This window comes from Eggerthella hominis (assembly GCF_014287365.1).
Lineage (GTDB): Bacteria > Actinomycetota > Coriobacteriia > Coriobacteriales > Eggerthellaceae > Eggerthella > Eggerthella guodeyinii.
Window position 1 is genome coordinate 1 of the sequence record NZ_JACOOA010000011.1, and the last position, 52941, is coordinate 52941.

Consider the following 52941-nt stretch of genomic DNA (forward strand, 5'->3'; position numbering starts at 1 on the left):
CCGAGAGCCGCGTGTCCACCAAGTGCGTCAGCTGCGGCCGCTGCGCCGAGCAGTGCCCGAACGGCGCCATCAAGTTCATCGACTGGGAGGACATCGCGCAGAAGGTCATCGAGCAGGGCATCGTGAGGACGACGACCCTCGTGCAGGCGTAAGACCGGACGTGCAGGCGAGATGCGGAGGGGAGGCTTGGGCGGAGATGGAATGCGACGAAGTGTTCACGGTGCTGTCGATATGCTTCGCGCCCGTCGAACGGGACGAGTGGGAGCAGCTGGTCGGTAGCGCGCTGTGGTCCGACTTCCTGGACGCCGTCGCCCGCTGCGGCTCGCAGGACGAAGCGGCGCTCGCCGACCGCGATCCTATGGTGCGTGCGCTGCTCGCGCCGCCGTCGTACGACGAGAAGCGCGCGTTCGCCGCGCGCCACTTCACGGGAGGGCTGCCGGAATCGGCGGTTCCGGTGGAGTCGCTGTACACGGCGTGGTCGAACGGCTCGCTGCCGTCGCCGTTCTCGAAGGCCGGGGGCATGTACCAGGGCGATGCGGCGCGCTACTTGCGCGACCTGGTCGAACGCCTGGGCTTGGAGGTGCCGCCGCAGTTCGCGGCCTGCCCCGACCACCTGGCGCTCGAACTCGACCTCGTCGCCGTGCTGCTGCGATCGGGACGGGGCGATGCCGCGCTCCAGTTCGCGCAGGAACGGTTCTCGTGGCTCGCCGTGTACCGCAGGCGGTTGCTGGAGCTTGCCGACGACGCCCGGTTCTACATCGCGCTCATCGACGTGATCCTGGATGCGCGGGAACGTCTCGCGCCGACGACGGGCGCATGACCGATGAACATACGCGTGTCGAGCGCAATCGTTCGCGCGCATGCATATAAGAGAGGAAGAAGCTATGTCAGAACACGCTATAACCAGGCGGAGCTTCCTGGCTGGCAGTGCCGGGGCGCTTGCGCTCACGGCGGCGGCCGGCTACGTGAGCTTCGACGCTTGGGAGCAAGCGCACGCTGATGACGGGTCGTACGGCAAGGAAACCAAGACCGTCCATTCGCTGTGCAACGCCTGCTCGAGCAAATGCGGTTTCACGGCGTACGTCGTCGACGGGCGTTTGACGAAGCTCATCGGCGATGCCGATCATCCGTACGCCCAGGGCAAGCTCTGCGCCCGCGGGTACGGTTACTCGCAGATCGCCTATTCGAAGGACCGCCTGACCGACCCGCTGAAGAAGAACGACAAGGGCGCGTTCGAGGCCGTGTCGTGGGAGCAGGCCTACGCGGAGATCGCCGAGAAGGTGAAGGCTATCGTGGCCGAGAAGGGCCCGCAGGCCTTGGCCATGGTACAGGACCCGCGTCCGTCCGGCAAGTACTACTCTAAGCGCTTCATGAACGCGCTGGGCTCGGCGAACGTGTACACGCACGGCGCCGCGTGCAACCTGTCGAAGGAGAGCGGGTTCACCCAGGCCATCGGCACGGCGAGCTACGCGTCGGACATGGAGAACTCGAAGATGACGATGTTCATCGGCCGCAGCTACGCCGACGCCATCCGCCCGAGCTCGGTGGCCGAGCTGCAGCGCGCTCACGAGAACGGCGCGCGCATCGTGCTGGTGGACCCGCGCTGCAACAATTCCATCGCGTTCGCCGACGAGTGGGTGCCCATCAACCCCGGCACCGACCTGGCGCTCGTGCTGGCCATGTCCAACGTGCTGGTCAGCCGCGGCCTGTACGACCAGGAGTTCGTGGCCGCCAACGCGACGGGCTTCGAGGAGTGGGCTGCGGTCCTGCCGCAGTACACGCCCGAGTGGGCCGAAAGCGTCACCGGCGTCCCCGCCGTCACCATCGAGCGCCTGGCCGTGGAATTCGCCGAAGCCGCCCCCGCGGCGTCCATCGAGCCCAGCTGGCGCGGCGCGTTCGGCTGCTCGTACGAGAACTCCGGCGAGACGGCGCGCGCGGTGTGCCTGTTCAACACGCTGCTCGGCTGCTGGAACCAGGAGGGCGGCGCCATCTTCACGCCCAGCGTGTCGGCGGGCGAGTTGGACGACGAGCGCTTCGCGGCCCCGCCGAAGCCCGAGGCCAAGATCGCCGGCTCCGAGGAGTACCCGTTGGCGCTGTCCAGCATGGGAACGAACCTCTTCGCGGCCGAACAGGCCAAGAACGGCGAGGTCAAGGGCATGTTCTTCTACAACTCGAACATGGCCGCCGGCTATTCGAACACGGCGTACCTGGCCGATGCGCTGTCTCGGCTCGACCTCATGGTGGTCGTGGACGTGCAGATGTCCGAGACGGCCATGCTGGCCGACTACGTGCTGCCCGATACGAGCTACCTCGAGCGACTCGAGCTGCCGGAGTTCATCGGCGGCAAGGTGCCGGCCGTGGCCCTGCGCGACCAGGTGCTGGAGAAGATCCATCCGAACACGCGCCCGGTCGACCAGATTTTCGGCGAGCTGGCCGAGGCGTGCGGCGTGGGCGAGTACTTCCGGTTCGGCGTCGACGAGCTGGCGGATGCGCAGCTGCGCACCGTGGGTCTGTCGCTCGACACGCTGAGGCGGACGGGAACCGCGTACTTCCCCGAGAAGGAGTTCTCGTACGGCACCGCTCCGAAATGGAAGACGCCCACCGAGAAAGTGCAGTTCGCAAGCGAAGCGTGCGAGAAGGCGGGGCTGTCGCCCTGCCCGGTGTGGGTGGAGCCGGCCGTCATGCCGATGGGCGACGAGCTGCGCCTCATCGGCGGCAAGCAGGCCATCCACAGCCATACCCAGACGGCCAATATCGAGGACCTCATGCAGATCACGAAGGACTACGATCTCACGCGCGTGTGGCTCAACGCCGACGAGGCGGCCCGTCGCGGCATCGCCGACGGCGACGAGGTGGAGGTGACGAACGGCGAGCACACGGGGCGCGTGCGCTGCAAGGTGACCCAGCGCATCAACCCGACGGCGCTGTACATGCCCAGCCACTACGGCTGCTCCTCGCCCGACCAGCACACCGCCTACGAGGTGGGCCTGCGCCAGATGGACTTCGTGCCGTTTCGCATGGAGCCGGCGTACGGGGCGGCCTGCACGCAGGAGACGGTCGTCACGGTCAAGAAGGTAGGTGCATGATGGCGCGGTACGGAATGCTGATCAATACGAAGAAGTGCATCGGCTGCTACGCGTGCCGCGTGGCCTGCCAGCGCCAGAACGACTTGCTGCCCACGGAGGACTTCATCCGCTACGAGGAGAAGGAAACCGGGACGTACCCCAACGTGCGCGTGGAGACGGTGCCGCTGCAGTGCATGCACTGCGCGGACGCTCCCTGCGTCTCGGTGTGCCCCACGGGCGCGGCCTACCAGGGCGCGGACGGCATCGTCGGCGTGGATCACGGGCGCTGCATCGGCTGCCTGTACTGCATGGCCGCATGCCCCTACCAGGTGCGCGTGCGCAACAGCGAGACGGGCGCGGTGGACAAGTGCCGCTTCTGCACGGTGTCGGCCGAAACGAGCGGCACGAAGATGTGCTCGTGCGTGGAAGCGTGCCTGACGGGAGCGCGCCTGTTCGGCGACCTGGACGATCCGGCCAGCGACATCTCGAAGGAGATCGTCGCGACGAACGCGCAGCCCATCGCGGGCGATCTGACCAAAGCAAACGTATTCTACGTGAGGTGATGAACGATGACGTTTGAACCTATTTGGGGCGCCATCATCGCATGGTACCTGTTCCTCGCCGGTCTCGGCGGCGGCGCGTTCGTGACCTCGGCCTTCCTGGGGTGGCGCCATCCCGAGGCCGTGTCGATGCGCAAGATCGGGCACCTCGTGGCCCCGATCGTCGTGATCGTCGGCCTGTGCCTGCTGATGTTCGACGCGAAGGCGGGGCTGATGAACCCGCTGCGCTTCGCGCTGCTGCTGACGAACTTCGGGTCGGTGATGACCTGGGGCGTCGTGTTCCTCGGAGGCTTCACGGTGGTCTCGCTCGTCGTGGTGGCGCTCGACTTCATGAAGAAGCGGGTTCCGGTGTGGCTCGACATCGCCGGCGTGGCGTTCGGCATTGCCGTGGCCATGTACACGGGCGCCCTCTTGGGCGTGTGCAAGACGTTCCCGCTGTGGAACAACGCGCTGCTGCCCATCCTGTTCCTCGTGTCGGCGGTGTCGACCGGCGCGGCGTCGGTGCTGCTCATCAGCATCTTCAAGCATGCCGACGAGTTCAACCGCGCGGGCGTGCTCAAGAAGTTCCACTTCTGCCTGCCCGTCATCGAGCTCGTGCTGGTGGCGGCGCTGCTGTTCATCACGTGCACGAACTCCACGGCCGGTTGGAGCGCGGTCATGTCGCTGCTCGTCGGCCAGCATGCGCCGCTGTTCTGGATCGGCCTCGTGCTGGTCGGCCTCGTGCTGCCCACCGTGCTCGAGACGTGGCTGCTGTTCTTCAGCCCGAAGGAGTTTGAGGAGAGCCGCAAGGCTCACTGGATCAGCGCCGCATCGGACGCCGGCGTGCTGGTGGGCGGCTTCCTGCTGCGCTACCTCGTGGTGGTCGCGGCCCTGCCGCTGACCGTGGTGGTGCCCATGCTGTAGCCGTCCTCCTCTGTCCTTTGCGTGAAATGCCTGAAAACGGCCGCGAGCTTGACGCGGTCGTTTTCATTTTCAGGTAAGATGGGCGGTTAGAACAACCTATATGAACGACCACCGAGAGGATAAGGCTTATGTCTGAAGGATACCGATACGACCGCGTGCTGCTCAAGTTGTCTGGCGAGGCGCTGGCGGGCGACGTCGGCTACGGCATCGATCCGAAGGTGGTGGACGACCTCGCCGACCAGATCGCCGAAATCGTGCGCTCCGGCGTGCAGATGGCCGTCGTCGTGGGCGGCGGCAACATCTTCCGCGGGCTGGCCGGCTCGGCCGAGGGTATGGACCGCGCGCAGGCCGACTACATCGGCATGCTGGCCACGGTGATGAACGCCCTCGCCCTCCAGGACGCCTTCGAGCGCCACGGTATCTTCTCCCGCGTGCAGAGCGCCATCAACATGCAGGAAGTGTCCGAGCCCTACATCCGCCGTCGCGCCATCCGTCATATGGAGAAGGGCCGCGTGGTCATTCTGGCCGCCGGCACGGGCAACCCGTACTTCACCACCGACACCACGGCGGCGCTGCGTGCGTGCGAGCTGGACGTGGACGTGCTGATGAAGGCCACGAAGGTGGACGGCGTGTACGACAGCGATCCCAAGAAGAACCCCGACGCCCAGCGCTTCGACCGCATCAGCTACATGGACGTGCTGTCGCGAGGCCTCAACGTCATGGACTCCACGGCCACGTCGCTGTGCATGGACAACGACGTGCCCATGATCGTGTTCGACCTGACGGTCAAAGGCAACATTTCGCGCGCCTTGAAGGGCGAAGACGTCGGAACCACGGTAGAATCGCGGTAGAATAGCAAGAGCGCATGCGCGTGCGCGCCGTTTTGCGGTTGGCGCGTTGCGAGGAGCAGGGTGAAAGGAATCGGGATGAGTATAGACGATAGCATGTTGCAGGCCGAGGAGCGCATGGACAAGGCGCTGGCTTCGCTGGGCGAGGCGTTTGCGTCCGTCCGCACCGGGCGCGCGAACGCCATGGTGCTCGATCGCATCAGGGTGGACTACTACGGCGTGCCGACGCCGGTGAACCAGATGGCGGGCGTCAAGACGCCCGACGCGCACATGCTGGTCATCGAGCCGTGGGACAAGGGCGTGCTCGGCGCCATCGAGCACGCGATCATGCAGAGCGATCTGGGCGTGACGCCGTCGAACGACGGTTCCGTCATCCGCCTGCCGTTCCCCGCGCTCACCGAGGAACGCCGTCGCGAGCTGGTGAAGCAGTGCAAGACGTACGCCGAGGAGGCGCGCGTGGCCGTGCGCAACGCCCGTCGAGACGCGAACGCCGCCATCGAGCGCGCCGTCAAGGAGGAGAGCCTCCCCGAGGACGACGAGCGCCGCGGCCAGGCCGAGGTGCAGAAGCTCACCGACAAGTACATCGCCGACATCGACGAGGCGTTCAAGAAGAAGGAAGCCGAAGTGATGGAGATTTAACGTTCCGGCGGTCTGCCGACCGCCGGAACCGCTCGACGCTGCGGGCTTCCGGGGCGCCCGATCTCGCGGCGATGCCGATGACTTGCGTACCGAAGTACGCTTCGCCATCGCCATCCCCACGATCTCGGGCACCGCGAAAGCCCTCGCTGACTTACTACGCCAACCTGGGTGTTTTGCGAGGTACTCTTGAACAAGCCGCTCGACTACATATTCCCGAACTCTCCTGCGGATCTCGACCCGACCCGTCTCGACCCTGCGGCGGTGCCGCAGCACGTGGCCGTCATCATGGACGGCAACGGGCGCTGGGCGAAGGAGCGCGGGAAGAACCGCCTGTTCGGCCATAAGGCCGGCATCGAAGCGGTGCGCGAGACCATCCGCTGCGCGTCCGACGTGGGCGTGCGCTACCTCACCATCTACTCGTTCTCGTCCGAGAACTGGAAGCGCCCGCAGGACGAGGTCATCGGCCTCATGAACCTGTTCGCCACCACGATGCTCGCCGAGGTCGACGGCCTGCACGAGGAGGGCGTGCGCGTCATGACCATCGGCCGCACCGACGAGCTGCCGAAGAAAACGCGCGACGCGTTCGCGAAGGCGTGGGAGAAGACGAAGGACAACGACGGCATGACGCTGGTCGTGGCCGTGAACTATGGCGGCCGCGTCGAGCTGCTCGACGCCATGCAGTCCTACATGGACGGCGCGCACGCCGCGCTGCGCGAGGGCCGCGCCCCCGAGCCTTTGAGCGAGGAGACGCTGGCGCGCCACCTGTACACGGCGGACATTCCCGATCCCGACCTGCTCATCCGCACGAGCGGCGAGATGCGCGTGTCGAACTTCCTGCTGTGGCAGATCGCCTATTCCGAGTTCGTGTGCACCGAGACGCTGTGGCCGGACTTCGACCGCTACGAGCTTCTGCGCGCGCTGCTGGAATTCCAGTCGCGCGATCGGCGATTCGGGGCGGTGAAGTAGGTGGCATCGCGGCCCGACGAACAGGTTGAGGCGGGCGACGACCGCAAGCGCACGGGGCGCATCAAGGATTTCGCCTACGAGAAAACCCCCAAGAAGCTGAAGAACGCCACCGACCTGCAGGTGCGTTTCCGCACGGGCTTCGTGTACGTGGCGCTGTCGGTGCTGTGCATCCTCATCAGCGATTGGACCACGGTGGCGTTCCTCGTGGTCACGGCCGGCATCACGGCGGGCGAGTTCTACTACATGCTGCGGTCGGACGCGAAGCTGCCCAACGAGATGCTCGGCATCATCGCGGCCATGCTGTACCCGCTCAGCGTGTTCCTGCTGGGATTGAACGGCGCGCTGTTCGTGAGCCTCGCGTTGCTGCTGGCCCTGATCGTGTGGTACGTGTTCTGGATGCGAGCGCGCGTGCCCGACGTGGGCGTGAGCTTCTTCGGCGCCGCGTACTGCGGCATGCTGCTGTCGGGCCTCGTGGTCATCCGCACGGCGCTGCCTCAGCCGTGGGGCGGCGTGCTGGCGCTCGGCATCTTCTTCAGCGTGTGGGCGAACGACTCGTTCGCCTACCTCGTGGGCAGCAAGATCGGCAAGCACAAGCTGGCGCCGCGCACGAGCCCGAAGAAGAGCTGGGAGGGCTTCATCGCCGGGCTCGTCGGGTCCGCGGCGTTCTGGTGCCTCATGACGCTCATCCCGGGCGTGACGATGTCCATCCCGCAGGCGCTGATGTTCGGCCTGATCAGCGGCTTGATGGGCGTGCTCGGCGATCTGGCCGAGAGCCGCATCAAGCGCAACTCGGGCTTCAAGGACTCCGGCACCATCATGCCGGGCCACGGCGGCCTGCTCGACCGCTGCGACTCGCTGTTCCTGGTGGCCGTCACCTCGGCCATCCTGCTGCTGGGCTTCGGCTGCATCCCGTTCCCCGTTCCGCTGCTCTAGGAGGCGCGCATGAGACGCATCGTTGTGTTGGGTTCCACGGGTTCCATCGGCACGCAGACGCTCGACGTGGTGCGCCGCCATCCCGACAAGCTGGACGTGGTGGGCCTCGCGGTGAACACGCGGGCCGACGAGCTGTTGGCGCAGGCGCGCGCGTTTGGCGTGCGCCACCTCGCGGTGGGCGACGAGCGCCTGGCGGGCGAGCCGATAGCCGACGAGCTGGCCGCGCAGGCGCGCAGCGGCGCGCAGTCGGCCGCAGGCGCGCCGTCGTCGCTGGCCGAGGCCGTGGCGCGCCGCAACGCGGGCGGCGAGGGGTCGCTCGGGTTCGGCGCCGACGCCGTGGTGGACCTCGTGCGCCTTCCCGAAGCCGACATCGTGGTGAACGCGCTCGTGGGCGCCGCCGGCCTGCGCGCTAGCTACGAGACGCTCGCGGCGGGCAAGGTACTCGCGCTGGCGAACAAGGAATCCCTCGTGGTGGGCGGCGACCTCATCATGCCCCTGGCGGCCGAGCCGGGGCGCCTCATGCCCATCGACTCGGAGCACGGGGCCATCTACCAGTGCCTGCTGGGCGAGGACCCGCGCGAAGTGTCGCGCTTGTGGGTGACGGCGTCGGGCGGCCCCTTCCGCGGGCGCACGCGCGCCGACCTCGCCGACATCACGCCCGCTCAGGCGCTTGCGCATCCCACGTGGAACATGGGCGCGAAGATATCCATCGACTCGTCCACGCTCATGAACAAGGGGCTCGAGGTCATCGAGGCGCACCATCTGTTCGCCATGCCCTACGACCGCATCAGCGTGGTCGTGCAGCCGCAGAGCGCCATCCACTCCATGGTGGAGTATTCCGACGGCAGCGTGAAGGCCCACCTCGGCACCACCGACATGCGCATCCCCATCCAGTTCGCGCTGTCGTACCCGGAGCGCTGGGACGCGCCCGTCGAGCCGCTCGATTTCACGAAGCTCGGCAGCCTCGAGTTCGCCGCGCCCGACACCGACACGTTCCGCTGCCTCGCGCTGGCCCGCGCGGCCGGCGAGCGCGGCGGCACGCTGCCCTGCGTCATGAACGCCGCGAACGAGGTGGCCGTGGCCGCGTTCCTCGCCGAAGAGGGCAGCTATTTGGGGATCGCGCAGTGCGTCGAAGCCGTCATGGACGCCCACGAGCGCGACGGCGTCCAGCGCGTGGAGAGCCTCGGACAGCTCGAGGAGCTCGACGCCTGGGCCCGCGCGGAAGCCCGCCGCCGGATCGTGCAGTAGGAGCGAACGCCCCGCCTGCCGCTCGACCCCCGCTCGGGGGTAGCGGCGGCAGGCGCGCCGCGTCTCCGCGAATGCGTCACCGCCCCCGCTCCGCGCCCATTCCGTTCCGCTGCGGCGCTCCTCCGTCAGAATATCGGGTGGTCCAGGCGGTCGATCAGCCCGGGGACGTTGCCGTAGTGGTTCTCGGCGGGCAGGTAGTAGGTGTAGCGCCCGCCGCCGCGTTTCAGGATGCCGCCCTCCTTCACCAGCGTGGCGAGCGCGCGCTCGATCGTCGTCTCGCTCATGAGCGGGCACGAGCGGACGATGTCCTGCTTGGTCGTCCCGTAGGATCGCTGGGTCACGATCATGTTCACGCGATCGACGTTCGTGGGCGGCTTCCCGTCGGCGATCAGGTACACCTGGTAGAACCGCAGATAGGATTCCACCAGTATCTCGAGAAGGTACTCGGTGAAGGGCCGGTAGTCGTTCCTCCCCGTCTCCCAGCCGTGCGAGCTCGCTCGCATCGCCTTGACCATCTGGGGATACGTGTGCTCCACGAGCGAGGGCACGCTGATGTAGCGGGCGATGCGGTGGTTGGCCCGGTTGAGCAGGTGCACGCCGACGAGCAGGCACGTCAGCTCCCTGTTCCGGTCGAACACGCCGAGGTTGTACAGATCGACGACGAAGGGGCCGAGGATGAGCAGCGGGTCGAGCCTTCCGTCCCCCACCGCGTGCTCCCATACCTCGCACAGCCCGCGCAGCTGGGTCGTGCGCGCGCCCAGCCGCGCGGGCTTCGGGAGCCGCTCGACCGTCTCCGGCGGGAAGAACGCGTCGTCGGGGGAGGGGCCGTCCAGGGGCTCCTCCGCGCACAGCGCTTGGTGCAGCGTCATCACGGCGCCGGCCGTGGGCGCGATGTCGAAGCGGTGGGCGTCCGAGGCTTCGAGGAGGTGGCGGGCGGTGCGCTCGAAGCAGGCGGGAAGCGGGTCGGGCGGCAGGCCGAGCGCCTGTTCGTGCTTCGCGTGGAGCGGCCGAAGGCAGCGGACCGTCTGCTCCAGCGCCGACGGGGCCAGCACCTCGAGGTTCTCGGGGTGCTGCCGAAGGAACAGGAGCAGCCGGGCCTTCAGGTCGTGGATCATCGTCGTGGCCCAGTACATCCGGTGCGACGCCAGGGTTTCGGGGCATTTCGAGTAGTCGAACGCGCGCGAGACGGTATGGAAGGTCGAGGTGCCCATCTGCTCCAATTTTCTTGGCGAATGATGCAATTATCCTTGTGAAAGGATAGCACGAAACGGATCGCGAGAAAATGATCAGCCGCTTCATCAGGTATTTTTCCTCAAAGGCAGCATTTATTCGCAAAAAAGATAATAGATTACGGACGCGCAACCTATACTACAAGGCGCAAAGGGAAGCGTTCGCAAGGAGGAATGAATGGAAGCCATGAATCGTCGGCAGTTCGTCAAGATCGGGGCCGTGGCGGGGTTGAGCATCTTCGCGTTCGGCGCGTTGCCCGGGTGCGGGCAGGAGGCCGTGGGGACCGACGCGGGGCAGCAGGGCGGCAAGACCATGCGCACGGTCACCGACATGCTCGGGCGCGACGTCGAGATCTGCGTTCCCGAGGAGATCACCGCGTACGGATGCAACGCGTGGGCGGAGGTGCCGTTCATGTCGATGCTCGGCGTGACGGACGCCCTGCTCGCGGGATACGACCTGGACATCACCGAGAACATGAAGATCCTGTACCCGGGGTGCGACCACTACACCGAGCGACCCTTCACGAGCGAAGGCGCCGCCAACATCGAGGAAGCGCTCACGCTCGACCTGGACTTCGTGTTCCTGCGGACGAACGACGCCGCCGACGAGCGCTTGAAGCAGATGGAGGACGCGGGGATCAAGGTGCTGTGCTGCCTGCCGGGCGGCATGGACGAGATCGACGAGTATCTCCTGTTCATGGGGACGGTCTTCGGCGATGCCGCCACGAAGCGCGCCCAGGAGCTCATCTCGTACCAGGAAGCGTGCCTGAAGGATCTCAACGACGCGGCGCGCACCGTCACCGAGCGCCCGCGCGTGGTCATCTTGTGGGGCATGGGCGACGGCACGTACCGCCTCCAGGGCAACGATGCGGAAGTGATCATGGTGGCGAAGCTGGCGGGCGCCGACCTGTGCTACGACGAGCCGCAGTACACCGAGGTGTCGATGGAGCAGGTGCTCGCCTACGACCCCGACATCTTCATCAACTTCCGCGACAACGTCGAGCGCGCCGACCTCGAGGCGAACGAGGCGTTCACCTCGTCGCGCGCCTACCAGGCCGGGCGGTTCTACTCGGTGCCCTACACGCTCGCGGGGCAGGCTCCCTCGTCGTTCCCCTTCACCGACGTCTGCGCCTACTACCTCATGTCCGTGATCCGCGGCGACGCGTACGAGGGCCCCACCGTCAAAGAGGCGCTCAAGAACAACGCGCTGAACTTCTTCGACTACGAGCCGAGCGAGGATGAGCTGACCGCGATGGAGAACGGCGAGGTCATCGAGCTGACGGCAAGCCATAAGAAGAGCGCGTAGGCTGCTGGGCGCCACGATGGGCTACTCGGTTTCCGACAACGACATCCTCGGCGAGTCGCTCGAGCGCGGGCAGAAGAAGCGCACGCGGCTCCTCGGCGTGCTCGCCGGGGTCGCGCTCGTCGTCTCGTTTTTGTTCTGCCTGGTGGTGGGCCGTTACACCACGGGGGTCGTCGAGACGTTCGCCGCCTTCGCCTACGGCACGGTGGACGCGGTCATCGACCTCCTCGAGCTTCCCACGCTCGTGCCGGGCATCTCCTACGACATCCCCAACCCCGTTCCGATCATCTGGGACACGACGAGCTACCTCGTGCTGTGGACCATCCGGCTGCCGCGCATGATCGGCGTGGTGTTCGTCGGCGGCGGCTTGGCGATGGCGGGCGCGAGCTACCAGGGCGTTTTCCGCAACCCGATCGTGTCGGAATCCATCCTCGGCGTCACGGCGGGCGCGGCGTTCGGCGCCGGCCTCGGGTTCTACCTCTACGGCGGCCAGTACCTGGTCATGGCGCTCGCGTTCGTCGGGGCGCTCGTGGCGGTGGCGCTCTCGTACGTGTCGAGCCGGGCCATCAACGGCAACCCGACGCTGCTGCTCGTGCTGGCGGGCACGGTGGTGGGGTCGCTGTTCTCCGCGGGGCTCACGGTGCTGCAGTACCTCATCGGGCCGGAAGATTCGCGGCTCGGCGATATCGTGTTCTGGCTCATGGGCTCGTTCTCGAAGATCAGCGGAGGCGACGTCGCGTACCTCGTCGTGGGCATCTCGCTGTGCGCGCTCGTGCTTGCCAATCAGCGATGGAAGCTCAACGTGCTGTCGCTTGGCGACGAGGAGGCGCGCGCCCTCGGCATCGACACGCGCAGGACGCGCCTCGTGATCATCGTGGCGGCCACCCTCCTGACGGCGGTCGCCGTGTCGGTGTGCGGAACCATCGGCTGGGTGGGGCTCGTCGTTCCCCAGATGGTCCGCATGCTCGTGGGGCCGGACAACCGCCGGCTCATCCCGCTGTGCTTCTTCTTCGGCGGAACGTTCATGCTCCTGATCGACTGCCTGTGCCGCAGCCTCGTAGCGGGCGAGATCCCTGTCGGCGTTGCCACCGCGGTCATCGGCGCACCGTTGTTCCTGGTCATCCTCAAGCGCCTGAATCGCGGGTGGGTGTGATGACGAGGATAACCATCGAGCACGCGACGTTCTCCTACGACGGGAAGACGGACATCTTCTCCGACCTGAGCTACGAGATCGAGGGCGAGCAGGTGTTCTGCATCCTCGGCCCCAACGGCATCGGCAAGTCGACCCTGTTGAAGGCCGTCCTGAACCTGCATCCGCTCAAAGAGGGGCGCATCTTGCTCGACGGCAAGGACATCCGGGCGATCTCGCCCGCCGCGCTGGCCCGCATCATCGCGTACATCCCCCAGAACTACCAGTTCGCCTTCCCCTATTCGGTGATCGACCTCGTGCTCATGGGCCGGACGCCCCACCTGAACCGGTTGGCGAAGCCCTCGAAGAAGGATTACCGGGCGTGCGCCGACGCCCTCGTCTCTCTGGGGCTGGAGGGGCTGGTCGATCGCCCGTGCACGCAGCTCTCGGGGGGTCAGCTGCAGCTGGTCATGCTGGCCCGCGCCATCGCGCAGGAAGCCGAGTACATCGTGCTGGACGAGCCGACCTCGCATCTCGATTTCGGCAAGCAGATGCAGACGCTCGAGGTGATCGAGGCCATGCGCGACCGGGGCATGGGCATCATCATGACGACGCACTACCCCGATCACGCGTTTCTGGTGTGCGACACCGTGGCCATCATGCAGCGCGGGTCCTTCGTCGCCATCGGCAAGCCGGAGGACGTGGTGAACGAGCAGAGCCTGCAGGACATTTACGGCGTCGAGGTGAAGATCGCCGACTTCACGTTCGGCGATCAGCATCGCAAGGTGTGCGTGCCCATGGGGCATGCGGATGCGCGCTTCGCGCCTCGGGAAAGGTGAGGGTATGTGGCAGCAAGGGCCGGAAGCCGGCACGTTCTATCGGAACCTCGTCAAGCTGGGGATCGGGTTCATGGGCAAGCCGTGCGAGTCGGCGTGCATGCACTGCAAGGGACGGGGCGGGGGAGGCGCGGGCGAGAAGCGCCCCGTCGGCAACCCCCGCAAGCCCGTCTCCTGCCACGAGGCCATGCGGGTGGCGCAGCGGATCGACGAGTGGCGCAAGGAGCGGGGCATCGACCTGCTCATCACGTTCGGCGGCGCGGACACGCCCGACTACCCCGGGGTGTTCGACGAGATGCGCTTCGTGCGGCGCCTGTACAACCGCCGCGGGTTCGCATGCAACGGCATGGCTATGCGCACGCGCGCCGAGCTGGACGAATGGTTTCGCGAAGCCAAGGAGGCGGGGACGAAGATCGTCTTCACGACGTTCTACGGCACCCGCGAGTTCCACGACTGGTTCGCGGGGCGCGACGGCGACTTCGACCTCATGATCGACACGGCCAAGGCGATCGCGCACAACGGGCTGTACAACTGCCACACGCTGTTCGTGTCCAAGAGCACCACGCCCTACCTCGCCGAGCTGAGCGACATCCTCGATGCGCTTCCGGGGAAGAAGCACCTCGGCTACCGTCCGATCCTCAACAAGATGGAGGTGCTCACCGACGAATCCGAGCGCTACACGCGCGACGAGTACCTCGCGCTGCCCGAGCGCTACCGGAGGGCCCATCACTACCCGATGGGCACGCGTCGGGAATGGCGCGACCACGTTCTGGGCGACCGGTTCCGCGAAGATACCCGCGACGAACGCCTGCACACGATAATCGACGTGGGCGACGTGGATCTCGAGGCGTTCTACGCACGGCCCGTCGAGGCGTTCCTCGACGACGTGATCGACGCCGAGCTGGCCAAAAGGGAGCGCACGCCCACGGTGCGCGAGCTCGCCGAGCGCTACGGCGACCGCCGGATCGACAGCGAGCTGCTGTTCACGCTGTTCGACCTGCACATGGAATGGATGTACCTCTGGCGCCAGGAGCACCCCGGGTTCGTCCCCTACTACGCCACGATCGAATAGAAGCCGAGCGTCCCCCAGCGCTACGCTTCCGCACCCTCCGAACGCTAGTACCCCATTCGCTCCAGCTTGCGATACAGCGTGCTTCTCGAGATGCCCATGTCGCGGGCGACAAGCGACTTGTTACCTCGATGCTTGATCATGAGCGATCGGATCTCCTCCGCTTCGTAGTCTTCGTAGCTGATCTCAGAAGCCGATTGCCAAGTTGCCGACGAGGCGTGCCCGGTGTCGGGGATCGTCGGGTGCGACGGGCCTTTGCCGCCGCGCAAAGCGCGCACCACGTCGGGCGGCATCGATGCGAGGGTGAGCGTCGAGGTCGTGCTCACGTTGACGCAGCGCTCCAGGATGTTGCGCAGCTCGCGCAAGTTGCCCGGCCAGGGGTAGCGCGAGAACAGCTCGATGACCTCGGGGTTCGCCGCGCGCACGTCCTTCCCGAGCCGGCCGGAGATGCTGGTGAGGAAATGGTCGACCAGCAAGCTCATGTCGTCGACGCGGTCGCGCAGCGAGGGTAGCTCGAGATGCAGCACGTTCAAGCGGAAATACAGATCCAAGCGGAACATGTTCTGGTTCACGCACTCCCATAAGTCCTTGTTCGTGGCGGCGATGATGCGCACGTCCAGTTTGAGGAACTTCTTGCTGCCGATGCGCGAGATCACGCCGTCTTCCAAGAACCTCAACAGGAAACTTTGCATGTCGAGGGGCATCTCGGCGATCTCGTCGAGGAAGACGGTGCCTCCGTTGGCCTGCTCGAACTTGCCCGGCGCACCCTCTTTGCGAGCGCCGGTGAATGCGCCGCCCTCGTAACCGAACAGCTCGCTGCCGATGAGCTCTTTCGGGATAGCCCCGCAGTTGATGGGGATGAACGGTGCCTTCCGTCGAGAGCTCGCATTGTGGATGGCCTGGGCGAACATTTCTTTGCCCGTGCCGCTCTCGCCGGTGATCAGCACGTTGCTCGGGCTTGCAGCCGCGCAGGCTGCCGTTTCCTTGGCCGAGCGAAATGCGGGGGCCGAACCTTTGAGGTCGTCGAACGTGAATAGCGCCGATTTAGAGGGTTCGTTGCGCACCGAGTGCTGGGAAGTGATGGTGATCTTCAGTCCCGCGATGGAGCCGTCGTCTTCGCGTATGTGCTGGCAGTTCACGGGGTAGAAATGGCTCTCGCCGCGCTTGTTCTCGATGAAGCTTTCGCGAGGCACCTGCGCTTTGCCTTTCAGGCATATGAGGTACGGCTTGAGCTCGGGCATGAACGAGGCGAGCGGCACGCCGTTCGAAGAGGTGACGGCACGTCCGAATTCTTGCTGGAACAGACGGTCGACGAACACCACCTCCCCGCGCTTGTTCACGAGGATGAACGCGTCGGGGCTGGTGTGAGCGGATTTTTCCAGCAAGCCGATACGCTGTTCGATAGCGGGGTAGAGCAGGCGGTTTTTAAAAGCGAAGTCCTCTACGTTGAGCGCGTAGCAAATGGATTCGTGCACCTGATGGGTCAGACGCTCGAGCGGCAGCAGAACGAGGTTCACGGAAGCGAAGCTCGAGGCTTCCTGCACGCCAAAGCGAGCGTAGCACGCGTAGTCGCAGAACAAATCGAGGTAGTTCTCCTGGCCGATGCGGATGAAGGTGACGAACGGGGTCTGCCGTGCCTGGTTAGCAACGAATACGCCCACATTCTCCTCCGAGAACACGGTGCCCATGCGAACGCCTTGCGCCTTGAGCTCGGTGAGAAGCTTCCGGTCGCCTCCTTTGGAAAATACCGAGAGGGTTTCGTCGAGGTAGAACAGGGCGGCGCCTTGGCTGCTGAAGAAGTTCTTCTTCGCGTTGTAGTACTCCTTCAGGTAGGCGAGATGGGTGAAGTGCTGGCGATCGAGATCCTCGAACACCTTGAGGTTGCGCTTCGAATCGTCAAGAGAGCGGAGGCGTCGATCGATCCCCGCGGCCTGCGATTGCTTCCATTCCGCGCCCAAATGGGCAAAAGGCTCGTCTTGAGCGATGCGCCCCCCGGCGAGCACGCGTTTTTTAAGCGCGAGAATCGGTTCCGCTTCGTATTGGTCGATGCCCATGCTCGAATCCCCTTCCCCTGGGTGGCAGAGCGATGCTTGTTCCTATCATAAAACGAAACAGTACAAAATGATACAAAACGATACATTTTATGAAACAGCATGCAACAAGCTTTTCGCTTCGCGTTGCGTTTTCGATTCGTCAGAACTGGGTGGAAACCCTGTTTCAGCAGGTTGGAATCTGGCCATTGTTTTGCATGGAATAAGGGCAAGGGGATACTTCGAATTGCATGAAGGGCGGTGTGCGTTCATGTCGCAAGCGATAATCGCGCTCATCATCTTGGCGGTCGTCATGGTCCTGTTCGTCTCGGAGGCGTTGCCTCTGCCGGTTACGGCGCTTTTCGGAGCCATCGCCATGGCGGTCTTCGGCATCATCGGCTTCGACCAGGTCTTTGCGGGCTTCGGGAGCGACACGCTCATGATGGTGGCGGGTATGCTCGTCATCGGCCAGGCGGTGTACGAATCCGGTGTCGTCGATCGCATGGGAGGATTGCTCCGCAAGCTCGTCTCGATGGGCGAGCGATCTTCCATAGCGCTGGTTTCCCTCGTTGCAGGGTTGCTGTCGGCGTTCATGAGCAATACGGCTATCGTCGCATCGATTCTTCCTATGGTGGACTCTCTGGCGGAATCCAGCGGAAAGCGATCGCTGCGCACGGGTTTGGCCATGTCGGTGGGGGCTGCCGCCATCTTGGGCGGCAGCCTCACCTTGGTGGGGTCGACGCCGCAGCTCGTAGCCCAGGGCATCCTCGAAAGCTCGGGCGGAGAGACGCTTGGTTTCTTCACGCTGTTGAAAGGCGCGCTTCCGCTGTTCGTGCTGGGCATCGCCTACTACGCCACGGTTGGGCGTCGGCTGCTGGCTCTTCGAGCTGATATCCCTGCTCAGGGCGAAGCCGTCTCTCTTCCCATCGAGGAGGAACCGAAGGTTCGGCCTTCGACGAGAAAGGCTGTGATCACCGCAGCGACGTTCGCGGCGTGCGTGGCCGGTTTCGTGGCTGGCGTGTGGACGGTAGGGACCGTGGCGTTGGCGGGCGCATTGTTCTTGATCGCCATGGGTTGCATCGATATGAAAAGCGTGGTGCGCAACGTGGACTGGTCGGCCGTGGTGATCCTTGGCGGGTCGCTGGGCTTTTCGGCGGGGCTCGAGGAATCGGGTGCGGGCGCGCTCGTCGCGAACACCATCATCGACCTGTGCGGAGGCGCTGCGGCGAATCCGCTTGCTATCTTTGCGGCGATGGTGGTTATCACCGCCGTCCTGTCCAACTTCATGAGCAATACCGCTGTCGTGGCCATGTTGGCGCCGATGGGCTTGTTCCTCGCGGAGACTATGGGTTTCAACCCCATCACCATGGTGGTCGGCATCGTGCTTGCTGCCAGCATCTGCCTCGCTACGCCCATCGGCTCGCCTCCTATGACGCTCACGCTGTCGGCTGGCTATCGTTTCGGCGACTACCTCAAGGTGGGCGCTCCGTTATGCGTTTTGCTCGTGCTCGCCACCATCGTGGTGGTGCCGCTGTTGTACGGGGTTTCCTGAGCCTTTAGGCGTCCGAGCGCGAGAGTTGGCCACCGATTTGCATGGAATGGTAGATGAAGGATCCTGCGGCATTCGATGCCGCGGGAACGTGCAAGGAGAAAGGAAAGGGCTATGAGAGACGTACTTGTCGGCTTCAAATGGGTGCTTGACGAAGCCGATGTGCGCATAGGGGACGATCTGGCGGTCGATCTGGGCGCGGCTACGCGCAAGATCAGCGACTACGACAAGAACGCTATCGAAGCGGGATGCCGCGCCGCCGAGCAACTGCAGGGCTGTGCCATCGGCGTGTCGTGCGGTGCGCAGGAAACGAAAAAGGCGTTCGTCGACGCTTTGGCGCGCGGGCTCGATGCCGGTGTGTGGGTGAAAACGACCGAGGCTGCTTCCGCCGCCGTGGCGGCGCGCGCCATCGCAGCAGTTGCGCGTGACCGCGACGTGGCGCTCGTCGTGTGCTCCGAAGGGTCAAGCGACGACTACGCGCGGCAAACGGGTTCTCGCGTCGGGGCGTTGCTCGATTGGCCGGTTGCCACCTCGGTCCTTTCGCTGCAAGTGGAAGGGGATGCCGCGTTCGTGAGGCGGCGCATGGATACTTGCGAACAGGTGGTGCGTTTGCAGCTTCCCGCCGTGGTGTCGGTGTTGCCCGAGATCAACCCAGCGCCCATCCCGGGGCTCAAAGCCGTTTTGGCGGCCAAGAAGAAAGCTGTCGATGAGCTGGATGCGGCCGATCTCGACATCGACGAAGCGACGGGCATCGTGCTCGACGGTATGAGCGGGTATGCGAACGATCGCAAGAACGTGCTGATCGAAGGAGACTCCGTCGCAGAGGTGGCAGAGAGGCTGCTCGAAGCTCTCAGGAAGGAAGGGGTGCTGTGATGGCGGGGGTGTTTGTGTTCGGATCGACGCCCGAGCTTGCTGCTGAAGCGCTTGCCTGCGCAAGCGAGGCAGGTCGGCGTGCGACGGTGGTGACGACGGGCGGCCAGGACGCTCAAGAGTATCGCAGCCTCGATTGCGAGGGGATCGTGCACGTGCAGGGCGGAAACCCTCTTCCCGAGGCATACGCGGCCGACGTGGCCGCGCTGCTCGAAGATCGCGGCGCTCAGGCGTTCGTCGTGTGCGGTGACCCGACGGGGCGCGATCTGGCGGCGCGCGTCGCCGGATTGTTGGACGCTCCCATGGTAAGCGAGGCGTCCGTGCTGCGCATCGAAGACGGAGGCATCGTAGCGCATCGGCTCGCGTTCGGCGGCGCTGTGGTACGCCGAGAACGTATCGCGGGATTCGGCGTGGTGAGCGTTGCCCCCGGCGCTTGGACGCCGAGCGCTCCTCCGGACGCTGATGCGCCGGTTGAGATGGCGGACGGAAACCCCGATGCGCGTATGCAGCTGATGGAAGTGCGGCCACTCGAGAAGGGAACCGTCGATTTGACGAAGGCCGAGCGTATCGTGTGCGCCGGCATGGCGTTCTCGACGAAGGAAGAGCTCGAAGCCGCGTATCGGGTCGCGCGTGCCCTCGATGCCGAAGTGGGTTGCTCGCGCGGGCTTGCCGAGGACCATCACTGGTTCTCCGAGTACATCGGACTCTCCGGGGTGCAGGTTGCTCCGAAGCTGTACCTGGGCCTGGGCATTTCGGGGCAAGTGCAGCACACCGTGGGAATTCGCGGCGCGCAGGTGGTCGTCGCGGTGAACAAAGACGCTGCAGCGCCGATCATGAACGCGTGCGACTACGGGGTGGTCGGCGATTTGTTCGCGGTGTCGGATGCGCTTGTGGAGGCACTCGGCCGATAAGGCCGTGCGTACGAAAGGGTGCCGAGCGCGCCTGCGTCTGCGAGCGCGCCGGGAAACGATGTGGAGAAGGAGGCAGTATCGATGAAGGACAATCTGATCGGCCAAGAGTACGGACCGCTGCAAGGGGTGCGCGTGATGCTGACGGGCGTCGCGTTTGCGGGCCCCTTCGCCGCTCGTTGGCTGGGTGACATGGGCGCTGAGATCATCAAGATCGAGATACCGGGGGCGGGGGATACCTCGCGCATCGGGCGTCGGGTGGGAGAAGCCGGCGTCGTGCCGAAATGGATCAGCCTCGGGCGCAACATGAACAGCTTCGAATTCAACATGAACTTCGACAAGGCCCCGGATTCCAAGCAGGTATTCGAAGACCTGGTGAAGCAGTGCGATATCTGGATCAACAGCGTGCCGAACATCGGCAAGCACGGTGCCACCGACGAGCTTGCGTTCGCGGCCAACCCGAAGCTGGTCATCGTGCATGTGACGGGATACGGGCTTCCCGAGAACGGGGGAGACGAGCGGTTGCTGGGCCGTCCGAGCGTCGATCCGGTGGCGCAGGCGTTCAGCGGGCTCGCGGCCATGCAGGGCATGCCCGACGGCCCCTTCCTCACGGCGAACCCCATTCTTGCCGACATCGTCACCGCCCATCAAGCGGCGTGCGGGGCGCTGGCTGCGTACATCAGCGCGCAGCATACGGGCAAGGGCCAGGTGGTCGACTCGTCGTTGTACGAAAGCGCCGCGTACCTCATGAGCTATCACTGGTGCTCTCAGCTGAACGGCGAGGGCCTGTACCATCGCTCCGGTCCGCTCAATCAGCTGTGGCGTCCCTTCGGGTACTACGAATGCAGGGATGGCGAATGGGTGGCCGTGGGTGTATGGGGCCTTGGCATCTGGCAAAAGTTCTGCGACCTCATGGGCGTGAGCGTCGAGGATTTCCCCTACATGGCGACGTGCGGTCAGGAAGATCCCGACAAGGTGGCGCAGATGGACGCTATCTGGCAGAAGTATCTCGATAGCCATACGGCGGTGGAGGTTGAAGCGGCGTTCATGGCGGCCGGCATGCCCACCTCGAAGCTCAACAACGCCGAGGACGCTTACCGGCATCCCCATTGGCAGGCGCGCGGCGATTTCATCAAGATCAAGGATGTCACCTCGGGCGACGAGTTCGTGGACATCGCCACGTCGCCCAAGTTCAACGGAACGCCGTGCACGGTGTACAAAGGGGCACCGCTTCTGGGCCAGGAAAGCGAGCGCGTTATGAAGGACATTCTCGGTTACGACGACGATCGCATCGAGGCGCTCAAGGAGAGCGGCTCGGTGGCCGCCTCGCTCATCACGAAGTAAACCAGTCATTGCGAGAAGGGAAACGACTATGGAGTTGACGGAAAACCAGGAGATGTACCTCAAAATACTCGATGAGTTCATCGAGCAGGAGATCGAGCCGCGCATCAAAGAACTCGACACGGTCGACGAGTATCCCGTATGGATGCAGCAGCGCGTGGCCGAACTCGGATTCACGCGATTGGTGGCCCCTGAAGAGCACGGCGGCCTTGGCGAGAACATGACCACGCTGCTGCTGCTCATCATGCGCGCCTGCCGCTACAACAATACGCTCGGGTCGCTCATCAACTGCTCGAACAACGCGAACAAGCTGTTGAGCTTTGCGAACGAGCAGCAGATCGAGACGTTCTTGCCACGCATTCTGGACGAGGGCCGCTTCATGGGCATGGCCTACACCGAGCCTTCGGGCGGTTCGGATTCGCGCGCCGTGCAGACCACCGCCGTGCTCGATGGAGACGAATGGGTCATCAACGGCACGAAGAGCTTCATCTCGTACCGCAGCGCCGTGGGCAGCTGGCAGGTGAGCGCCAAAACCGTGAACGAGGAGGGCGTCGAGGGCATCAGCGTGTTCCTCGTCGACGCCCAGGCGCCCGGCGTAAGCTACGGCGCGCACTACGACAAATTCGGTTGGTGCGGTTCCGACACGGGCGATGTGTACTTCAAGGATTGTCGCGTGCCCGCTTGGAGCGTATGCGGCGAGGTCAACAAAGGCCTGCATGTGTCGTTGTCCACGCTCGACGGAGCACGCCTCGTCATCGGTGCCCGCGCGGTGGGCTATGCCGAGGGCGCGTTCGAGAAGGCATGGGAGTACGCTTCGACGCGGGAGGCGTTCGGCCGCATGCTCACCGACTTCCAGGCGCTGCAGCATTACTTCGCCGACATGTACAGCGATATCGAGGTGAGCCGCGGTTACCTCATGCACCTCGCATCCGAGCTTGATGCCGGCCGTTCCGTTGGCAAAGGCGGCTCCATCGCGAAGCTCAAGTGCACCACGATGGCGCAGCAGGTGTGTCAACGCGCTATGGAGATATGCGGCGGTATGGGCTTGCTCAAGGATTTCGGGTTGTCGCGTTACTACGAGGACGCATGCGTGCTCATCACGGGCGAGGGAACCAGCGAGATACAGAAGAACATCATCTTCAAATCCATCAAGAAGGATCGTCGATAAGCCATCGAGGATAAGGGGTATGCAATGGAATTCTCAGTGAAGAAGATCGCGTTTCTCGTCGTTGCGATCGTGGCGGGGGTGGGGCTCGCGCTCGTTCCTCCGCCGGGAGGGCTTGAAGCGTCGAGCATGCAGGTGCTCGGTATCCTGCTGGGTGCCGTCATCCTTTGGGCGGGCGGGGTGCTGCCCGAGGCGGCCACGGCCATCCTCATGAGCATGCTGTTCATCGTGGTGGCGAAAGTGCCTATCGACACCTCGCTGTCGGCTTTTTCGGGTTCGACGTTCTGGCTGCTCGTTGCCGCGTTCGGCCTGGGGGCGGCCATCAAGGAGTGCGGTCTGCTCGAGCGCATCTCCATCCTGCTGTTGAGGCTGTTCCCGAAAAGCTACAAGGGGCAAGTGTTGGGGCTTTCCGCAGTGACCACCATCACGGCCCCCATCATTCCCAGCAAGGCCGCCAAATGCTCCATCCTCTCGCCGCTTACACGCGGCATCAGCGAGGCCATGGGCTACAAGAACGAAGGCAAGGAGGCAACCGGCCTGTTCCTGTCGTACTACGCGGCGACCTGCTTTTCCCCTGCCATGTTCATCACCGCGTCGGTGACCACGGCGGCGCTCGTGGGCATGTACTCGCCCGAGATCCAAGAGCAGTACACGATGGTCACCTGGGCGCTGTGCGCCGCACCGTGGCTCATCCTCATGTTCGTCGGCAACTATCTCTTCATCAGCCGCCGGTATCGTCCGGCTTCGGGAAACAAGCTTGACGTAAGCTTCCTCGACCAGCGCCTGAAGGAGTTGGGCGCGTGGACGAAGAAGGAGAAGATCATGGGCGTCGTCATGATCGTCACCATCCTTCTGTGGGTGTTCAAGAGCCAGCTGGGCGTTCCCGAGTACGCTGCCGCGCTGTTCGCGCTCGTCGCAGCGCTCGCGTTCGATATCTTGCCCATCAAGAAGTGGCGCTCGAACGTGGCTTGGGATTCGCTTATCTTCATCGGTTGCGCCGTCAGCTTGTCCACCGTGCTGCCCGCCGTCGGCGTCACCGATTGGCTTGTCGCGGCGGTCGGCCCGTATACGTCGATGTTCTTCAGCAACCCGTTCCTCATGATCGCGGGTCTTGCGGTGCTCACCATCGTGGTGCGCTTCCTCATCCTGTCGGAAATCGGGTACCTGTCGGTATTCACCGCGTTTTTGTTCCCGCTCGCCATTGCGGCAGGTGTGAACCCCTGGATCGTTGGTTTCATCATGAACGCCTTCGTAATCGTATGGTTCTTGCCCTATCAAAGCTCGGTGTACCTGACCGCCATCCACAGCGCTGGCGAAGGATGGGTTACGGAAGGGGCCACGACGAAGTACTGCTTCGTGTACTGCGCTATCGCGTTGGCGGCATCGTTCATCTCGTACTTCGCATGGCAGGCAATGGGTATCTGGACGATTTGAGAACGCGTGTCGTTTTGGGGAAATCGATGACGTATTAGCAGGGGAAGTGGAATGGATGTTTCAAGTCGACTATTTTCTGACGAGAAATGCGACCTGTTATCCCGATCGGCTTGCCGTCGCTACGGGGAAAGGCGCGCTCACGTGGAAGGAGCTCGATGGGCGCGCCACCTGGCTAGCTCAAGCGCTTGCGACGAAGGGGGTGCGCAAGGGGATGCGGGTAGCTGTGCTGTGGCACAATTCCATCGAATGGGCGCTGATTTGGTACGCCTGCCAACGGTTGGGGGCGGTTCCGATGCCCTTGAACACGCGCCTGCTTCCTGAGGAGATCGTGCGTCATGTAGAGTTGGCGATGTGCGAGGTGATGTTCTGCGCCGCCCGCTTCACGGCGGCGGCGCAGAGCGTGGCGGCGACGAGCGAGCTTGAGTTGCTGATCGTGGAAACGTCGCCTGCGACCGATTCGCTCGAAGCCGTGTCGTGGGACGACCTGCTTGCTTGCGGGTCGTCCGAGCGGCCCGACGTCGATGTGGAAGAGGACGATGAGTCCGTCGTCCTCTTCACGAGCGGCACGACGGGGGAGCCGAAGGGCGTGGTGCGCACGCAGCGTATGGTGCGCGATCACGCGCTCGTGCTGGCGATGGGCGATGGCGCATCGCGCGACGAAGTGATGGTGACGGCGTCTCCGCTGTATCACACGGCGGGATTGCTTTGCGTGCTCAAGATGGCGGCCCTTGCCGGCACGCTCGTGCTCGCAGAGCGGCTCGACCCGTCGGCGGTGCTCGACTTGATCGAGCGGTACCGGGCGACGCAAGTGATGTTGGTTCCTCCGGTGGTGTACGGTCGTCTGGCCGCTTTCGAACGATGGCGCTCTTACGACCTTTCAAGCGTGCGCCAGGTGCTCATATCGGCGGGCCGTTGCGATCTGAGTTATGCGCGCATCGCGTTCATGTTGTTTCCGAATGCGAGCTTGAGATTTTCGTGGGGTTCGACCGAGGCGTGCTCGTTGACGGGTGAGGCGGTGAGTCGTGAAGAGATCGAACGCGACCCCGAGCTGGTGTGCACCGTGGGCTCGGTGAATCCTTTGGTGGAGATTCGCCTGGTCGATGAGCAGGGATTCGACGTGTCGGATGGAAGCGTGGGCGAGGCGCTTGTGCGATCGTCCATGGTGTTCGGGGGGTATCTGGGGACGGGGGAGCTTGACGAACCGTTCGTCGATGGATGGCTTAAGACGGGCGACATGCTGAAACGTGATGCGCGTGGGTTCTACTACCTGGTCGACCGCAAGAAGGACATGATCAAAACCGGAGGGGAGAACGTGTACGCGCTCGAGGTGGAGCGGGTGCTGCTGCAGCACCCTTCCGTCGAAGACTGTGCCGTCGTCGGCGTGCGCGACGAGCGGTACGAGGAGGGCATCGCCGCCGCTTTCAAGCTTGTGCCGGGGGCGACGCTGACAGCCGACGACGTGGTGACGTTGTGCGAAGGTCGGTTGCCGGGATTCAAGAAGCCCCGCTATTGGGCCGTCGTCGACGAGCTTCCCGTCAACAGCGTGGGGAAGGTTCAAAAAGGAAAGCTGCGCGCGCAGGGCAGATCGCTGTTCTCGCCGCTGCATGGATAGAATGGAAAGGACTAGGGCATGGCAGATTTCGACGCGATCGTCGTGGGCTCGGGATGCGCAGGCTCGGTGGCGGCGCACGAGCTTGCGAAAGCGGGCAGAAGCGTGCTGGTGATCGAGCGCGGCGCCTTCGCCGGAGCCAAGAACATGACGGGCGGACGCCTCTACACGCACTCACTCGAACAGGTGTTTCCCGATTTTCGAGAAGAAGCTCCGCTCGAGCGTCGCATCGCGCATGAGCGTATCTCGATGATCACCGAAGACGCGAACTTCACGGTGGACTTCACGAGCCGAGCGATGGGTGCGAAAGGCCAGGAGTCGTATGCGGTGCTGCGCGCGCCGTTCGATCAATGGCTTGCCTCGAAAGCCGAAGAGGCCGGTGCTGAGTGCATCTGCGGCATCGCGGTGGAGTCGCTCATCAAGGACGACGTCGGCCGCGTATGCGGTGTGCAAGCAGGTGAAGACGAGATCACGGCGGATGTCGTGCTGCTTTGCGATGGCGTTAACTCGCTGTTGACCGCACAGGCGGTGGGTGCCGAGCGTCCGCCTGCAAGCGCCGTGGCCGTCGGCGTCAAGCAGGTAGTGGAAGTGCCCGAGCGCGTTATCACCGATCGCGCGCTGGGAGGATCCGACGACGAAGGTGCAGCGTGGCTGTTCAGCGGCTATTCCACGCATGGCTCGTTCGGAGGCGGCTTCGTGTACACGAACCGCGCATCGGTTTCGATCGGCGTGGTCGCAGGAATCGAGGCTACGATGGAGCGCGGTTCGGTGTCGGTGTGCCGGATGCTGGAGGATCTGAAAAGGCATCCTGCCGTGGCCCCCCTGATCAAGGACGGAAAGGTCGTAGAGCATTCGGGTCACATGGTTCCGGAGGGCGGTCTCGCCATCATGCCGAAACTCGTCGGCGACGGCGTGATGCTGGCAGGAGAGAGCGCCATGATGTGCGTGAACCTCGGCTATCAGGTGCGCGGCATGGACTACGCTATCGCGGCGGGCATGCACGCGGGGCGCGAAGCCGCCAAGGCGCTCGATCGCGGCGATACAAGCGCGCTCGCTCTTTCGGGGTACGAGGCGGCGCTTGAAGCCAGCTTCGTGTTGAAGGACTTGCGGCAATTCTCTCGAGTTCCTGCGTTCATGGAGGGATTCGACCGCATGTTCTCGGGGTATCCCGAAATGGTATGCGACCTCATGGATCAGCTGTTCATCGTGGATGGTGCGCCGGTCAAGCCTCTGAAGACGGGCTTGATGCCCATCGTGAAGCGGATCGGCATGATGAACCTGCTCAAGGATGCGAGAGGGGCGATGAAGGCCTTATGAGCGAAATCGAAATCACGGTGAACGTCGACGAGTATCTGGCGCTCAACAAGTACGAAGTCGATGAAGAGAACGCGCACATTGCGCTTGTCGACAATCCCTCCGATGCGGAATTCAGAAAACTCGTTTTGGTCTGCCCCGCAGCCCTCTACAAGGTGGACGAGTCGGGCGCTCAGTCCTTTGACTACGCCGGATGCCTCGAGTGCGGCACCTGCCGCATCGCATGTGGCGACACCATCGTCGAGAGGTGGCAGAATCCTCGGCCTACGATGGGCGTGGAGTACCGGTTCGGCTAGGCGTCATGAAGCAGTCCCAGCACATCACCCAAAAACTCGGTTTGTCGCAGCGCCACGTGCAGACGATGAACATGCTTGCCATGACGGCGACCGAGCTGGGCGCGTACCTCGATGAGGTTGCGCTCGAGAATCCGGTGATCGAGGTTGCGCGCCCCGCTGTCGAAGTGGGCGTGTTCGGCGGGGCGCGCTCGGGGGCGGGCGCGCTTGGCATCGACGAGGAGCTCGTCGATGCGGAGACGCCCGATAAGGAGGATTTCCTGCTCAGCCAAGTGAATACCGAAAGGCTCTCGTGCGAGGAGCTGAGCGCGCTGCGCTACCTGATCGGGATGATCGACGAGAACGGATTCTTGCCGCAATCTGCCGAACAGGCAGCGCGAGGCGTCGGGATCGATCGTCCGACGTTCGTCGATATGCTGAAGCTCCTCCATTCCCTCGAGCCTCACGGTATCGGTGCGCGCACGGTGCAGGAAAGCTTGCTGCTCCAACTGCGCGCGCTCTCGCACGATGCGTGGCTGGCGGAATCCATCGTCCGCGATCATGTGGCGCTTCTTGCGAAAAACAGGGTGTTCGAACTTGAACGGGCTTTTCCCGACGCGACGCGTGAGGAGGTGGTCGAAGCGCTGCGCCTCATTCGCGGGCTCGATCCGCGCCCGGGATCGATGTTCGTCGTTGAACGGACCCAGTACGTTCTCGCCGACGTGATCGTGGAAGAAACCGAAGCGGGGTTCGAGATCGGGTTGGGGCCGGCCGGGGGATACGACGTGCGTCTCGATGGGGCGTATAGGTTGACCGTGCGGGAGGGCGCCGATCGGGGCGCGGAAGCATGGGTGGAGGCAAAATACCGACAAGCGTACGGGCTGCGTGCGAGCTTGAAGCAGCGACGCGAGCTGATGCTGACCATTACCGAGTGCGTCGTGCGCAGGCAGAAAGCGTTCTTCTCGTTAGGAGCCCGTTACCTGGAGGGGCTGACCATGAGTCAGGTTGCCAAGGACTTGGAACTCAGCGTGTCCACCGTAAGCCGAGCGGTCAAAGGGTCGTACGTGCAATGCCGTTGGGGCGTTCTCCCGTTCAGATCGTTGTTCTCTCAATCGGCCATAGAGCGTCCTGCGGCAAGCGGCGATCCGCACATGATGCTGCGCGATATCGTGGCTGGCGAGCAGCGTTCCAAGCCGTTGAGCGATCAGAAGATCGTCGAAGAGTTCGCCCGCCGCGGCGTCGATCTTTCTCGGAGGACCGTCGCGCGCTATCGACAAGAGCTCGGCATCCCCCCTGCCTCCGAACGCCGGTATCGGTAGTTCCTAGTGTTGGCGGCGCTACGCTTCTGCGACGTCCATGATGGCCGAGCGTTCGTAGAGCGTCTTGACGTCGAAGCGTTCGCCGTCGGGCCACACGATGGCGTCCCTGACGCGGGACTCCAACGCATGTGCGAATCTCGGGGCGGAAGCGGTGACTCGGGGCTTTCGGTGACGGACTCCTCACAGCTATCCTTGCGGTAAGCGTGCGCCCCGTTTTGGCGCGGGGCGGCACGTGCCTTGCGAACGAACGTGTTCCGCGCCGAATCGCGATGTACGCGGCGTGCGAAGGGCGCGGCGAGCGATGCGCGTATCAGCAGCGACGCTCTGCGCCCGGAAAGGGCGGACAAGACGTTTGCTCGCCGCCGATGCGAGTTCATCCTGCTGCTTATGCAATTGCGCGGGCCCGCTCTTTCAGTATAGCGAGCTGGTCTTACGTTTCCATGGCGCAGATCCAGCAGGGATTCTTCTCGATCCAACGCGGTTCCCACGCGGAACGCACGCGCTTCCCATGCGCCGCGCTCGCGGTTCCCACGCGGATTGCACGCGCCTCGCCCGCGAATCCAACGCCGATCCAACGCCCCTCCCCTCGGAGCCGGGGGTGCGGAATGCGGAACGTGGGTGCCAGGTGGAGAATGCGAAAGCGAGGGCTCCATGCAGCCCTTGTAGTTTTTTCGCACATCGGTTCGCAGCAGCTATGGCGGCGCGCCCTTCTCCCTATAATGGGGGCACGCAAGAAGCATTCCTCGCAACCGAAAGGGAACCGAGTATATGGATATCGTTCTCATGATCATCTACGCCACGCTCATCCTGGGCTTCCTCGTGTTCATCCACGAGGGCGGGCACTACCTGGCCTCGCGCGCCTTCGGCGTGCGCGTGACCGAGTTCATGCTGGGGCTTCCGGGGCCCAGCATCGGCTTCACGAAGTGGGGCACGAAATTCGGCGTGACGCCCTTTTTGCTGGGCGGCTACGCGAAGGTGTGCGGCATGGAGCCGGGCGAGATGAGCCCGCACCTCGAGCCGGTGCTCGCCGCGCTCTACCGTCGCGGCACCGCGAACATGGAAGACATCGCCGCCGATTGCGGCATCACCGACGACGAGGCGTACGAGGCGCTCGACGAGCTCGTCGAATGGGGCAGCATCGCCGGCCCCACCAAGCAGGACAAGTACAACACGTACCGTGCTCCGGTGGTGAAGCCGACCAGGAAGCAGCTCGATGCGGGCATCCGCCCCTACGAGCTCGGCCAGGCGCGCCCGGTCGCCGACGCGCACGCGCTGTTCGAGAGCGAGTACAAGCAGCAGTACCGCAGCCTGCCGTTCTGGAAGCGCTCCGTCATCCTCGTGGCCGGCGTGGCCGTGAACCTGCTGTTCGCCGTGTTGCTGTTCGTGGTGCTGTTCTCCCTCATCGGCGTGGACGTGCAATTGACGTCGGGCGAGATCCGGCACATCAACCTCAACCCGCTCGAAGCCGTGCAGATGGGCTTCATGTACATCGGCATGGTGGTGCAGCTTATCGCAGGCCTGTTCAACCCGTCGACGGCGGGCGAAGTCGTGCAGAACTCGACGTCGGTCATCGGCATCGCCGCGATGTCGAAGCAGGCGGTGGACATGGGGTTGGCCAGCGCCATCTCGTTCGTGGCCTCCATCTCGGTGTCGCTCGGCATCATGAACCTGCTGCCCATCCCGCCCCTCGACGGCGGTCGCTTCGTCATCGAGGTGTTCCAGAAGGTGTCGCGCAAGGTCGTGTCCATGAAAGCGCTCAACTACCTGAGCGCCGCCGGCATGATCCTGTTCATCGGCTTCTTCCTCGTCATGGCCAACCAGGATATCCAGCGCATCATCTCGGGGGCGGGATTCGGCGGCTAGGTCGCCTCATCCGCGGAAACCCGGTGCAGATGCGCCCGAAAGCTTCCATTACGGGTTAGAATATCCTCCATGCGCGCAAGCGCTGGCAACCACGACCCTGAAACGGAGGCCCTTGTGGCAACGCATGCCAAACCGAATGAGGCTACCCGCCGCGTGATGGTGGGCTCCGTACCGCTCGGCGGCGGCGCGCCCGTCGTCGTGCAGTCCATGCTGAACGCGCCGGCCAACGACGTCGACGCCAACCTCGCGCAGATCGAGGCGCTCGCGAACGCGGGCTGCGAGATCGTGCGCATGGCCATCCCGCACCACGCGAACCTCGACGCGTTCGAGGCCGTGTGCAAGCGATCGCCCCTGCCGGTGGTCGCCGACATCCACTTCGACTCGGGGATAGCCATCGAGGCGGCCCGTCGCGGCGCGGCCAAGCTGCGCATCAACCCCGGCAACATCGGGGGGCTCGCCAAAACCGACGCCGTGCTCGACGCGGCGGGGGAGGCGGGCATTCCCATCCGCATCGGGGTGAACGCGGGCTCGCTCGACAACAAGCTGGCGGCGCGCGACGACCTCACGCTGCCCGAGAAGCTGGCGCGCTCGGCCGCCGATTACGTGCGCTACTGCGAGGGCCGCGGCTTCCACGACCTCGTGGTCAGCGCGAAGGCCCACGACGTCATGACCACGGTGCGCACGTACCGCCTGCTCAGCGAGGAGCTGCCGCAGGTACCGCTGCATATCGGCGTCACCGAGGCCGGCACGACGTTCCAGGGCGTCATCAAAAGCGCCAGCGGCCTGGGCATCTTGCTGGAAGAGGGCATCGGCGACACGCTGCGCATCTCGCTCACGGACGATCCCGTGCAGGAGGTTCGTGCATGCTGGACGCTGCTTGCGGCGCTCGACCTGCGCCGACGCAACGCCGAGCTCATCAGCTGCCCCACGTGCGGGCGCTGCCAGGTGGATCTCATCGGGCTCGCGCGCGAGGTGGAAGGGCGCATCGCGCACCTGGACAAGCCGCTCAAGGTGGCCGTCATGGGCTGCGTGGTGAACGGTCCGGGCGAGGCCGCCGACGCCGATATCGGCGTGGCGTGCGGTTTGGGGTCGGGCGTGGTGTTTTCACACGGGAACGTCGTCCGCAAGGTGGAGGAGAATGCCATCGTGGACGCTTTGATGGAGGAGATAGGAAAGCTATGACGAACGCGAATATCATGCGCATGAGCCAGGTCTACGCGCCCACGCTCAAGGAAGATCCCGCCGATGCGGAAATCGCCAGCCACAAGCTGCTGCTGCGCGCCGGTTTCATCCGCAAGACGGCTTCGGGCGTGTACACGTTCCTGCCCCTGGGCAAGCGCGTGCTGGCCAAGGTGGAGAACATCGTGCGCGAGGAGATGGACGGCATCGGCGCGCAGGAGATCATGATGCCGGCGCTGCAGCCCGGCGAGCTGTGGCACGAGAGCGGCCGCTGGGATGACTACGGCCCCGAGCTCATGCGCCTCGTCGATCGCCACGACCGTGAATTCTGCCTCGGGCCCACCCACGAGGAGCTCATCACCTCGCTCGTGCGCAACGAGCTGCGCTCCTACAAGGAGCTGCCGCTGTCGCTCTACCAGATCCAGGTGAAGTTCCGCGACGAGATCCGCCCGCGCTTCGGCCTGCTGCGCAGCCGCGAGTTCATCATGAAGGACGCCTACAGCTTCCATGCCGACCAGGAGTCGCTGCAGAAGACCTACGACGACATGAGCGAGGCGTACGGCCGCATCTGCGACCGCATGGGCATGGACTACCGTCCCGTCGAGGCCGACCCCGGCCAAATCGGCGGCAGCGTGACCTGCGAGTTCATGGCGCTCGCCGATGCGGGCGAGGCCGAGCTCGTGCACTGCACGTGCGGATACGCCGCCAACACCGAGGCCGGCGACTGCCTGGCGCGCCCCACCGTGTACGACGTGCCGCAGATGGAGAAGATCGCCACGCCCGACGTGCACACCATCGCCGAGCTGGCCGCGTTCCTCGACATCCCCGAATCGTCCACGGTGAAGGCCCTGTCCGGCAAGAACGACGAGGGCAAGCTCGTCGTCATGTTCGTGCCGGGCGACCACGAGCTCAACGAGCTGAAGGCCGCGCGCGTGGCCGGCGGCTTCACGCTGCTCACCGACGAGGACATGGAGGCCTTCGGCCTGCACAAGGGCTCGATGGGCCCCGTGGGCCTGCCCGAATCCGCCTACGTCATCGCCGCGCGCAGCCTGCAGGCCGTGCCGAAGTGGGTCGTGGGCGCCAACGAGGACGGCTACCACTACGTGGGCGCCAAGCTGGGCGAGGACTTCCAGGTGGACGAATGGGCCGACCTCTGCATCGTGCAGCCGGGCGACAGCTGCCCGTCCTGCGGGCTGCCGCTCGAGGGCGCGCGCGGCATCGAGGTGTCGCAGGTGTTCCAGCTGGGCGACAAGTACTCGAAGGCGATGGGCGCCACGTTCATGGCGGAAGACGGCTCCGAGCAGCCGTTCCTCATGGGCTGCTACGGCGTGGGCGTCTCGCGCACCATGGCCGCCATCGTCGAGCAGCACAACGACGAGAACGGCATCATGTGGCCGCTCACGGTTGCGCCGGCGCACGTGTGCGTCATCCCGCTGACGGTGGGCGACGACGAGGTGCAGCCCGCGGCCGAGAAGCTGGCGAACGATCTGGCGAAGCTGGGCCTCGAGGTGGTCATCGACGACCGCAAGGAGCGTGCCGGCGTGAAGTTCGCCGACGCCGACCTCATCGGCTGGCCGTTGCAGGTCATCGTGGGCAAGCGCGGCTTGGCCGAGCAGAAGGTGGAGATCAAGCGCCGCAGCACGGGCGCCCGCCGCGACATCCCGCTGGCGGCCCTCACCGACGCGCTCGCGTTCTCCCAGCGCAACGCCAAAGTCTGGGGCTCCGAACTGTCCCTGTTCGGCGGGTTGTTCGAGTAGTCCGCTTTTTATGGCGCGGGGAGGGGCTTTCGGTTCGTTGAGCGCTGCCGCGCCGATTCGTGCTGGAAACGGCATGCGATCGGCGCGGCGGGAGACGTTCGACAATGCGCGCACCCTCCGCGCCACGGGGATGAGGCACGATTCACCAGGGAAGGACCTATGACTACGCGCACCATGCAAGCCGTCCTGTTCGATCTCGACGGGACGTTGCTCGACACGCACGACCTGCTGCTCACCACGTTCCGCTACACGGCTCTCACCGTGCTGCGCGAGTCCGTTCCCGACGAGCGCCTCATGGCGAAGGTGGGCCAGCCGCTCAACACGCAGATGTGGGACTTCACGGACGATCCGGCCGTGCACGACGAGCTGTGCCGCGTGTACCGGGAGTACAACGCCGCGGTGCATGACGACCTCATCAGGCTGTTCGACGGCACCGTGCCCATGCTCGAGCGGCTCAAGGAGGCCGGCTACCCGCTGGCCGTGGTCACGTCGAAGCGCCACGAGGTGGCCATGCGCGGGCTCGACCGCTTCGAGCTGGCCGGCTACTTCGACTTCCTCATCGGCTCCGACGACTGGACGGAGCACAAGCCGCACCCCGGCCCCGTGGCGCACGGCTGCGAGCGGCTGGGCCTCGCGCCCGAGACATGCCTGTACGTGGGCGACAGCCCGTTCGACATGCAGGCGGGCAACGGTGCGGGCTGCGCCACCGCCGCGGCGCTATGGGGCATGTTCCCCCAGGTCGTGCTCGAGGCCGAGCGCCCCACCTACGTGTGCGCCGACGGCATCGAAATCCCCCCGCTGCTCGGCTGCTAGCGCATCCCCGGTCCTGGTACGCCCCCCCCCTCAGCGGGCGTACGCGTCGGCGATCCAGGCCTGCGTCACGTCGAGGAACGCGCGCGTGGCCGTCGAGGCCGTTTCCAGCGAGCGCAACGCGATGGCGATCTCGCGGCTCGTCTCCACCTCGGGCTGCTTGACGGCCAGGGGAAACGGTGCGTCGCGCAGGATGAGGTCCGCCAGCACGCTGAAACCCAGCCCCGCGCTCACCATGCTCATCACCGCGTAGTCGCTGTCGATGGTGAAGCGCACGTTGGGCTCCACGTCGTTCGCGCGGAACAGCGTCTCCATCTCCGACGACGTCCCGCTCTTCAGGCGGATGTACGGCTCCTCCGCCAGCGCCTCGCGCGGCACGAACGGCGCGTCGGCCAGCGGGTGGTCGGGCGGCAGCACCACGAGCAGCGGGTCCTTGCGCAAGGGCACGGCGTGCAGGTCGTGCTTGATGGGATAGACGAAGAACCCGCAGTCGGCGTCGCCGCGCCACACGGCCTCCTCCAGCTCGTCCTCGTCGTCGACGCAGATCAGCTGCAAGTCGATGCCGGGATGCTGCGCGAGGAAGCGCTTCGCGATGCCGGGGAACCACTGGATGGCCGTGCTCGTGAACGCCGCCACGCGCACGATGCCGCTCTCGAGGTGCTTGAGCTCGGCAAGGCGCATCTCCAGCTGCCGCTCGCTGTTGCACACGTTCTGCATCCAGGGCAGCAGGTCGGAGCCCTCCGCGGTGAGGTGCGCGCCGCCGTAGTCGCGCACGAACAGCGGCACGTCCAGCTCGCGTTCGAGCGTGCTCACGAGGTAGCTGATGCCGGCTTGCGTGTATCCCAGGTCGTGCGCGGCCTGCTTGAAGCTGCCCGTCTCGGCCACCTTCAGAACCGCTTCGTATTTCTGGTTGCTCATGCGCCTATCCTTCACCGCTCACGGAATCTTCACAATCGGGGCTCATACCTTGCACTATACGGAGTGCGACATGGGTAAACAAGGTTTTCTTGAAATATTAAAAAGAAAATCTCATTTTACTTTTACCAGGCGAAACCATACCATAGTCCGGCAACCCAAGAACATCGTTCGAGAAGCCCCGCAAGGGCGGGGCTTGGAAGCCTTGCGCTGCCTTGCGCCGTGCAAGCTGTGAACCGGAAGGAGGCACCCCATGGAAACCCGTAGCAAGCGTTGGCCCTATGTCGCGTGCGTCGTGCTGCAAACCGTCATCTTCGGCTCGGGCAACGCCATCACGAAGATGGCGTACGAGAGCATCACGCCCATGTGGTGCCTCGCCATCAGGTTCGGCCTGGCCACGCTCGTGTTCGCGCTCTTCTTCGGTCCGCGCATCGTGCGCCAGCTGCGCGGCGCGCGCCTCGGCGCCTGGCTGCCCGCGGCGCTGTGCATGGCGCTCGCGTACCTCACCTGCAACGTGGCGCTCGACCTCACCACGGCCACCAACGTGGGCTTCCTCGTGGCGCTGCCCGTGGTGTTCGCGCCGCTGCTCTCCTCGGTGGTGAATCGCCGCCGCTACCCGCTGGCCTTCCTGCCGTTTCAGGCGGCGGTCGTGGTCGGGCTCTACCTGCTGTGCAGCAACGGGGGAGCGCCGTCGTTCGGCTTGGGCGAGATCCTCGCGCTGCTGTCCTCCGTGGCGCTGGCCGGCGCGCTCGTGTTCGGCGAACGGGGCCTCGAGCAGCTCGATGCCGTCACCGTGGCCGGCACGCAGATCGCCGCGTCGTTCGTCGTGGCCCTCGCGTGCGCGCTGGCCTTCGAGCCGACCGTGAACGTGCTGGCCGTGCAGCCCATGGCGTGGGGCACCATCGCCTTCCTCGCGCTGCTCAGCACCTGCCTCACGTTCATGCTGCAGAACGTGTCGCTGACGAAGCTGCCGTCGTCCACCGTGTCGCTGCTGCTCACGGGCGAGCCGGTGTTCACCGCGGCGTTCTCGTTCGCGTTGCTGGGCGAGGTGCTGTCCACGGCGGGCCTCGTGGGCGCCGCGCTCATCGTGGCCAGCGTCGTGGCCGCCACGTGGGTGGAGGGCCGCCAGGCCGCGCCCGCCGCGTCGCCGGCGCTGCAGGCCGAGCAGGGGCTCGCGTTCGAGGAAGGATGGTTCGAAGGTGCGGAGTTCGGCGCTTCCGCTCCCCTGGCCGGGGTGGAGCTGCCTCACCTCGTGCCTCCCGAACGTCGCTCCTTCGCCTCCGAGCGCGCGGCGTAGCTACCTTCCCGCGGCCGGGTCGCCCCCCGGCCATCCCTTTTCGCGCGTCAAGCGGCGAGCGGCTCATGCCCGCTCGCCGCTTCGTTTCTGCCGTCCATGCGCGGCGGCTCGGCGAAAACGTCCTTTCGTCTGGTCACGTTGCCCCGATTGGTGGTTGTTCGCCGGCGCGCAGGGTATCTTTCTCTATAGTACAAGGGTAGCAACGCCTTGACTGCTTGTCGCTATATGGGAGGAGCGTGCATGTCCGATGGCATCGAAACCCTTGTCCAACGATGAAGCGAAGGATCTGATGAAGCAGCTCGGCATGGCCGAGTCTTCCGCGCGTTCCGAGGAGCGCACCCCGAGGAAGGGGAGCGCGTCGGGCGATTCGAGCGTCGCCCAGCTGCTGAGCGAGCTCTATCGCTCCGACATCGGCCGCAGGCCGCCGCGCGTGACGCGCGGCTGACGATCCCGACCGACGACCGTCGCCCCATCGGGGGCGGCGGGGCAGGCGGAAAGCGGAGAAGCGGCAACCTTCCCTTGACGACTCCGCGCTCACCCGTTGCGAGCATTGCCCTTTTCGCCGATTTGGTGCATCATGATTGCAGAGGCTGTCCGCGAGCGGACGGCAGATCGCCAAGCATAGGAGGCTCTCATGGCTAACCTCAGCGACGGATTCAAAGACATCTTCCTGGCCGGCATCGGCGCGATGGCCATCACCGGCGAAAAGACCAAGGATCTGGTGGACCAGCTCATCTCCAAGGGCGAGCTCACGGTGGACCAGGGCAAGCAGATCAACACCGAACTCAAGCACAAGGCCGAGGACATGGCCGCATCGGTGCGCTACGACGTGCTCGAGGCGCGCATGGCCGCCATGACGCCCGAGGAGCGCGCGGCGTTCGCCGCCAAGGCCGCCGAGATCGCCGAGAAGGCGAACGCGAAACCGGCTCCCGAGGCCGAGGTGGGCGACGCGTCCGCCGTGGCCGTGGACGACGAGGCGGCTGCGGCTGCCGAGCCGCAGACGCCGGGCGTCTAGCGCGCGGCTGCGAGCTGCCCGTCCATGCCTGAGAACACGCTGCTGCGCTACTTCTTCAGTTCCGGATCGGAGGTCGATCCCGAGGATCGGTTCCACCTGAACCGCAAGACGCGCACGCGGCGCCTCAAGGAAATATCCGATATCCTGCGGAAGCACCACTTCCTCAAGGGCTTCTCGCCCGAGGAGTTCCGCGCCATGCTGGAGGATTTGGGCCCCAGCTTCGTGAAGATCGGCCAAACGCTGTCCACGCGCTCGGAGATCCTGCCGAAAGCGTACTGCGACGAGCTGGCGAAGCTGCAGATGGAGTGCGACCCGCTGCCCTTCGAAGCCATCCTCGCGGCCCTCGACGATATCTACGGCGATGCGCAGGGCGACGTGTTCGACGCCATCGACCCCACGCCGCTCGGCAGCGCATCGCTGGCGCAGGTGCACAAGGCGCGCCTCGTCAGCGGCGAGATCGTGGCCGTGAAGATCCAGCGTCCCGGCGTGAAGGCCACCATGGCCCAGGATATCGACATCATGCGCATGGTGGCGCGCCACGCCGCGCGCTTCATGAAGGACGAGCAGATGCTCGACCTGCGCGACGTGGTGGAAGAGCTGTGGGCGACGTTCTTGGAGGAGACGGACTTCCAGCGCGAGGCCGCCAACCTCGAGGAGTTCGCGCGCCTCAACGCCAACGTTGCCTTCATCGACTGTCCGAAGGTGTACACCGAGCTGTGCGGCGAGTACGTGCTGGTGATGGAGTACATCGACGGCATCCCCATCCTCGCGGTCGATCGCCTGCGCGAATCCGGCTACGACCTCGGGGAGATCGGCGAGAAGATCCTCGACAACTACGCCTCGCAGATCCTCGATCACGGCTTCTTCCACGCCGACCCGCATCCGGGCAACCTCCTCATCCGCAACGGCAAGATCGTCTACATCGACCTCGGCATCATGGGCCGCCTGTCCCCGCGCGACCGCGCCGGGTTCGGCAACATCATCGAGGCGGTGGGGATGGAAAGCTCGTCCGAGCTCAAGGACGCGCTCATGTCCTTCGCCATCGCGAAGGACAACTCGGCCATCGACCACACGCGCTTCCTGGCCGATCTCGACCTGCTGCTCAGCGACTACGGATCGTGCGACGTGGCCGACATCGACATCGGCTCGTTCCTCAACGACATCCTCATGCTCACGCGCTCGTGCAAGGTGACGCTGCCGTCGTCCATCACGAGCGTTTCGCGCGGCATCGTCACGCTCGAGGGCACCATCGCGCCGTTTATCCCGAACCAGAACGTCGTGTCCATCATCAACGCGCACATCCAACGGTCGAAGAACCAGGGCGACGAGCTCGTGCAAGCCATGCAGGACCTCGCGCTCGCGTTGCGCTCGTCGTCGCGCGGCGCGCTCGACGCGGCGCAGTACTCCGGCGAGACGCTCAAGATGCTCACGCGCGGGCAGCTCAAGATGAACATGGAGGTGCTCGGCAGCGAGGCGCCGCTGTCGAAGCTGGCCAAGATCATCAACCGCCTGACCATCGGCATCATCATCGCGGGTCTGTTCATCGGGTCGAGCATGCTGTCGCTGTCGTCCATGGAGCCGCGCCTGCTGGGCGTGCCGGTGCTCGCGTTCTTCGGCTACCTCGGCGCCGCGGTGCTGTCGGTATGGGTGGTCTTCGATATCAGCAAGCGCAAACTGTAGTGCTGAAACGCTGCGATTTCCCCAGTTCAGGCGTTCCGCAACCAATAATTGCGGAAAATTCCAACTGAAATAGGTCGCGCTCGTTTCCTCGCAACCGTAGTCTTTTGGGTACGCTACTATGGATGAAACGAGAAAGGCAGCACACCATGAACGTAGAGATCGCGCAACGCCTGGCCGACCGCCGCAAGCAGGCGGGGCTTTCGCAGGAAGCGCTCGCCGAGCAGCTAGGCGTGTCGCGACAGGCCGTGTCGAAGTGGGAGCGCTCCGAGTCGTCTCCCGACACCGACAACCTCATCGCGCTGGCGCAGCTGTACGGCTTGTCGCTGGACGATCTGCTGTACGTCGACGACGAGATCCGCGACGACGTCACGTTCGAAGCGGCCGATCGCGCTGCCAAGCGCGAAGCCGAGCAGGCTGCCCCGGCGGCGTCCGCCGTGGCGGATCCGCCGCCCGCGCCCGCCGATGCGGCCGCGGCTGCGGGCGCGACGACCGAGGCCGAGGCGACGTACGGTCCCGGCGTCTCGTCGTCGGACAAGAAGGGCAAGGTGCACATCGGCCCCGGCGGCATCCACGTGGTGGACGGCGACGAGTACGTGCACGTGTCGTGGCGCGACGGCGTGCACGTGAGGGACGGCAAGAAGGGCGAGGAAGTGCACGTGGGCTGGGACGGCGTGCACGTGAAGAGCCCCGGCAACGGCGCGGGCGACGACGACGTGCTCGTCGACGGCGCCAAGGTGGTCATCAACGGCGAGCAGTTCGACAGCTGGCAGGACGCCCACGAGCGGTACCGCCACGGGTGGGATCAGGACGAGCGCTGGTACGAGCCGTGCGCCTACAGCGTGCAGGGCGAGCGCTTCGACAACCTCGACGACGCCCGCGCGAAGTACGGCGACGAGGTGGGGAAGTCCATCCCCGTGCGCAAGCACTACCTGCGCGACTTCGAGAAGTCGTGGGTGAAGTTTCCGTACCCGCTCGTGGTGATCATCGTCTACCTGCTGCTGGGCATCCTCAACGGCGCCTGGGCCATGGGGCTGTTCCTGTTCCTCACCATCCCGCTCTATTATATGGTAGGGCACGCCATCGGCCGCAAGCGCATCGTGCCGCTGATCTCGGGCGCGTACCCCATCGCCGTGGTGGCCTGGTTCTGCTGGATGGCGTTCGTGCTGAACCAGCCGCATCCCGCCTGGGTGGCCTTCCTCACCATCCCCGTGGTGGAATGGCTCGTGCATAGCCTGTCCCACTGGTGGCGCGACCGCAAGCGTCGCAACGCCGCCGCAAAAGACGCCCCCATCGACGTCGACGCGCAATAAAGAACCGGGCCGCAAGATGCGGCCCGGTTTTCGTTCATGCTCTTGTCTTCGGCGCGTTAGTCGTTCTTGCTGGCGAACTTGCTGAAGTTGTAGCCGCCGACGCCGGTCTTCTTCTTGGAGCCGCCCTGCTTGGCCGCGTTCCGCTCGCCCTGGCCCGCCTTCGCGTGCTTCTTCTTCTCGTTCAGCTCGAGGCGGCGCTTCGCATGGTCCATGTTGGTGCTGCGCGGGCCGTCAGCCTTCTCGAAGGAGCGCTTGCCTTCGGCGCGCTTGCCGCGACCGGGGCGGTTGTCGGAGCGGGTCTCGAACTCGCGCTTCTCGCCGGCATGCTTGCCCTCGTGCTTGGCACCCGCCGGGCGCTCGCGACGGTCGCCGCTGCGCGCGGGACGCCCGGAGCCGGAGCCCTTGGCGCCCTTGTAGCCGCCCTTGCGCGGACCGCCGCTCTTCTTGCCCTTCTCGATGTCGGCCATGTTCAGCTCGTACGTCTCCAACTCCATGAGCGGGATGTCCTTGCCGATGAGCCTCTCGATGTCGCCCATCGTGCGGCGCGACTCGCGCGTGACGAACGAGATGGCGTAGCCCTGCTCGCCGGCACGGCCCGTGCGGCCGATGCGGTGCACGTAGTCCTCGGGCATGTCGGGCAGGTCGAAGTTGATGACGTGGTCCACGTCGGGCACGTCGATGCCGCGCGCCAGCACGTCGGTGGCCACGAGGATGGACGTGCGGCCACGACGGAAGTTGTCGAGCGCGCGCTTGCGCTGGCCCTGCGACTTGTCCGAGTGGATGGACTCGGCGCGGTACCCGGCGTCGCACAGCGCCTCGGAGCAATCCTCGGTGCGGTTCTTCGTGCGCGCGAACACGATGATGCGGTCGGAGCCCTTCTCCTCCAGCACGGCTTCCAGCAGCTCCTGCTTCTTGAAGTTCGCGATGGGCATCATGAACTGCTCGACGTTCTTCGCGGTCTCGCCGTTGCGGGCGATCTCCACGATGGCCGGGTCGTTCAGCAGCGAACCGAGGTTCTTCTGGATGGACTGGTCGATGGTGGCCGAGAACAGCAGCGTCTGGCGGTTGTCGGGCGTCGCGTCCACGATGGTGGTGACGGCGGGCAAAAAGCCCATGTCCAGCATGCGGTCGGCCTCGTCGAGCACGAGGGCCTCGATGCTGCCGAGGTCGATGACGCCTTTGTTCATCAGGTCGTTCAAGCGGCCGGGCGTGGCGATGAGCACGTCGGTGCCGCGGCGGATCTCGTTGATCTGGGGGCCGTAGGGCGTGCCGCCGAACACGGTGGTCACGTAATGGCCCGTCTTGCGGGTGATCTGCATGCACGTCTGCGAGATCTGCTGAGCCAGCTCGCGCGTGGGGCTGACCACCAGCACGCGCGGGGCGCGCTTGCCCTTCTTGCCGCGCGGCAGCGTGCTCAGGATGGGCAGCAGGAACGCAGCGGTCTTGCCGGTGCCGGTGCTGGCGGCGGCGATGAGGTCGCGGCCTTCCAAGACCAGCGGGATGGCCTGCAGCTGTACGGGGGTGGGGTTCTCGTAGCCCAGACGCTCGACGGCGGCAAGGGCAGCCTCGGACAAGCCGAGGTCGGCGAAATTCTGCATATTCGTTTCCGTTTCTCTTCGTACGCGCCCGGTGCGCGCTTTTCGGTCGCACCCGCTCCTGCGGTGTGCTTGCGCTTGACTCGAGCCGCTTTCTGATTCGTTGGCGATTGCGCGAAAAGAAACAGGAAAGAATTTCGTGTAAAGCGACTGATCATTATGACCGCCCGTAGGGGGGAAAGTAAAGAAAAATGTAAAAAGTGATCACGGATATGTACTAAACTCCATGAAATCGGAAGGCTTTCGGGGTCGTATTTGCTTGGTTACCGCCCACCGGCGAACGATGTGTGGTTCTGGTGACCGCGCAGGCTGTCCAAAGAATTTATAATCGCTTACATCACCTTTGACGTGGGAAAACGAAAAAACTCGGGGGGGGGGGGGGCTTCATCGAAGGTGCTTTTTTCTGTTGCTAAACTGCAACCGTGCTATTATCATAAGGCAGGAAAAACGAGTGCTCCGCCTCAAATCGGAGTTGAAGGTTTTCGCGACGGGCGAGGCGGACGGTAAGGAAACGCATTTTCCCTATGGGACTTGACGATAACAACAGAAGGGCGGCCTCGGGTCGTCATGGCTCCTCCGCCCCCCGCGGAGGTTCTCGCGCCTACGGGCAGCCTTCCGCCGGCGCGTACAACGCGGCCCCGCGCGGCGAGCGTCCCTATCCGCAGGGCGGCGGGCATGCTCCGCGGCCGACCGGCCAGACGTCCTATCCCGGCCAGCAGCCGGCGAACTACGGCTACGCCTCGCAAGCCGACGAGATCATCCGCGTGCGCAAGAAGCGGAAGAAGCACACCAAGCTGAAGCGGGCCGCGCTCATCGCACTCGCGGTCATCGTGGTGCTCGTGGGCGGCGTCGCCGCGTACGGTGCCTGGTACACGAGCAGCCTTTCCAGCAACATGGCGCTCGATGCGCAGGAGCAGAACGAGCTCAACACCGTGCTCGCCCCCTCCGATTCCCAGGTGGAGCCGTTCTACGTGCTGCTCGTGGGCTCGGACAACTGGGAAACCTACGGGGAGCGCTCGGACGCCCTCGTGCTCGTGCGCATCGATCCGGTGGATCACGTCATCACCATGGTGTCGGTGCCGCGCGATACGCCGTACCAGCTCAACGGTACGACGACTAAGATCAACCAAGCGTTCGCCGAGGGGGGCGCGGCCGGCGCCGTCACGGCGGTCCAGGACCTCACCGGCGTGAAGATTTCCGACTACGTCGAGATCGAGTTCGCCGGCCTGGCCGAGTTCGTCGACTCGATGGGCGGCATCTACGTGGACGTGCCCTACACCATCGATTACCAGGTGTACACGCAGGACCAGGCTCCCATCCACATCGAGGCCGGCAACCAGCTGCTCAACGGCGAGCAGTGCGTGGCGCTCGCCCGCATGCGCACCGCCTACGGCGACGACCAGGAGGCCATTCGCCAGTCCAATGTGCGCGCGATGGCCGTGGCGCTCATGAAGAACGTGCTGCAAGCTCCGCCGGTCGAGATTCCCGGTTTGATCCAGAATCTGTCCCAGTGCGTGTCCACGAACATCGATCTGCAAACGATGATCTCGCTCGCCACCGATTTCGCCCAGGCAGGCAGCCCCACCATCTACACCTGCACCGGCCCGTACAAGGGCGACTTCATGGAAGAGCTCGGCGGTGTGTGGCTGTGCTACGAAGATCCCGAAGGTTGGGCTACACTGATGAAGGCGGTCGACTCCGGTGAGAATCCCGAAGCCGCTGAGACCACCGTGCAGGGTAAGTAACAGCGTACGCGCGCTGGCGACAGAAAGACGAACGAATGACACTGCTCGAACTATTCAAATTGCTGCGCAAGCACCTGGCCTTGGTGGTCGCGCTGCCCGTCGTGCTCGCGATCGCGACGGCAGGCTTCAGCTGGGGCCTCATGCAGAACCAGTACACGGCGACGGTTTCCGTGTACGTGCTTACATCGAACGACGACACGGGCTCGAACACCACCGCGTACAACGACCTCACCGCCAGCCAGCTCATGGCGAACGATATCGCCACCTTGGCGAAGTCGGAGACGGTGCAGAAGCGCACGGCTGAGTCGCTCGACATGTCGTCGCTCGGCGGGTACAAGATCTCCGTCGAGGCCGGTACTACGACGCGCGTGATCAGCATCTCGGTGACGGCGGGGAAGCCCGATGCGGCCGCCATCGTCGCCAATCAGATTGCAGCGGAGCTCTCTTCGTTTGCGCAGGAGAAGATGGGCGTCGAGAGCGTGAACGTAATCGATGCGGCCCAGGTGCCCACGTCGCCGTCGGGCCCGCCGCGCACCATGTACACGGCGGTCGCGTTCCTCGCGGGCATCTTCCTGGCGGTGGCCATCGTGGTGCTGCTGGACATGCTGAACACGCGGGTGCGCAACCCCGAAGAGGCTGAAGAACTGCTGGGCGTGCCGGTCATCGGCCGTATCCCCACGATCAAGGGTTAGGAGGGAACAGGCCATGGCTAAGAAAAAGAAGCAGTCGTCCAATCAGCTCGAGGTGCAGAACGCGGCGAAGACGCTGTTCGCGAACATCCGCTTCATGTCGCCCGACAACCCCATCCGCTCCATCGTCATGACGAGCTCGGTGCCGAACGAAGGCAAGTCCACGTGCTCCGTGGAATTGGCGCGCGCCATCGCGACGTCCGGCAAGACCGTGCTCCTCGTGGAGGCCGACATGCGCCGTCGCACGCTCGCCAGCCTGCTGAACGTGCGTCCCGCGGCGGGCGTGTACGCCGTGCTCACCGATGCGGCCCCGCTGAAGACGGCCGTGACGGCGACGCAGACCCCCAACCTGTTCTTCCTCGACGTCGAGCCGAACATTCCCAACCCGGCCGACATCATCTCGTCCAAGCGCTACCAGAAGCTCGTCGCCACGCTTGAGGACAGCTACGACTACGTGATCTTCGACATGCCGCCGGTCGGCACGTTCGTCGACGCCGCCATCCTGTCTACCCTGGTGGACGGCACGGTGCTCGTGGTGAAGCCCGGCTCGACGAAGCGCTCCGAGCTCGTGGACGCCTGCGATCAGCTGAAGAAGGCCGATGCGAACATCCTCGGCATCTGCGCGACGTTCTGCGAGGGCACGGGTTCCGAGTACTACTACGCGTACTATACGCAGGATGGCGAGCGTTTGAAAAACGACGATGATCTTGCGTTGCAGACCGAGGGCCGCGTACCGGCTCCTGCGGCGGGCCGTCGTGCAAGCCGCGGAGCGCAGGGGAGCGCGGTGCCCGCGGGTGGACGTGGCGGTTTCGCCAAGATCGAGCCCCCGGCTGGAAGGGGCCGTAACGCCCGATGAGAGATCTGCACTGTCATATCCTTCCCGGCGTCGACGATGGCGCGCGCAACCTGGACGAGTCTCTGGCCATGCTGGAGGCCGCCAAGGCTGCGGGCATCACGTCCATCGTGTGCACCCCGCATTGCCGCGACCCGTACTTCGATTACGACGCGATGTGGGATGCTTACGAGCTGCTCGTGGCGCACGCCGACGGGTTCCCGTTGACGATGGGCTTCGAGGTGAACCACGCGAAGCTCATGGATTTGGGTATGGACTGGGCCGATCGGCTGCACTACGACGGCACGAACGAGTTTTTGCTTGAGCTTTCCACGCGGGCCCGCAAGCCCGATTTCGAAGTGTACGAGCGGACCATCTTCGAGTTGCAGGGGAAGGGCTACCAGGTGATCATCGCCCATCCCGAGCGCTACCGCGCCATTCAGGAGGATGTCGAGGTAGCGCGCAACCTGGTCAAGATGGGTTGCAAGCTCCAGGCGTCGGCCGATTTCGTGGCCGGCGGGCGCATGGGCGCCGAGCGTAAGCCCGCGAAGCGCCTGTTCGACGAGAACCTGTACGCGTACATCGCGAGCGACGCGCACCGGGTGGAGCACTACGACTACTTCGCGGAGGCGAAGCGGACGTACCGCACGCGGGGAGCGCACGCGCGCCTGTAAGCGTGCGTCGGGTTGACGGCTTTCTGCCGTTAGGCCACAGGTCCGGCCTGTGACCTAACGGCAGGAAACTGCACACATATCTTGAGGAAAGCGGGATCGTCGCTGGGTGCGCGTTCCGGATCGATCAAGAGGATGCATATCGTTGTTGCGTTTTGGCCGAATGGCTAGGGCGAAGCCGTATCTTTATTTCGTCTTGCCAGGGAGGTGATGGCATTGTGGTACGTCGTGCAAACGGTCGGCGGCCAGGAAAAGCACGTGCTTGACCTGATCAACAAGCTTGTCGACGAAGAATTAATCCAAGAATCCTTCATCCCCCAATATGAAGTCAAGAAGCGTATCCAGGGCGTATGGAAAATGCGCACCGAAGTGCTGCTTCCTGGCTATATTTTCGTCATCACCGATCATCCTGGGAAGCTGCGGGAAGCGCTGCGAAGCGTGCCCAAGTTCACCAGACTCCTCGGCAACAACGATGTGTTCACGCCTCTTGACGATCAAGAAGCCGCCTTCATCAACGCGTTCACCCAACCCGGCCATCGCGTGGTCGAGTTCTCGAACGGCGTGATGGAAGGAGACGAAATCGTGATCCTCAACGGCCCGCTCATGAACCAGACGGGCCTCATCAAGAAGCTCGATCGCCACAAGCGCCTGGCGTATCTGGAGATGGAGATTCTTGGCCGTATGAAAACCATCAAAGTCGGATTAGAGATTGTTCGAAAAAAACCCTGACAATTGTATAGATGTAACCGCCGGCGGAGCCGCCGCGTTGGCAGACGACGACTTCGCGTCAGCGGGGGAGAGCGCTTCGAGCGCCCCGGAGATTTCCACGCCCCCAAAGTCTGATAAGCGCGGTTATGTAAAGTCGAGCGAAACCCTCGGGGATACGGAGCCGATGGCCGCTTCCGACGTGGCGTTCCTGGCCCCCGAGCTGGTCTCCGAGGCCGAGGGGCCCGTCCCCGTCCCCGAGCGCGCCGACCGCCGCCTCGCCTACCGCTTCGTGAAGCGCGCCTTCGACATCGCCTTCTCGCTCGCCGCGATCGCAGTGCTCGTAGTCCCCTCGATCATCCTGTGCGTCGCCATCCGCCTCGAGAGCCCGGGCAACCCCCTGTACTCGCAGAAGCGCGTCGGCCGCATCGGGCGCGACGGGCAGGTGCGCACCTTCGACATGTACAAGTTCCGTTCCATGAGCGCCGACGCCGACGAGCGCCTGGCGGAGCTCGCCGACCTCAACGAGGCCGACGGCCCGCTCTTCAAGATCAAGGACGACCCGCGCGTCACGCGCATCGGGAGGTTCATCCGCAAGCACTCGATAGACGAGCTGCCCCAGTTCCTCAACTGCCTCATGGGCCAGCTCTCCTGCGTGGGCCCGCGCCCGCCGCTGCCCTCCGAGGTCGCCCAGTACGACGAGCGCGCCATGCGCCGCCTCTCCGTCAAGCCCGGCCTCACCGGCTACTGGCAGGTGAGGGGCCGCAGCGACACGACGTTCGACGACATGGTCGCCATGGACCTCGCCTACATCGAGGAGCGCTCCTTCGCGACGGACCTGCGGGTGATCGCGAAGACGGTTGTGACCATGCTCGACGGCAAGGGAGCATGCTGATGGCAAGTACGCATAGCTACCCTGATCGAGTAGAGGTTATGGGCGTGCCAATCGACCCATGGACCATGCAGCAGACCGTCTCAAGAATTGGAGAGCTTGCACAAATGGGATCCTTCGCGCACGTGATTGGTGTAAACGCTGACAAGCTTCTTCAAATGAGGGACGATCCCTGGATGGACGGATGCGTTCGTCGATGCGAGATAGTGAATGCAGATGGTGCATCCATGGTGATAGCGGCCAAAAAGCTCGGCATCGAAGTGCCCGAACGCGTCGCGGGCATCGATCTTATGTGGAAGCTTTGCGATCTGGCTGAAGAGAAAGGATATTCCGTCTATCTGTTAGGTGCTAAGACTGAGGTAGTTGAGAGTGCGGTGAAAGCACTTATTGAGCAGTATCCGCAGATGAATGTCTGTGGATATCGAGATGGTTACTTCAAGGAGTGCGAGTTTGACTCTGTTGTTGCAGAGGTCTCTTCGATGCGCCCCGCGATTGTGTTCGTAGGCATCACCAGTCCGAAGAAGGAGCAGCTGATTGAATACTTCCGCACACAGGAGGTAGCGGGTGTATTTGTGGGCGTTGGCGGATCGTTCGATGTCGTATCCGGCAACATTCCACGCGCTCCTGTATGGATGCAGCGGGCGAACTTGGAGTGGTTGTTCCGCATGATGCAGGAGCCAGGGAGGCTTATTAAGCGATACGCTGTCGGCAATATTCGTTTCTACCGTATCCTGCGTAAAGCCCAACGCGAGCAGGGAGGGCAATGATCGACGCTCTGTCCATTACAGTTCTTGAGGATTACCTCCATCCAGAGCTGGACTGGGCAGAAGAAGCGCCGAGCTTGGGTAGGCCCGCGCTCGTGATGCGGGACGCGACCGAGCTTCCTGAAGGCATGGCTGTGGCCGCTGGTACGTTAAAGCTTGTAGGACTGATGAGGATGTAGTTTACCGGATTTTTCGCGTCTTCTCTCAAATAAAGAAGGGTACGAGTCAATGTCGCACGCGAGCAATCCATACGGCGACGGTCATGCTAGCGAGTGCATGGCTAATGTGTTGGCGCAGATCATTTATTAAGACAACCGACCTGAAGTCCGCTAGGGAAAGGTTTCACGGCTTCAAGCCGTGCGTATCGATTTCAGGGGATTGCTACGTAATGAGTGTTTGTGCAAGATGCTATTTGGAGGCAGATAGTGAATAGTCGGCAACAGTACAAGATAGCTCTCAGTCTAAATGAAGAGACGGATTTGCACGATAACTTAAATGGACTTGTGTCGATTGTGGTACCTGTGTACAACGTAGAAAACTACATCGAACGTTGCGTGCAAAGTATAATGACCCAGACATATAGCATGATCGAAGTAATTCTTGTCGATGATGGGTCAACAGACTCTTCTGCAGACTTATGCGAAGCACTGGCTGACAAAGACGATCGCATAAAAGTGATTCATAAAGAAAACGGCGGACTCTCATCTGCGCGAAATGCAGCATTGCCTCTTGTTGAGGGAGAGTACCTCACATTCGTCGATGGCGACGACGTGATTCGTTCCCAACATGTCGAAATCTTAGCGCGCGCTCTGCACGGCGACAACAGGGGTATTTCCAGCGTGAGCGCAATTTCAATACCAAACCAAGACTCGCTCCCAAACTTGTCATGGAGTAAAGTCGACTGCCTTGAGCTGTCGCAAAAGGAAGCGCTCTCGCAAATGCTTCTAGGGAAAGGGCTTAGCGTGTCGGCTTGTGGAAAGATGGCTCATAAAGATATATGGGCATCAACTCCTTTTCCCGAAGATAGGGTATATGAAGACTTGTCTGTTATGTCAAAAATAATCAGTACAGTGGGCAAGGTTTACTCGGTTGACGCTGCCTCCTACGGACAAGTGTTCAGAATCGACTCCATAACCAGAAAAAGCAAAATGAGCGCGCGCCAATACCTTGATTATCATGCTGCAATTCATGACTGCTGCGATTATGCAGAGCAGATGTTTCCTGGCGAGTTTGAGCATGAGGTGCTGAGCAGAAAGCTATTAGAGTATGCGAGACTCGAAAACCTATGGCTTGATGTCGTCGAACCCAATGAGGCATGCCTGAGAGCGCGTAAAGAGGCTCAAAGGTTCCTGAAAAGCGATGCAGGGAAATGGCTTCATGGTAAGCAGATACCTCTAGCCGTGAAGACGAAGGCGTGCATCCAGATAATATCTCCGAAACTGTATTCCACTTTCTTCCGCTTGCTCCAGCGCTTAAAGCAAAGGCGAGTTTGCTAGATGGTCTTGCGTAATCTGCCGCAAGCGAAAGTTAAAGAAATAGTGCTCTTTCTTCTATTTCTACTACTTGCTTTCGAGAACGTCTTGCAAGATAAAATATCTCTTTCTTTTTCATACCTTGACGAAGGCTCTGCTGTTTTCCTTGCTGTATGGGCTGTTGCTAGCGCGATTTTCCATCACAAAAAGGGACGTCAACTCAACCGCAGTGACGCTATATGTCTCGTGTCTCTTGCGATTCTGTGCATCGTGGGTTTTACGGGAAACGTATTACGCGATATTCAGGTTTATCAAGAGGCAACAATCATCGATTTCTTTACCTGCATAAAGTTCGCAATTGCGTTTATTTCATCTAAAATCATTCTCAATGATAAAGAGATGCTGTGCTTATTGGATATGTGTGTTGGCTTCGCTAAGGTTGCGGTTATTATTCTTTTGCTTGTAGCCGTTGCTAATCAATTCATGAATCTGGGCTTTTCTCTTAGTTCGAGGTTCGGGATAGGGGCTTTTCAGTTCCTGTTTGGGCATCCTTCAAACTTCGCTGCTACTATTGTTGGATTTGTTGCTCTCCTGCTTCTCGATCCCAAGAAGAACGCCGTCTATATCATTTGCGCTTTTCTTTTGCTGGCGTTAACAACAAGGATAAAGGCCATCGGACTTGTTCTCGTTCTCTCGATCGCGCTTCTCATATTCCCGGGGAAGGAGCGAATTCCGAAATCTTTTGTCGTGATGGCGGGTTTGGCGGTTCTTGCAATAGCCTATGAACAAATCGGACTCTATTATCTCAATGATGGAACCGCGAGGAGCGTCCTTCTCTCTAAGTCGTTCGAGGTTGCAAACATGTTTTTCCCCACAGGCGCAGGATTTGCATCGTACGGATCAAACATTACACGTGATTTTTATCCGGCTTTTTACTACTATCTTGGTTTTGACCACGTCCATGGACTGACTCCTCTGAACTCCAACTATCTAGTCGATAGTTTCTGGCCTATCATTATCGGACAGTTTGGCTGGCTAGGTTTGATTTTGTTCCTCACTTTTGTAGTCAGCTTTTTTCGTAGCGTTTTGTACGATCAATTTTGTCGCCGTAGAAATTTATGGGCTTCTCTTACAATACCGATTTATCTGCTCATTGCAAGCTCATCCGAATCCGCCTTTTTCTCCTCCTACTCCGTGTACCTTGCTTTCACGCTCGTGCTTATACTCATGGGTAATGCAACGATAGAGGAAAGCTGCTCGATTGCCAGAAAACGGTCGAACAGTACGGCTATAAAAGAAGGGGCAAACTCTTATGGCATCGAAAAACACTTGGCAGATCGATAGATATCAACAAATGAAGCCAGGGTCGAAGTCTTTGAGCGTCGCTTTGACGTTACGTGGGGATATGCCTTTCGGAGGAGCCGAGAGAAGACTCTTAAGGATATTCAATGAGATCGGGATCACGCATCGGGTTTCCGTGCTCGTTAGGGCATGCTTGAAAACGGAGCTGCAGAACCGACTTGATCAAGCCGCTTGCTGCACCGACAATTTTTCGGAGATAAGGTTCAGCGCCCCTAAAGACAAGATAATTGGGACGTTGGATTCGCTCCGGCAGCTTATGGCGATAAACCCTGACGTAATTATATCTTTTGACGCAGGCCCATTTAATAGGGTTATGGTCAGATGGATGCATTTTCTTGGGAAACACGTTGTTCTGACTATTGCGAATGACCTCTACTACGATGAAGCTATGAAGGGGACGGAAAACCAAGCGTTAAGAAGACTTCTTCAAAAAGCTGATCATATTGATCTGCTTTATCCGAGACAAGAGCGATATTATCGCAAACTACTTCAAGGTAAAACCGTCTTGACCGTCACCCCTGGAACGTTTACCGATCTAAGATTATTTCAACCAGGCAAGAAAGAGCGCCTGTTTGTTTTTATCGCCGCTCGACTAGAGGATTATAAGAATCCACGGATGGTTCTTGAAGCTGCCATCAAATGTGCCCCCATGCTTAGAAAACGAGGTTACAAGGTTCTTATTTGCGGCAAGGGCTGGGAGGAAGATGCTTTGAGGCAAATGATCCGAGAGCGTGGAGTTTCTGATGTGGTCGAAATGCCGGGCTATGTAAAACCACACGAAATACTACCTCGCGCAAATGTTCTATGTGCTACGAACCTCATCAACAACTACCCTTCGCAAACGATAGCCGAAGCAGCAGCGTGCGGGTGCTTTTTGATTGCTACAGAAGTAGGAGAGACGTACAGGATACTTGATGATAGCTACTCAGTGGGAATCCCCCCAACCGTTCAGGCTTTGGCTGAAAAAATGGGTTGGTACATGGAATTAGACGCTGAGACTCAAGTAAGGTACTCCTGTTCGGCTAGAAGGTACGCGTTGTCTCATTTTTCGATCGAGCAGTCGAAAGAATACTTCCAATCAATATGCTTCAAGCATATTGAGCACCCTGAATAATGGCATTGACATTCGGAAGCAAGGCATCGTTTAGGGCATTTTGTGAATATAAAAACGGTGCGACGAAAGGGAATCGAACGTTGATGTGGTTTTGCTCAAGAAAAGGACCCCTTCATGGCATGCAACGCAATGATACAGCTTATGTGCAGCTTTCATGCTCGAAATGTTCCAATGGTCCCGCGCCTGATCAGTAGTTTTGTAAGGGCGATTTATGCTTGCGACATCAAACCAACCGCGAACATAGCGCGAAGCGCGGTGTTGGTTCACGATGGCCTTGGATGCGTTTTCCATGAAAACGTTGTCCTCGAAGAAGGGGTCAGGATATACCAAAACGTCACTCTCGGCGGTAGCGGCAAGACTTGCCCCAATTTGGAGAAGGGGCATGATTATCCGACGATAAAGAAAAACGCCGTAATTTATGCAGGTGCATGTGTGCTTGGTCCCGTCACCGTTGGAGAAAGTTCAATCGTAGGTGCGAACGCAGTTGTACTGACGGATGTTCCGCCAAATAGTTTAGCCGTAGGAGTGCCTGCCGTGATCAAACCTCGATCGCCCTTGTCCACTATCTCGACAAACGAAAGGAATAATTAGCCATGAGGATGAACCTGAAGAAAAAGGTCGCCGACCGCACCCTCGTCTGCGGCACGGTGGGCCTCGGCTACGTGGGGCTGCCGCTGGCCGTGGAGAAGGCCAAGGCCGGCTTCAAGACGATCGGCTTCGACGTGCAGGCCGACA

The 52941-nt window shown here is 63.0% G+C and carries 49 protein-coding genes; 45 read left to right on the forward strand and 4 right to left on the reverse strand.

From position 1 onward, the window contains the following. Positions 1–11 precede the first annotated feature (11 nt). From H8S61_RS16480 to dxr, 10 genes are all read left to right on the forward strand, one after another. Complete coding sequence (locus H8S61_RS16480) at positions 12–152, forward strand: 4Fe-4S binding protein (RefSeq protein ID WP_366458660.1); 141 nt, start codon at positions 12–14, stop codon at positions 150–152. 44 nt (positions 153–196) lie between these two features. Next, positions 197–820, forward strand: coding sequence for a molecular chaperone TorD family protein (locus H8S61_RS16485; RefSeq protein ID WP_186939763.1), 624 nt, complete (start codon positions 197–199; stop codon positions 818–820). A gap of 64 nt (positions 821–884) precedes the next feature. Continuing rightward, positions 885–3086, forward strand: a complete 2202-nt coding sequence (locus H8S61_RS16490) for a molybdopterin-containing oxidoreductase family protein (RefSeq protein WP_186939764.1) — start codon at positions 885–887, stop codon at positions 3084–3086. Beyond that, the gene (locus H8S61_RS16495; RefSeq protein ID WP_186939784.1) at positions 3086–3628 is read left to right on the forward strand and encodes a 4Fe-4S dicluster domain-containing protein; all 543 of its coding nucleotides are present in this window, start codon (positions 3086–3088) and stop codon (positions 3626–3628) included. Before H8S61_RS16490 ends, H8S61_RS16495 begins: the two co-directional genes overlap by 1 nt. Before the next feature lie 6 nt (positions 3629–3634). Then, positions 3635–4528: an NrfD/PsrC family molybdoenzyme membrane anchor subunit gene (gene nrfD, locus H8S61_RS16500; protein ID WP_186939765.1), complete on the forward strand. Its 894-nt coding sequence runs from the start codon at positions 3635–3637 to the stop codon at positions 4526–4528. Between the two features lie 128 nt (positions 4529–4656). After that, positions 4657–5379: a UMP kinase gene (gene pyrH / locus H8S61_RS16505; RefSeq protein WP_154333165.1), complete on the forward strand. Its 723-nt coding sequence runs from the start codon at positions 4657–4659 to the stop codon at positions 5377–5379. 75 nt (positions 5380–5454) lie between these two features. After that, complete coding sequence (gene frr / locus H8S61_RS16510) at positions 5455–6015, forward strand: ribosome recycling factor (RefSeq protein ID WP_160941146.1); 561 nt, start codon at positions 5455–5457, stop codon at positions 6013–6015. Positions 6016–6201: 186 nt separating this feature from the next. Further along, complete coding sequence (gene uppS, locus H8S61_RS16515; RefSeq protein ID WP_186939766.1) at positions 6202–6981, forward strand: undecaprenyl pyrophosphate synthase; 780 nt, start codon at positions 6202–6204, stop codon at positions 6979–6981. Then, complete coding sequence (locus tag H8S61_RS16520; protein WP_160941144.1) at positions 6982–7914, forward strand: phosphatidate cytidylyltransferase; 933 nt, start codon at positions 6982–6984, stop codon at positions 7912–7914. 9 nt (positions 7915–7923) lie between these two features. Further along, positions 7924–9162 carry a 1-deoxy-D-xylulose-5-phosphate reductoisomerase gene (dxr, locus tag H8S61_RS16525; RefSeq protein ID WP_186939767.1) on the forward strand — a complete coding sequence of 413 codons (1239 nt, stop codon included), beginning with the start codon at positions 7924–7926 and terminating at the stop codon, positions 9160–9162. Between the two features lie 125 nt (positions 9163–9287). On the opposite strand, the gene H8S61_RS16530 is transcribed toward dxr, so the two are convergent. Next, on the reverse strand, positions 9288–10373 hold the full coding sequence (locus H8S61_RS16530; RefSeq protein WP_186939768.1) for a Fic family protein: 1086 nt from the start codon (positions 10371–10373) through the stop codon (positions 9288–9290). Positions 10374–10569: 196 nt separating this feature from the next. Between H8S61_RS16530 and H8S61_RS16535 the strand changes: the two genes are divergently transcribed. The 4 genes from H8S61_RS16535 to H8S61_RS16550 are packed head-to-tail and all read left to right on the forward strand — an operon-like array spanning position 10570 to position 14731. Continuing rightward, positions 10570–11697: an ABC transporter substrate-binding protein gene (locus tag H8S61_RS16535; RefSeq protein WP_186939769.1), complete on the forward strand. Its 1128-nt coding sequence runs from the start codon at positions 10570–10572 to the stop codon at positions 11695–11697. Between the two features lie 16 nt (positions 11698–11713). Then, complete coding sequence (locus tag H8S61_RS16540; protein WP_186939770.1) at positions 11714–12847, forward strand: FecCD family ABC transporter permease; 1134 nt, start codon at positions 11714–11716, stop codon at positions 12845–12847. Beyond that, entirely contained in the window at positions 12847–13662 is an 816-nt protein-coding gene (locus tag H8S61_RS16545; protein WP_160941139.1) for an ABC transporter ATP-binding protein, read from the forward strand. Before H8S61_RS16540 ends, H8S61_RS16545 begins: the two co-directional genes overlap by 1 nt. Before the next feature lie 4 nt (positions 13663–13666). Next, positions 13667–14731, forward strand: coding sequence for a radical SAM family protein (locus H8S61_RS16550; protein ID WP_186939771.1), 1065 nt, complete (start codon positions 13667–13669; stop codon positions 14729–14731). Between the two features lie 44 nt (positions 14732–14775). On the opposite strand, the gene H8S61_RS16555 is transcribed toward H8S61_RS16550, so the two are convergent. Further along, positions 14776–16782, reverse strand: coding sequence for a sigma-54 interaction domain-containing protein (locus H8S61_RS16555; RefSeq protein ID WP_160941137.1), 2007 nt, complete (start codon positions 16780–16782; stop codon positions 14776–14778). A gap of 67 nt (positions 16783–16849) precedes the next feature. Between H8S61_RS16555 and H8S61_RS16560 the strand changes: the two genes are divergently transcribed. The 14 genes from H8S61_RS16560 to H8S61_RS16625 all read left to right on the forward strand — a co-directional run bounded on the left by H8S61_RS16560 (position 16850) and on the right by H8S61_RS16625 (position 34151). Continuing rightward, complete coding sequence (locus tag H8S61_RS16560) at positions 16850–18310, forward strand: SLC13 family permease (RefSeq protein WP_186939772.1); 1461 nt, start codon at positions 16850–16852, stop codon at positions 18308–18310. Positions 18311–18385: 75 nt separating this feature from the next. Next, complete coding sequence (locus H8S61_RS16565; RefSeq protein ID WP_160941135.1) at positions 18386–19180, forward strand: electron transfer flavoprotein subunit beta/FixA family protein; 795 nt, start codon at positions 18386–18388, stop codon at positions 19178–19180. Further along, positions 19180–20088 carry an electron transfer flavoprotein subunit alpha/FixB family protein gene (locus H8S61_RS16570; RefSeq protein ID WP_186939773.1) on the forward strand — a complete coding sequence of 303 codons (909 nt, stop codon included), beginning with the start codon at positions 19180–19182 and terminating at the stop codon, positions 20086–20088. The genes H8S61_RS16565 and H8S61_RS16570 overlap by 1 nt, the downstream gene beginning before the upstream one ends. Before the next feature lie 81 nt (positions 20089–20169). Beyond that, the gene (locus H8S61_RS16575; protein WP_160941133.1) at positions 20170–21429 is read left to right on the forward strand and encodes a CaiB/BaiF CoA transferase family protein; all 1260 of its coding nucleotides are present in this window, start codon (positions 20170–20172) and stop codon (positions 21427–21429) included. A 28-nt stretch (positions 21430–21457) separates the two neighbouring features. Then, positions 21458–22594, forward strand: coding sequence for an acyl-CoA dehydrogenase family protein (locus H8S61_RS16580; RefSeq protein WP_154333174.1), 1137 nt, complete (start codon positions 21458–21460; stop codon positions 22592–22594). A 24-nt stretch (positions 22595–22618) separates the two neighbouring features. Beyond that, positions 22619–24025 carry an SLC13 family permease gene (locus H8S61_RS16585; RefSeq protein ID WP_160941132.1) on the forward strand — a complete coding sequence of 469 codons (1407 nt, stop codon included), beginning with the start codon at positions 22619–22621 and terminating at the stop codon, positions 24023–24025. Positions 24026–24080: 55 nt separating this feature from the next. Further along, entirely contained in the window at positions 24081–25637 is a 1557-nt protein-coding gene (locus H8S61_RS16590) for a class I adenylate-forming enzyme family protein (RefSeq protein ID WP_186939774.1), read from the forward strand. Between the two features lie 18 nt (positions 25638–25655). After that, entirely contained in the window at positions 25656–26951 is a 1296-nt protein-coding gene (locus tag H8S61_RS16595) for an FAD-dependent oxidoreductase (RefSeq protein WP_186939775.1), read from the forward strand. Next, entirely contained in the window at positions 26948–27244 is a 297-nt protein-coding gene (locus H8S61_RS16600) for a ferredoxin family protein (protein WP_160941128.1), read from the forward strand. The genes H8S61_RS16595 and H8S61_RS16600 overlap by 4 nt, the downstream gene beginning before the upstream one ends. A 5-nt stretch (positions 27245–27249) precedes the next feature. Beyond that, entirely contained in the window at positions 27250–28539 is a 1290-nt protein-coding gene (gene rpoN, locus H8S61_RS16605) for an RNA polymerase factor sigma-54 (protein ID WP_186939776.1), read from the forward strand. Positions 28540–29307: 768 nt separating this feature from the next. Next, positions 29308–30402, forward strand: a complete 1095-nt coding sequence (locus tag H8S61_RS16610) for a site-2 protease family protein (protein WP_160941122.1) — start codon at positions 29308–29310, stop codon at positions 30400–30402. A gap of 69 nt (positions 30403–30471) precedes the next feature. After that, positions 30472–31584 carry a flavodoxin-dependent (E)-4-hydroxy-3-methylbut-2-enyl-diphosphate synthase gene (gene ispG, locus H8S61_RS16615; RefSeq protein WP_160941121.1) on the forward strand — a complete coding sequence of 371 codons (1113 nt, stop codon included), beginning with the start codon at positions 30472–30474 and terminating at the stop codon, positions 31582–31584. Beyond that, a complete protein-coding gene (locus H8S61_RS16620; protein WP_154333182.1) occupies positions 31581–33338 on the forward strand; it encodes a proline--tRNA ligase in 1758 nt (585 codons plus the stop codon). Before ispG ends, H8S61_RS16620 begins: the two co-directional genes overlap by 4 nt. Before the next feature lie 159 nt (positions 33339–33497). Then, positions 33498–34151: an HAD family hydrolase gene (locus H8S61_RS16625; protein WP_186939777.1), complete on the forward strand. Its 654-nt coding sequence runs from the start codon at positions 33498–33500 to the stop codon at positions 34149–34151. A 30-nt stretch (positions 34152–34181) separates the two neighbouring features. Here H8S61_RS16625 and H8S61_RS16630 read toward each other — a convergent pair whose 3' ends face one another. Continuing rightward, positions 34182–35066, reverse strand: coding sequence for a LysR family transcriptional regulator (locus tag H8S61_RS16630; RefSeq protein WP_160941120.1), 885 nt, complete (start codon positions 35064–35066; stop codon positions 34182–34184). Between the two features lie 250 nt (positions 35067–35316). Between H8S61_RS16630 and H8S61_RS16635 the strand changes: the two genes are divergently transcribed. From H8S61_RS16635 to H8S61_RS16655, 5 genes are all read left to right on the forward strand, one after another. Then, the gene (locus tag H8S61_RS16635; RefSeq protein WP_160941119.1) at positions 35317–36360 is read left to right on the forward strand and encodes a DMT family transporter; all 1044 of its coding nucleotides are present in this window, start codon (positions 35317–35319) and stop codon (positions 36358–36360) included. 247 nt (positions 36361–36607) lie between these two features. Continuing rightward, complete coding sequence (locus H8S61_RS16640) at positions 36608–36805, forward strand: hypothetical protein (RefSeq protein WP_154333186.1); 198 nt, start codon at positions 36608–36610, stop codon at positions 36803–36805. 189 nt (positions 36806–36994) lie between these two features. Further along, positions 36995–37375: a phasin family protein gene (locus tag H8S61_RS16645; protein WP_154333187.1), complete on the forward strand. Its 381-nt coding sequence runs from the start codon at positions 36995–36997 to the stop codon at positions 37373–37375. A gap of 24 nt (positions 37376–37399) precedes the next feature. Further along, the gene (locus H8S61_RS16650) at positions 37400–39055 is read left to right on the forward strand and encodes an ABC1 kinase family protein (RefSeq protein ID WP_160941118.1); all 1656 of its coding nucleotides are present in this window, start codon (positions 37400–37402) and stop codon (positions 39053–39055) included. Between the two features lie 146 nt (positions 39056–39201). Beyond that, positions 39202–40365, forward strand: coding sequence for a helix-turn-helix domain-containing protein (locus H8S61_RS16655; RefSeq protein WP_160941117.1), 1164 nt, complete (start codon positions 39202–39204; stop codon positions 40363–40365). Between the two features lie 56 nt (positions 40366–40421). On the opposite strand, the gene H8S61_RS16660 is transcribed toward H8S61_RS16655, so the two are convergent. Continuing rightward, the gene (locus H8S61_RS16660; RefSeq protein WP_186939778.1) at positions 40422–41963 is read right to left on the reverse strand and encodes a DEAD/DEAH box helicase; all 1542 of its coding nucleotides are present in this window, start codon (positions 41961–41963) and stop codon (positions 40422–40424) included. A 521-nt stretch (positions 41964–42484) separates the two neighbouring features. On the opposite strand from H8S61_RS16660, the gene H8S61_RS16665 reads away from it, so the two are divergent. From H8S61_RS16665 to H8S61_RS16720, 12 genes are all read left to right on the forward strand, one after another. After that, positions 42485–43705 carry an LCP family protein gene (locus H8S61_RS16665; protein WP_186939779.1) on the forward strand — a complete coding sequence of 407 codons (1221 nt, stop codon included), beginning with the start codon at positions 42485–42487 and terminating at the stop codon, positions 43703–43705. Between the two features lie 35 nt (positions 43706–43740). Further along, positions 43741–44397, forward strand: a complete 657-nt coding sequence (locus H8S61_RS16670) for a YveK family protein (protein WP_186939780.1) — start codon at positions 43741–43743, stop codon at positions 44395–44397. 13 nt (positions 44398–44410) lie between these two features. Then, entirely contained in the window at positions 44411–45250 is an 840-nt protein-coding gene (locus H8S61_RS16675; RefSeq protein ID WP_186939781.1) for a CpsD/CapB family tyrosine-protein kinase, read from the forward strand. Beyond that, the gene (locus H8S61_RS16680) at positions 45247–45900 is read left to right on the forward strand and encodes a CpsB/CapC family capsule biosynthesis tyrosine phosphatase (protein WP_160941112.1); all 654 of its coding nucleotides are present in this window, start codon (positions 45247–45249) and stop codon (positions 45898–45900) included. The genes H8S61_RS16675 and H8S61_RS16680 overlap by 4 nt, the downstream gene beginning before the upstream one ends. A gap of 207 nt (positions 45901–46107) precedes the next feature. Next, positions 46108–46626, forward strand: a complete 519-nt coding sequence (loaP, locus tag H8S61_RS16685) for an antiterminator LoaP (protein WP_244977563.1) — start codon at positions 46108–46110, stop codon at positions 46624–46626. 163 nt (positions 46627–46789) lie between these two features. Continuing rightward, positions 46790–47497 (forward strand): sugar transferase, encoded by a 708-nt coding sequence (locus tag H8S61_RS16690; protein WP_186939782.1) that lies wholly within the window; start codon positions 46790–46792, stop codon positions 47495–47497. Next, positions 47497–48261, forward strand: a complete 765-nt coding sequence (locus H8S61_RS16695) for a WecB/TagA/CpsF family glycosyltransferase (protein WP_035586381.1) — start codon at positions 47497–47499, stop codon at positions 48259–48261. Before H8S61_RS16690 ends, H8S61_RS16695 begins: the two co-directional genes overlap by 1 nt. Then, on the forward strand, positions 48258–48437 hold the full coding sequence (locus tag H8S61_RS17650; RefSeq protein WP_035586379.1) for a hypothetical protein: 180 nt from the start codon (positions 48258–48260) through the stop codon (positions 48435–48437). The genes H8S61_RS16695 and H8S61_RS17650 overlap by 4 nt, the downstream gene beginning before the upstream one ends. A gap of 219 nt (positions 48438–48656) precedes the next feature. After that, positions 48657–49754, forward strand: a complete 1098-nt coding sequence (locus H8S61_RS16705; protein ID WP_181817031.1) for a glycosyltransferase family 2 protein — start codon at positions 48657–48659, stop codon at positions 49752–49754. Further along, positions 49755–51074, forward strand: coding sequence for an O-antigen ligase family protein (locus H8S61_RS16710; protein WP_035586373.1), 1320 nt, complete (start codon positions 49755–49757; stop codon positions 51072–51074). Then, complete coding sequence (locus tag H8S61_RS16715) at positions 51043–52206, forward strand: glycosyltransferase family 4 protein (RefSeq protein WP_186939783.1); 1164 nt, start codon at positions 51043–51045, stop codon at positions 52204–52206. Before H8S61_RS16710 ends, H8S61_RS16715 begins: the two co-directional genes overlap by 32 nt. Before the next feature lie 114 nt (positions 52207–52320). After that, positions 52321–52797 carry a serine O-acetyltransferase gene (locus H8S61_RS16720; protein WP_081956922.1) on the forward strand — a complete coding sequence of 159 codons (477 nt, stop codon included), beginning with the start codon at positions 52321–52323 and terminating at the stop codon, positions 52795–52797. Positions 52798–52941: the final 144 nt, after the last annotated feature.

Coding starts and splice junctions, on each gene's coding strand:
- H8S61_RS16675 (WP_186939781.1), top strand. CDS start 44,411: ATGGCTAAGAAAAAGAAGCAGTCGTCCAATCAGCTCGAGGTGCAGAAC.
- H8S61_RS16495 (WP_186939784.1), top strand. CDS start 3,086: ATGGCGCGGTACGGAATGCTGATCAATACGAAGAAGTGCATCGGCTGC.
- rpoN (WP_186939776.1), top strand. CDS start 27,250: ATGAAGCAGTCCCAGCACATCACCCAAAAACTCGGTTTGTCGCAGCGC.
- H8S61_RS16560 (WP_186939772.1), top strand. CDS start 16,850: ATGATACAAAACGATACATTTTATGAAACAGCATGCAACAAGCTTTTC.
- H8S61_RS16485 (WP_186939763.1), top strand. CDS start 197: ATGGAATGCGACGAAGTGTTCACGGTGCTGTCGATATGCTTCGCGCCC.
- H8S61_RS16575 (WP_160941133.1), top strand. CDS start 20,170: ATGAAGGACAATCTGATCGGCCAAGAGTACGGACCGCTGCAAGGGGTG.
- H8S61_RS16610 (WP_160941122.1), top strand. CDS start 29,308: ATGGATATCGTTCTCATGATCATCTACGCCACGCTCATCCTGGGCTTC.
- H8S61_RS16585 (WP_160941132.1), top strand. CDS start 22,619: ATGGAATTCTCAGTGAAGAAGATCGCGTTTCTCGTCGTTGCGATCGTG.
- dxr (WP_186939767.1), top strand. CDS start 7,924: ATGAGACGCATCGTTGTGTTGGGTTCCACGGGTTCCATCGGCACGCAG.
- H8S61_RS16660 (WP_186939778.1), bottom strand. CDS start 41,963: ATGCAGAATTTCGCCGACCTCGGCTTGTCCGAGGCTGCCCTTGCCGCC.
- H8S61_RS16580 (WP_154333174.1), top strand. CDS start 21,458: ATGGAGTTGACGGAAAACCAGGAGATGTACCTCAAAATACTCGATGAG.
- H8S61_RS16680 (WP_160941112.1), top strand. CDS start 45,247: ATGAGAGATCTGCACTGTCATATCCTTCCCGGCGTCGACGATGGCGCG.
- H8S61_RS16695 (WP_035586381.1), top strand. CDS start 47,497: ATGGCAAGTACGCATAGCTACCCTGATCGAGTAGAGGTTATGGGCGTG.
- H8S61_RS16600 (WP_160941128.1), top strand. CDS start 26,948: ATGAGCGAAATCGAAATCACGGTGAACGTCGACGAGTATCTGGCGCTC.
- H8S61_RS16530 (WP_186939768.1), bottom strand. CDS start 10,373: ATGGGCACCTCGACCTTCCATACCGTCTCGCGCGCGTTCGACTACTCG.
- H8S61_RS17650 (WP_035586379.1), top strand. CDS start 48,258: ATGATCGACGCTCTGTCCATTACAGTTCTTGAGGATTACCTCCATCCA.
- H8S61_RS16620 (WP_154333182.1), top strand. CDS start 31,581: ATGACGAACGCGAATATCATGCGCATGAGCCAGGTCTACGCGCCCACG.
- H8S61_RS16635 (WP_160941119.1), top strand. CDS start 35,317: ATGGAAACCCGTAGCAAGCGTTGGCCCTATGTCGCGTGCGTCGTGCTG.
- H8S61_RS16590 (WP_186939774.1), top strand. CDS start 24,081: ATGTTTCAAGTCGACTATTTTCTGACGAGAAATGCGACCTGTTATCCC.
- H8S61_RS16565 (WP_160941135.1), top strand. CDS start 18,386: ATGCCGCGGGAACGTGCAAGGAGAAAGGAAAGGGCTATGAGAGACGTA.
- H8S61_RS16655 (WP_160941117.1), top strand. CDS start 39,202: ATGAACGTAGAGATCGCGCAACGCCTGGCCGACCGCCGCAAGCAGGCG.
- H8S61_RS16570 (WP_186939773.1), top strand. CDS start 19,180: ATGGCGGGGGTGTTTGTGTTCGGATCGACGCCCGAGCTTGCTGCTGAA.
- H8S61_RS16625 (WP_186939777.1), top strand. CDS start 33,498: ATGACTACGCGCACCATGCAAGCCGTCCTGTTCGATCTCGACGGGACG.
- H8S61_RS16540 (WP_186939770.1), top strand. CDS start 11,714: ATGGGCTACTCGGTTTCCGACAACGACATCCTCGGCGAGTCGCTCGAG.
- H8S61_RS16645 (WP_154333187.1), top strand. CDS start 36,995: ATGGCTAACCTCAGCGACGGATTCAAAGACATCTTCCTGGCCGGCATC.
- H8S61_RS16670 (WP_186939780.1), top strand. CDS start 43,741: ATGACACTGCTCGAACTATTCAAATTGCTGCGCAAGCACCTGGCCTTG.
- H8S61_RS16690 (WP_186939782.1), top strand. CDS start 46,790: ATGGCCGCTTCCGACGTGGCGTTCCTGGCCCCCGAGCTGGTCTCCGAG.
- ispG (WP_160941121.1), top strand. CDS start 30,472: ATGCGCGCAAGCGCTGGCAACCACGACCCTGAAACGGAGGCCCTTGTG.
- pyrH (WP_154333165.1), top strand. CDS start 4,657: ATGTCTGAAGGATACCGATACGACCGCGTGCTGCTCAAGTTGTCTGGC.
- H8S61_RS16550 (WP_186939771.1), top strand. CDS start 13,667: ATGTGGCAGCAAGGGCCGGAAGCCGGCACGTTCTATCGGAACCTCGTC.
- H8S61_RS16640 (WP_154333186.1), top strand. CDS start 36,608: ATGGCATCGAAACCCTTGTCCAACGATGAAGCGAAGGATCTGATGAAG.
- H8S61_RS16650 (WP_160941118.1), top strand. CDS start 37,400: ATGCCTGAGAACACGCTGCTGCGCTACTTCTTCAGTTCCGGATCGGAG.
- H8S61_RS16665 (WP_186939779.1), top strand. CDS start 42,485: ATGGGACTTGACGATAACAACAGAAGGGCGGCCTCGGGTCGTCATGGC.
- H8S61_RS16555 (WP_160941137.1), bottom strand. CDS start 16,782: ATGGGCATCGACCAATACGAAGCGGAACCGATTCTCGCGCTTAAAAAA.
- H8S61_RS16630 (WP_160941120.1), bottom strand. CDS start 35,066: ATGAGCAACCAGAAATACGAAGCGGTTCTGAAGGTGGCCGAGACGGGC.
- H8S61_RS16710 (WP_035586373.1), top strand. CDS start 49,755: ATGGTCTTGCGTAATCTGCCGCAAGCGAAAGTTAAAGAAATAGTGCTC.
- frr (WP_160941146.1), top strand. CDS start 5,455: ATGAGTATAGACGATAGCATGTTGCAGGCCGAGGAGCGCATGGACAAG.
- H8S61_RS16720 (WP_081956922.1), top strand. CDS start 52,321: ATGGCATGCAACGCAATGATACAGCTTATGTGCAGCTTTCATGCTCGA.
- H8S61_RS16535 (WP_186939769.1), top strand. CDS start 10,570: ATGGAAGCCATGAATCGTCGGCAGTTCGTCAAGATCGGGGCCGTGGCG.
- loaP (WP_244977563.1), top strand. CDS start 46,108: ATGGCATTGTGGTACGTCGTGCAAACGGTCGGCGGCCAGGAAAAGCAC.
- H8S61_RS16595 (WP_186939775.1), top strand. CDS start 25,656: ATGGCAGATTTCGACGCGATCGTCGTGGGCTCGGGATGCGCAGGCTCG.
- H8S61_RS16490 (WP_186939764.1), top strand. CDS start 885: ATGTCAGAACACGCTATAACCAGGCGGAGCTTCCTGGCTGGCAGTGCC.
- nrfD (WP_186939765.1), top strand. CDS start 3,635: ATGACGTTTGAACCTATTTGGGGCGCCATCATCGCATGGTACCTGTTC.
- H8S61_RS16715 (WP_186939783.1), top strand. CDS start 51,043: ATGGCATCGAAAAACACTTGGCAGATCGATAGATATCAACAAATGAAG.
- H8S61_RS16545 (WP_160941139.1), top strand. CDS start 12,847: ATGACGAGGATAACCATCGAGCACGCGACGTTCTCCTACGACGGGAAG.